Below are 56533 nucleotides of genomic sequence, written 5' to 3'. Positions count from 1 at the left end.
TCTTCATTGGCGGCGCGGTCGTGCAATGGCTGCGCGACGGTCTGGGCATCATCAAGAACGCGGCTGAGATCGAAACACTGGCACGCGGCGTGCCGCATTGCGACGGCGTCTATCTGGTGCCCGCGTTCGCCGGGCTCGGAGCGCCGCACTGGAATGCGCGCGCCCGCGGCACGCTGTTCGGCGTGACGCGCGGCACTACGTCCGCGCATATCGCTCGCGCCGCGCTCGATTCGATCGCGTATCAGTCGCTCGACGTTCTGAAGGCGATGGAGGCCGACTCCGGCATTCGAATCGGTGAATTGCGTGTGGATGGCGGCGCTTGCGCGAACAACCTGCTCATGCAGTTCCAGGCCGACATCCTCGGTGTGGACGCGGTTCGCCCCAAAGTGTCGGAAACCACTGCGTTGGGCGCCGCGTATCTGGCGGGCCTCGCGGTCGGCTACTGGAAAGATGTGGACGAACTGCAAAGCCAGTGGAAGCTCGACCGCCGCTTTACGCCCGCGCTCGAACAAGCGGACGTCGAGGAATGTCTCGACGGCTGGAAGCGCGCGATTCGCGCCGCCAAAGCATGGGCCGACACGCCGTGAGAGCGGCCTTCGCGTTGTTCGCAGCTGAGCGTTCGGCATGAGGCAAGTCCAACCAGGCTGAACGCGGCCGCGACCGCAGCGCGATGAAAGCGCGACGAAACAACAAAAGCCAACGACGAGGCGGCAAGCAGCAGGCCACGAAACACAACGAGGCCGCCCGTCTCGCGGTTTCCCTAACAAAAACATTTCGGATACCCAACAATGTCTCCATACATTGCGGAATTCATCGGCACGGCGCTCGTCGTGCTGCTCGGCGACGGTGCTGTCGCCAACGTGCTGCTCGCGCGCACCAAAGGCAAGGGCGCGGATCTGATTGTGATCGTGATGGGCTGGGCAATGGCCGTTTTCATCGCGGTCTACGTCACTGCGTCGTACAGCGGCGCGCACCTGAATCCGGTCGTGACGGTCAGTCTTGCGCTCGCGGGCAAGTTCGCGTGGGCCAAGGTCCCCGGCTATATCGCGGCGCAAATGCTCGGCGGGATGGCTGGCGCGCTGCTCGTGTGGGTTGCGTATCGCCAGCACTTCGCGAAAGAGGGCGACGCCGACGTCAAGCTCGGCGTGTTCTGTACCGCGCCCGCGATTCGCAGCGTGCCTCACAACCTGCTGACCGAGATGATCGCGACCTTCGTGCTGATTCTCGGCGTGCTGTATCTAGCCTCGCCGCAAGTCGGTCTCGGTGCGCTCGACGCGCTGCCGGTCGGCCTGCTCGTGCTCGGCATCGGCATCTCGCTCGGTGGCCCGACGGGTTACGCGATGAGTCCCGCTCGCGATCTGTCGCCGCGTCTGATGCATGCGCTGCTGCCAATTCCCGGCAAGCGCGACAGCGACTGGCGCTATGCATGGATTCCGGTGTGCGGGCCGCTCGTCGGCGGCGCCGTGGCGGCGGCTCTCTATCTGTATCTGCATACGCGCTGATCTCGCCGCGTGGTGTGGAACAGCTGACGCGCGAGAGAATCGCGGGCGATAGCGTCGGTGGAAAGCGGTGGAAAGCACGGTGGAAAGCGACGGCGCGACGCGCGCCGCGTCAAAGCACGTATCATGGCGCTGTCACACGGCGCGCATGGGCTGGCCATTCACCGGCCCACACGCCTTCGCTTTCCGTTCCTTCAGGCATGATCGACCATCTCATTTGCGACTGCGACGGCGTGCTCGTCGACAGCGAAGTCATTGCTGACCGCGTCATGTTCGAGACGCTATCCGCGACTTTCCCCGGCCTCGACTTCGAACCCATCGTTAAGACGGCCTTTGGCCAGCAAACGTCGCGCTTTCTCGAAGGCATCGAGAAAACATTCGACATCGCTCTGCCGCCCGACTTCTTGAACACGATCGAACACAATGTCGAACTCGCGCTCGCCGCATCGCTTAGTCCGATCAACGGCGTGCGAACTGCGCTGCAACGCGTGACGCTGCCGGCCGCCGTCGTGTCCAACAGCCGCATGGCGCGCGTGACTGCGTCGGTGCAGCGTGCCGGACTGCAACAGATTTTCGGCGAGCGCATTTTCAGCGCCGAGCAGGTCGCACGTCCCAAACCTTTTCCCGATGTCTACCTGTTTGCCGCGCAGACGCTCGGCGTCGAGCCATCGCGATGCATCGTCGTGGAAGACAGCGTGGCGGGTCTGAACGCGGCGCGCGCGGCGGGCATGAAGACGATCGCTTTCGTCGGCGCGAGCCATATTCCCGATGGCTACGCGGACGCGCTGCGCGAGATGGGCATGACGCGCATCATGAAACACATGGACGAATTGCCCGCGTTGCTCGAAGCGGGCGTACGGGGAGAATTCGGCGACGTGCAGTCGTAGCGGTCTGCCACAAAGGTAGCGCTGACAAAAACAGGCCGACCGCATGCGGTCGGCCTCGTGCTTCGAGTCCCAAGTGCTGCGTTCAAAACGCATTCAACCAACGCGCTGCAACAAACCGAAAATAGCCCGTCACAGAGCGGCGTTCGAACAGCGCGTGATCCGGCGCGCGCCGCGCCGAATCACACCCCTAGGTTCACGCTTCCTGCTCGACGCATTCACGCGCCTCAGCCAACGCGCGACGGAACTCGGCCAGCTCGGCGATCGTCAGCATCGGCAAATTATGCTGCGCGGCGAAGCGTTCGACGTCTGCGCCGCGCGTCATCGTGCCGTCGGCGTTCATCAATTCGCACAGTACGCCGGCCGGCTTCAGGCCCGCGAGAATCGCGAGATCCACCGTGCCCTCCGTATGGCCGCGCCGCGCAAGCACGCCGCCCGGCATTGCCCGCAACGGAAACACGTGGCCGGGGCTCACGATGTCGCCGGGCTTCGCAGTATCGGCAATTGCGGCGCGAATGGTCGTTACGCGGTCGAGTGCGGATACTCCGGTCGTCACGCCTTCGCGTGCTTCGATCGAAACCGTGAACGCCGTGCCATGACGGCTTTCGTTGTTGGCGGCCATCGGCGGAAGTTCGAGCGCGCGGATCTTCTCGTCGGGCAGGCACAAACAGACGATCCCGCTACATTCGCGAATCAGCAGCGCCATCGTTTCGACGGAAAGACGCTCGGCGGATACGATCAGATCGGCCTCGTTCTCGCGGTCGTCATCGTCTTGCAGCACGACGGCGCGGCCATCGCGCATTGCTTGCAGCGCGGCGGCGATACGCGGCGGAACGGGTTCGGTGTCGAGCAGCGGGAGATCGGCGAATGCATCGTCCGCAATCGTCGACGGGGCAGGAAAAGTAGCAAAGGACATAGTTGAAACGCTCATCGCAAAAGTGGGGCGAAAAACGTTTCAGGGCATTGCAAACAGACAAAGACGCGCCGCGAAGCGCCTCTGCATAGTCGAGGCGGCGTTCATGCACCGCCCGAACCTGCGAGCGGCGCCACGGAGACGAACATGACTATCTGCACATCTTCTTCCATCCGGACTGTGACCGTCGGCTCTGGCTTCTCACCAGATCTGCTGACCCCGCGGCGGCTTCCCGATTTTGCTGAAAGCCAGACGACTGCGGGCGCTCGCGGGCTCGCCGGCTCACGCTTTCGCGTTGCCGGCATACCGCCGGTGGGGAATTTCACCCCGCCCTGAAGACGCACTGATTGCCGGAGAACCGGCGGGCCAAGCATACAACAGTCGCGCGCGAGTTGCAGCGCAACCCTACTGCGCAACGGGATTCGCGGTCGGGGGCCATGGTCACCCACGTCTCTGACTTCGACATGCTGACAAGCGAGCCGACTCGACCCCGGCGCGTTTGATCAAACCGGCGCGGCTTCGCGCGCCGTGTCAGGCTGCGCGGGCACGTCCCAGCGCGGCGGCGTCTCCGCCTTCAACGTCACGCGAAACGCGCGCGCTTCGGTGTCGCCGGGATTGCGCAGACTATGCGGCTGATCGGCGTCGAACACGATCGCGTCGCCTGTTGCCAGCAACTGACGTTGATCGTGCACGCTCACTTCGAGCGTGCCCTCACTGACCACGAGGTTCACCGTCGTGCCCGGCGCGCGACGCGTGCCTGCTTCCGTGTGCAACGGCGCGATGCGCAACTCGTGAAATTCCGCAGCGGTCGGTTCGTTGTCGGGATAGAGCGGACGAACCGAATAGCGTCCGTTGGAACTGACGACGCGCGACGAGCGCTCCGCCGGCAAGTGCTCGAAGCCATTGGTCGCGTGACGTCGCAGGAACGCCGCGACCGACACTTTCAACGCGGCCGCCACTTTGCAGAGCACCTTGATCGACGGCACGCTGCGCGCCGACTCGATCTGCGCGAGCATTGCGCGAGACACGCCTGATGCGCGGGCCAGAGCATCGAGCGACAACTGGCGCTCGGCGCGCAAGCGCGCGAGATTTACGCCGACCAGATGTTCGAGTGCATCGAAGGGTTCAGCGGCACGCGGCGGCGCATCGGTATCAGCCGTGGGATCGCGAACCAGAGCAAGCGGGGAATGCATGATTGCCTCCAGAAGCGCCGCCGGACGGCGGGCAAGCAGTTAGTGGAAGCAAGATAGCATCGCGCCCCGCCGCGCCCAACGAAGTTATCTTCACACTGTTATCAGCATTGCGGAGGACGTTTCTCGCAAAGCTTGTGCGGATTTTTCATATGCGCGCGGCTTCGACTTTCGTTAGAGCGCGCCGATGAACCTCACGGCAACGGCGGCTTGCACACTCGGAGCGCTTAGGCCCGCTCGCGCACTTCCACATCGCGTTGAATGATCGACCGCGGCGCCGTCCGGTCCATGCGCGATGCGAACCACGTCAGCAACAGAGCCGCAACGCTCACGGCCGCCGCAACCCAAGGCAACGTATCGAGCGAATGGCCGTGATCGATCACGAGACCTCCGAGCCACGCGCCGCCCGCATTGCCGACGTTGAACGCGCCAATGTTCAGGGTCGACGCAAGATTCGGCGCCTTGGCCGCCTTCTCGACCACGCGCATCTGCAACGGCGGCACGGTCGCGAAGGCGGCAATGCCCCACACGAACACCGTGATTGCCGCGGCCACCTGCGAATGACTGGTGCGCGCGAAAATCGCCATCACCACCGCCAGCGCCGCGAGAATGCCCATCAACGAGGGCATCAGCGCGCGGTCCGCGAGCTTGCCGCCGACCGTGTTGCCGATCGTAAGTCCCACGCCGAACAGCACGAGAATCAGCGTGACGGCGCGCGGCGAGAAGCCGCTCACCTGCTCCAGAATCGGCGCGATATACGTGAACACGACGAATACGCCGCCGAAGCCGAGCACCGTCATCGCCAGCGCCGTCCACACTTGCGGGTCCTTCAGCACGCGCACTTCATGACCGAGACCGGCAGGACCCGAATCGTGGCGATTGGGCACGAGTGCCGTCACGCCCGCGAGCGACAGCACGCCGAACCCGCTGACAATCCAGAAGGCCGCGCGCCAGCCGAACTCCTGGCCCACGAAAGTGCCGAACGGCACGCCGAGCACGTTGGCAAGCGTAAGGCCGGTGAACATCAACGCAATAGCGCTCGCGCGCTTCTCGTTCGGCACGAGCGACGCGGCCACCACTGCGCCAATGCCGAAAAACGACCCGTGCGCGAACGACGTCACCACGCGCGCGATCATCAGCACGGAATAATCGGACGCAATCGCACACAACGTATTGCCGACGATGAAAACGCCCATCAGCAACTGCAGCGCGAGCTTGCGCGGCATCCGGCTCGTGACGACGGCGAGCAGCGGCGCGCCGACCGCGACGCCGAGCGCATACCCGCTCACCAGCAATCCCGCCGACGGAATCGACACCGCGAGATCGCGCGCGACCTCGGGCAGCAAGCCCATGATGACGAACTCGGTCGTCCCGATAGCGAAGGCGCTGATCGCGAGCGCGAGTAATGGAATCGGCATTTGTTGTTCTCCAGGTTTTACGGTTGAGCGTGATGCAGCGCCGTCACGAACTCGACGACGACGCCCGGCGCGAGCGCCACGAAAATTTGCATGGCGGCTTCTTGCGGGCCCATCGGCGGCACTTGCGCCGTTTGATAGTCGACGCCGGTTGCCCGCAGGCGCGCGAGCAGCGCCTGCCACTCGGCGGCGCTTTCCAGACGGAACGCAATGTGATCGATGCGCGGCGCGGCTCTCACCGAGGTGCCGGGCACCGTGGCCTCGACCAGATGGATCACCGCGCGCCCGTTGGCATACAGCCAATAGCCGCCGACGGAAAACGGCGGACGCGCGCCTTGCGTCAAGCCGACTACATCGACGAAGAAACGCCGGGCTGTGTCGAGATCGGCGGTGACGATAGTCGCGTGATCCAGTTGCATGGTTGGGCCGGCTAACTGCGCCGCATGGGTTTTCGAGATGTGCATTGTGGCCGCGACGCGTCAATTTGATAATTGGCGTAGCATTTGAAGCATTTTCAAATGCCATTTGAAGAAAGCGATGGATAATCTCGGCGACATTCGCCTCTTTGTAGAAGCCGCCCAGCACGGCAGCCTGTCGGCCGCGGGCCGCAAAATGGGGCTCACACCGGCCGCTGCAAGCGCGCGCCTGGCGAAACTCGAAGCCGGCCTGAAAGCGCGGCTGTTCGAGCGCACCACCCGCCAGTTGCGACTCACCGACGAAGGGCGCCTCTATTTGAACTGCTGCCGCCAGGCGCTGCAGTCGCTAGACGACGCAAAGGCCGCGCTGCAAGCGGGGCAAGGGGTGGTGCGCGGCAAGGTGCGTGTCTCGGCGACGTCGGACTTCGGCCGCAATCTGCTGATGCATTGGCTCGACGAGTTCAACGCGCTCTACCCGGAAGTGACGTTCGCCCTGACGCTGTCGGACTCGCTGTCGAACCTGGTGCAGGAGGACATCGACCTCGCGATCCGCTTCGGCGTGCCGCAGGACAGCTCGCTGGTGGCGCGCAAGCTGGCGCCCAACCGGCGCGTGCTGTGCGCATCGCCGGAATACATTGCACGCAAGGGCGAGCCGAAAGACCCGTACGATCTCGCCAATTTCGATTGCATCGTGCTCAGCACCGGCTCCGGTCCGGTGAACGAATGGCGCTTCACGCGCGGCGACGAAGTGCAGCAGTACACCGTGCCCTTCGAAACCGCGCGCGAGACCAACGACGGCGCCGTCGCCCGCGAATGGGCGCTGCGCGGCTACGGCATCGCGATCAAGTCGATGTGGGACGTGCAAGCGGATCTGCGCGCCGACGGCCTCAAAATTCTGCTGCCCGAGTGGCGCTATCCGGACGCGCCGCTGCACGCGCTCTACCACCGCAACCGTTTCATGGCGCCGCGCGTGCGCGTGCTGCTCGATTTTCTGAGCGAGCGCTTCGCGCAAGTGTCCGACGAACTGGAAAGCCTGCTGGGCCTCCCGCCGGATGGGCCGCGCGCCGAAACGGGCGGACAAACCGTATTCGGCGAAGGGCTATAATGTTGCGTTACGCTGCGAGCGTGCGCAGTGAGCGGCTAGACATGACCAGAACGGCGGTCTTGCCCCGCGCAAATCCGCGGAAACTGCCGGCCGTTCCGAGACTTCGCGCACGTTTTCGCATCTCCTTGACCCCTAATACGACGCCCCCAGATTAACCACTGCGACCGGCGAAATTCGATGACCAAGAAAGTTTATGTAAAGACCTTTGGCTGCCAGATGAACGAGTACGACTCCGACAAGATGGTCGACGTACTGGGCGCGGCTGAAGGGCTCATCAAGACGGACACGCCGGAAGACGCGGACGTCATTCTGTTCAACACCTGCTCGGTACGCGAGAAAGCTCAGGAGAAAGTCTTCTCCGACCTCGGCCGCGTGCGCGAACTGAAAGAAGCGAATCCGAACCTGATCATCGGCGTGGGCGGCTGCGTGGCGAGCCAGGAAGGCGCGTCGATCGTAGCTCGCGCGCCGTACGTCGATCTGGTGTTCGGGCCGCAAACGCTGCACCGTCTGCCGCAAATGATCGACAAGCGCCGTGAAAGCGGCCGCCCGCAAGTCGACATCACTTTCCCGGAAATCGAAAAGTTCGACCATTTGCCGCCGGCTCGCGTCGACGGTCCGAGCGCGTTCGTGTCGATCATGGAAGGCTGCAGCAAGTACTGCAGCTATTGCGTCGTGCCCTACACGCGCGGTGAAGAAGTATCGCGTCCGCTCGACGACGTGCTCACCGAAATTGCGGGCCTCGCCGACCAGGGCGTGCGCGAAGTCACGCTGCTCGGCCAGAACGTGAACGCCTATCGTGGCGCGCTCACGCTGGGTTCGTCGGAAATCGCCGACTTTGCGACGCTGATCGAGTACGTCGCCGATCTTCCGGGAATCGAACGGATTCGCTATACCACGTCGCATCCCAAGGAATTCACGCAGCGCCTGATCGACACTTACGCGAAGGTGCCCAAGCTCGTGAGTCACCTGCATCTGCCGGTGCAGCATGGCTCCGACCGCATTCTGATGGCCATGAAACGCGGCTACACCGTGCTCGAATACAAGTCTGTGATCCGTAAATTGCGCGCTATCCGCCCGGATCTGTCACTTTCCACGGACATGATCGTCGGCTTCCCCGGCGAGACGGAAGAAGACTTCGACAAGATGATGGCGCTCGTGCACGAGATGAAGTACGACACGAGCTTCTCGTTCATCTACAGTCCGCGCCCTGGTACGCCGGCGGCGAATCTGCATGACGACACGCCGCGCGAAGTGAAGCTCCGGCGCCTGCAACATCTGCAAGCCACGATCGAAGAAAATGTGCAGCGCATCAGCGATTCGATGGTCGGCAAGGTGGAGCGCATTCTGGTCGAACGCCCGGCACGTAAGGATCCGAACGAACTCGCGGGCCGCACGGAGAATAACCGCGTGGTGAATTTTCCGGCGCCGTTGGCTTCGCATGCGCGGCTGACCGGTCAAATGGTCGACGTGAAAATCGTCAAAGCGTACCCACATTCACTGCGTGGGGAACTCGTGCTGGTGCACGACCATGCGGCGGACGGCGCAAGCGCCATCACGCATTGACCGACTGACAACCGACCCAGCTGCGCGGCCCCGCCGCGCGACGCACCGCACGACGCACCCGAGTACTGAAACCGACAGGATCGAATCACCGCCTTGAAAACCACTCAGCCGCATCTGGAATTCACTGCTCCGCGCGACGACAACGCGCGGCTCGCCAACCTCTGCGGACCGCTCGACGAAAACCTGCGGCAAATCGAGCAGGCGCTCGACGTGACGCTGCAACGCCGCGGACATCGCATTACGATTCGCGGGCGCGGCGCCAAGCTTGCGCTTACCGCCCTCGAAAACTTCTACAACAACGCGCGCGAGCCGCTGTCGGTCGACGACATTCAGCTTGCGCTCGTCGAAGTCCGACACCCGGCGCGGCATCGCACTAACGGCAACGGCAATGGCGACGAAGCGGGCGAGCCGGGCTTTCCCGGCAATCCCGACCATCCGTTCGACCAACCCGCCGACGGCGACGAAGACGACCTCGAAGAGCTCGGCCCGAAACTGTACACACGGCGCGCCGATCTGCGCGGACGCACGCCGGCACAGCGCGAGTATCTGAAGCAGATCATCTCCCACGACGTTACGTTCGGCGTCGGTCCGGCCGGCACGGGCAAGACCTATCTCGCGGTCGCCTGCGCTGTTGACGCGCTCGAGCGCGATCAGGTCAAGCGCATCGTTCTGACGCGCCCGGCCGTCGAAGCGGGCGAGCGTCTCGGCTTTCTGCCGGGCGATCTCGCACAGAAGGTCGATCCGTATCTGCGCCCGCTGTACGACGCGCTCTACGATCTGCTCGGCTTCGACAAAACCGCGAAGATGTTCGAGCGGCAAATGATCGAAATCGCGCCGCTCGCGTACATGCGCGGCCGCACGCTGAATCACGCGTTCATCATTCTGGACGAGGCGCAAAACACCACGCCCGAGCAGATGAAGATGTTTCTCACGCGGATCGGATTCGGCTCGAAAGCCGTGGTGACCGGCGACACGACTCAGGTCGACTTGCCGCGTGGGCACAAGAGCGGGCTCATCGAAGCGCAGCAGGTTCTGTCCGACGTGCGCGGCATTGCGCTCACCCGCTTCACTAGTGCGGACGTGGTGCGGCATCCGCTCGTCGCGCGAATTGTCGAGGCGTACGACGCGCATTCGCAGAAGACTGCCAGCCCGGCGGATTCGCGTTAATGCGGCTCGACGCACGTCATAACACGCTGAACGCGCGGCCAACGGGCCGGCTGCGTTTCGCGCTCCGCGTCGCGCAGCGTTTTTCGCGGCGCCTCGCGCTGCTGTGCGCTGAGCGCTGCGCACGGCGTTCGGCAAATCGACTCGCGCACCGCATTGCGGATCGACTCGCACATCACTTCGCGCATCTTCTTGCGCCTCGCTTCACGCATCACTTCAAACCAGCATGAGCCGCGCCCCGAAACTGACGCTGAACCTGCAATTCCCCGCGGCCAGGACGTGGCCTGAACATAAGGCGCTGCTGCCTCGCGCCACGGTGGCCAGCTGGATCAAGGCCGCGCTTTTCGCGGACGGCGAGCTGACCGTGCGTTTCGTCGACGCAGAAGAAGGCCGGACGCTGAACCACACGTATCGCGGCAAGGACTATTCGACCAATGTGCTGACTTTCGCGTACGCGGAATCGGAAGACGATCCCGTGACGGGCGATCTGATCTTGTGCTGCCCCGTCGTCGAGAAAGAAGCCGCCGAGCAGGGCAAGCCGCTCCTCGCGCACTACGCGCATCTGCTCGTGCACGGCACGCTCCACGCCCAAGGCTACGACCACGAAGTCGAGGAAGAAGCCGAGGAAATGGAAGCGATCGAAACCGAGATTCTCGGCAAGCTCGGCTTTCCCGACCCTTATCGTTAACCGTCGCCCGGACCGAACCGTGAGCTCATTTTCCTCTGACGCCGACGCCCGAACGCCCTGCCCGGACTATCCCCCCGCGCTCGGCGAGTCGCGGCTGCTGACGGACGAGGAGTTGCGCGCGTCGCTCGATTGCACGCTGCGCGACTGGGACCGACAGAGCGACTTATGGCTTTTCGGCTATGGCTCGCTGATCTGGAACCCCGGCTTGCCCACCGTCGAAGCCACGCGCTCGAAGGTGCATGGTTATCACCGGGGCTTGTATCTCTGGTCGCGCGTGAATCGGGGCACGCCGGAACAGCCAGGACTCGTGCTCGCGCTCGATCGCGGCGGCTCCTGCACGGGCATTGCGTTTCGTCTGGCGGCGCAAGGCGCCATGCCGCATCTGGAAGCGCTCTGGCGCCGCGAAATGGCGATGGGTTCGTACCGGCCAGCGTGGCTGCCGTGCGTACTCGCCGACGGCCGGCGCGTCGACGCACTCGCGTTCGTGATGCGCCGGGATGTGCCGAGTTACACCGGCAAGCTTGACGACGAGATTGTCAAAACGGTGTTCGGCTGCGCGCGCGGCCGCTACGGCACGACACTCGAATATGTCAGCCGCACGGTTCACGCGCTGCGCGAAAGCGGCATGCCGGACCGGGCGCTGGAAGCGCTTCTCCAGCGCTGCCAGGCGGGGAATGACACGCCCGGTTCTGCCGGCGATGAACTGCGCAGGCAGCCGCAAGCGGGTAAGTAAGCGCCGCGCCGATTTTTGCTCCGAAACGCTTTTCACCCCGTAATCAGTTAGGATTGACCCATGGACCGCGCCTTGCGGCGCACCGGTGTCAGCCCGGTTTCATTCATCGCCAGGTGCGGCGGGACACGGTCCTGCCATGTGCCTGGTGTATCCTTAATGCTCTGCAACAGCGCGCCCAGTCTTGCCGGGCGCACTACCATGAACGACACGTATCCCAGTCGACGCCACACCGACAAACCGCAGGAAAAACGCTCGCTGCTCGAGCGTCTTACCGATTTCATCTCGCCCGAGCCCGACTCGCGCGCCGAACTTCTTGAAATTCTGCAGGACGCGCACGAGCGCAACCTGATCGACGCCGACTCGCTGTCGATGATCGAAGGCGTGTTCCAGGTCACCGAACTCAGCGCACGCGACATCATGGTGCCGCGCGCCCAAATGGACGCGATCAACATCGCGGACAATCCCGCCGAATTCATCCCTTACGTGCTGGAAAAAGCGCATTCGCGCTATCCGGTCTATGAAGGCAATCGCGACAACATCATCGGCGTGCTGCTGGCGAAAGACCTGCTGCGCTACTACGCGGAAGAAGAGTTCGATGTGCGCGGCATGTTGCGCCCCGCCGTCTTTATCCCCGAATCGAAGCGTCTGAACGTGTTGCTGCACGATTTCCGTGTGAATCGCAATCACCTCGCGGTGGTGGTCGACGAATACGGCGGCGTGGCCGGTCTCATCACCATCGAGGACGTGCTGGAACAGATCGTTGGCGACATTGAAGACGAATACGATTTCGACGAGGAAAGCGGCAACATCATCGCCTCGCCGGACGGACGCTTCCGTGTGCGGGCGCTGACGGAGATCGAACAGTTCAACGAAGCGTTCGGCACACACTACCCGGACGAAGAAGTCGATACGATCGGCGGACTCGTCACGCATCACTTCGGACGCGTGCCGCATCGCGGCGAGAAGGTTCGCATCGACGATCTTATTTTCGAGATTCTGCGCGGCGACGCCCGCCAGGTTCACATGCTGCTCGTGCGGCGCGATCCGCTCGCCGGTCAGCGCGAGCGCGAAGCGCAGCACGTGCAGACCTGAGCGGCCCGGCTGCTCTAAGGTCCAGCCTGCCGCTGCACGCGCCGCCCTGCTCCGCACGCTAACTTTTCAATTTGTCACTTCTCACGCCGACCGCGCAACAATGGCCGACCCGATTACTTCCCGCTCCCGTCACGGCATGAGCGCTTCTGCCGCGAATCCCACGCGGGTGCGCACGCTACCTCGCTGGCATTACCTCGTCGCGCTGGCGGCAGGCGCGGCCAATACGCTGTCGTTCGCGCCCACGCCGCATGGCGGCTGGCTAGAACTCGTCATCTTCGTGTTTTTCTTTGGCTGGCTGACGCGCGCCACCGGCTGGAAAAGCGCCGCGCTGACAGGCGGCGCTTTCGGCTTCGGCAACTTCGTGAGCGGCGTCTGGTGGTTGTACGTCAGCATGCATTTTTTCGGCGGCATGCCCGCGCCGCTTGCCGGCACGGCGCTCGTGCTGTTTTCGCTTTATCTCGCGCTGTATCCCGCTTTGGCAGCGGGCGTCTGGTCGTTCTGCGCCGGTCACGCCCGCAATGGCTCATCGAGCACCGATACGCCGTTCTCGCCGACGTGGCATGGGGCGCTCGCCTTCGCCAGCGCATGGGCCATCGGCGAATGGTTGCGCGGCACGGTGTTCACCGGTTTTCCGTGGCTCGCTAGCGGCTATGCGCAAGTCGACGGCCCGTTCGCCGGATTCGCGCCACTCGCGGGCGTGTACGGCGTCGGTTGGGTGCTCGCGCTCGCAGCGGCGTTGATCGTGCAGGCGCTGCTTGCTCTGCTGCGCCGTTCGCGTGAGCCTCGCGAAGCTTCGTCCAGCGGCCAAAATGCCCGCGACGGCATCGCGCGGATCGCCGCGCCGGCCGGCATCGCACTGGCGCTGATCGCGGCGGGCCTGTTGCTGCCGCTCGCCAAATGGACGGTTCCCGCCAACGCGCCGTTGACCGTGCGCCTCTTGCAAGGCGACGTCAAACAGGAAATGAAGTTCGAGGAAGCGGGCATGCGCGCCGCCATCGACCAGTATCAGCAGATGATCACCTCGAAGCCCGCCGACCTGATCGTCACGCCGGAGACCGCCATTCCCGTGCTGGCGCAGCAGTTGCCGGCGCCGTTCGCCTCGGCGGTGCGCAGTTTTTCGGACTCGACCGGCAGCGCGATCCTGTTTGGCGCAATTGGCGGCTCCGTTACGCCCGAAGGCCGCGTGGTCGACTACACGAACAGCCTGTTTGGCGTGACGCCCGGTACACGCGACATCTACCGCTACGACAAGCATCACCTGGTACCGTTTGGCGAGTTCGTGCCGTGGGGCTTTCGCTGGTTCGTCAACCTGATGAGCATTCCGCTCGGCGACTTCGCGCGCGGCGGTCCGGTGCAAAAGCCATTCGTCGTGCACAACCAGCCGGTCGCAGTCGACATCTGCTACGAAGACATTTTCGGCGAAGAAATTGCGCGAACCATCCGCGAAAGCGATACGCCGGCAGGCGTGCTGATCAACTCGACCAATCTCGCGTGGTTCGGCGACACCATCGCGCTCGACCAGCACTTGCAGATAGCACGCATGCGCTCGCTCGAAACCGGCCGCCCGATGCTGCGTGCGACCAACACCGGCATGACGGCTGCGATCGACGCCAACGGCAAGGTGCTCGGACGGCTCACGCCCTACACGATCGGTTCTCTCGACTTGACCGTGCAAGGCACGGCCGGCCGCACGCCGTACGTGACGAGCGGAAATAACACGGTGCTCGCCGTTTCGTTACTACTACTCGCATTTGGCTTTGCATTCGGGCCGGGCCGTATCCGCGGGAGAAACGGCAAATCCGGAAACGGTGAAGCATAAGCAATAAAAAACGCGCGCTGCGGCATGGCCGCAAGCGCGCGTTTATCGAACCACGCAAGCGTTATTGTTGAACCACGCGAGCGTTATTGTTGAACCACGCAAGCGTTATTGCCGAACCACGCGAGCGTTACTGATTCGACGCAATGCGCTGCTGAATATGCTGCGCGCGTGCAGGCGACGCCGGGTGGGAACTCAACATACTCGATTTTCCGCCGTCTATTTGCGCGAGCTTGTTGAACGCCGTGACAAGACCCGACGGATCGAGATTTTTCTTTTTCTGCAAGTCGAACGAATAATCGTCGGCTGCGCTTTCCTGCGTTTGCGAGAATTGCGCGTTAATCAGCTTTTCCGAGAAATCGCCCAATTGCGAGCCGGACAGCGCGCCCGCAACGCCACCCGCCGAAGAAGCAACCGAACGCGCCGCGGACGTCGCATACGCAACCTGCATTGCCTTCTTCGTATGGCCGAGCGCCACGTGGCCCATTTCATGGCCGACCACGCCGCGTACCTCGTTGTCGTTCATCATGTCCATCAACCCGCTGTAGACGCGAACGCAACCGTTAGCCATCGCCCACGCGTTGACGTCCTTCGTCATGTACACCTTGTAATTCACCGGCGTGCCGTTGATGTTGTCGCCCAATTGCGCGGCAATCTTGTTTAAACGCTTCTGGTATTTGCTGTTAGCGGGCGCAATCGTGTTTTCGCTGTCAAGTTGCGCACACGATTTGTCGGTCAACGTACGCACGTCGGCATCCGAAAGCGTGGCCGCTTGCGTGGCCAACTGGCCGGATTGAATCAGCGCCGACGGATCGAGGCTGCTGACATTCGAGCACGCGGCAAACAGCGAGCAGACGGAAGCAACAATAACAAAACGATACGGTTTCATCATGAAAGTCTCTTTGTGGTGTTATTCGTTTTGACGACGCGCATAAGGCGTCGCCCATTCGCAATGGCCGCTTTCGACGCTAAAACACGCCGAATATATAACCGCACAACCATCGCCCACGCGGCAGACGAAAAAAAAGCGCCTGACGGGAGGCGCTTTTTTACCACAAACGAAAGCATTAATTCATGACTTTGAAAGACCGATTAACGCAATTTTGCAAACTTGCTGTAATCCTGGGCAAGTTTGCTTTAATAGTTCAGTCAGTTAGCCGGCACGGTATCAATAAACGACTGGCGCAGCGAAAGCTTCTGAAAATGCTTGTCGAGATTCGGATGCGACTCGCGCCAGTTCAGTTCCGGCATGCGGAAGTCCAGATAGCCCAACGCGCAACCCACGGCGATATCGGCGAGCGTGTAGTGATTGCCCGCGCACCACGGCTTGCTGCCCAGGCCTTGAGACATGGCGACGAGCGCTTCGTCGATCTTGCGCTGCTGCCGCGCCACCCACGCGTCGACCCGCTGCTCCGGCGTGCGCTGCGTGCTTTCAAGGCGGATCAGCACGGCCGCGTCCAGCAGGCCGTCGGCGAGCGCTTCCCAGCAACGCACCTCGATGCGCTCGCGCCCCGACTGCGGAATCAGCTTGCCGACCGGCGACAGCGTGTCCACGTACTCGCAGATCACGCGCGAGTCGAACACCGCTTCGCCGTCTTCCATGACGAGGCACGGCACCTTGCCAAGGGGATTGAAGGTGTGAATGCGGGTATCCGGCGCCCAGACGTTCTCGGGCACCAGCTCGTAGTCGATCTTCTTGTCGGCCAGCACGATGCGCGCTTTGCGCACGAACGGGCTGGCGAGCGAACCGATGAGTTTCATCATTGCCATCTGCCTTTTTCTGAATCCGGCGAAAGTATAAGTGCTTGGCGCCATGCGCGAGCGGCCCGTGCGCTCTCTGCGAGCCGCATGCACGTTCGCTGTGGATGGATTGCAACATTGCCGCGCCGCACGAGCGCCGTCTAGCCGGCCGAACGGCCAACGCGCCGGTCGTTCCCCGCCGGCATCGGCACAAAATGACTCTATGCATTGGGCGCTACAATCGCACGATGAACCAGCCGACCGAACCCACCATCGCCATCGACGTCTACCGCACGCGCCGCGAGCGCGTACTCGCCGCGCTGCGCGCAGCGGGCGGCGGCGTCGCCATCGTGCCGACCGCGCCCGAAGCGCTGCGCAACCGGGACGCGGATTATCCGTACCGGCACGACAGCTACTTCTACTATTTGACCGGCTTCACCGAGCCCGAGGCGCTGCTCGTGCTCGACGCAAGCGCCGCACCTGGCGAGCCCGCGTCCATCCTGTTCTGCCGCGAGAAAAACATCGAGCGTGAAACGTGGGAAGGCTTCCGTTTCGGGCCCGACGGCGCGCGCGTGGCGTTCGGATTCGACGCCGCTTTTCCGGTCGGCGAAATCGACGTGCACCTGCCGCGGCTGCTCGCGGACAAGCCGTCGCTGCACTACGCGCTCGGCGCGTCGGAAAAACTGGACAGCCAGGTGCGCGGCTGGCTCGAGGCCGTGCGCGCTCAAGGCCGCAGCGGCGTCGCGGCGCCCATGGCCGCACGCGATCTCGTGCCGCTGCTCGACGACATGCGGCTCATCAAGGACGACCACGAACTTGCGATCATGCGCCGCGCCGGGCAAATCTCCGCGCAGGCGCACCGCCGGGCGATGGCAACGTGCCGCCCCGGCGTGCGCGAGTACGAACTCGAAGCGGAGCTGCTCTACACGTTCCGCAAATTCGGCGCGCAGGCGCCCGCCTATACGTCGATCGTCGCGGCCGGCGCCAATGCATGCGTGCTGCACTATCCGGCCGGCAACGCGATTGCGCAGGATGGCGACCTCATCCTGATCGACGCGGCCTGCGAACTGGACGGCTACGCATCCGACATCACGCGCACGTTCCCGGCGAGCGGCCGCTTCACGCCGGCGCAGCGCGAGCTGTACGACATCGTGCTGGCCGCGCAGCAGGCGGCCGTCGACGCCACGCGCGTCGGCGCCAGCTTCGACGATCCGCATCAGGCCGCCGTGCGCGTGCTGTCCCAAGGCTTGCTGGACACGGGCATCGTCGAGCGCAACAAGTTCGCTTCTGTCGACGACGTGATCGCCGAGCGCGCCTACGCGCCGTTCTATATGCACCGCACCGGCCACTGGCTCGGCATGGACGTGCACGATGTGGGCGACTACCGCGAGCGCGGCGCGCCGCGCGACGAAGCCGGCGCGCTGCCCTGGCGCAGGTTGCAGGCATCGATGACGCTGACCATCGAGCCCGGCTTGTATATCCGCCCGGCCGAAGGCGTGCCCGAGCGCTACTGGAACATCGGCATTCGCATCGAGGACGACGCGATCGTCACGCCCGCAGGCTGTGAACTTATGACGCGCGACGTGCCGGTCGCCGCCGACGAGATCGAAGCGCTGATGCGCGACGCCCGCGGCTCATGAAACAAGGAAGTAACCCGCAATGAACGATGTCTCCCCGTCCACGGTGATCTTGAAGCCCGCTGCACTCGATCAGGCATTCGACTTCGACGTGACGATCGTGGGCGCCGGGCCGGTGGGGCTCGCGCTTGCCGGTTGGCTGGCCCGCCGCAGCGCGACGCGCGCGCTCAAAGTCGGCCTCGTCGACGCACGCGAGCCGGAAGACTCGATTGCCGATCCGCGCGCGATCGCCGTTTCGCACGGCAGCCGCATGATCCTGGAGCCGCTGCGCTGGCCCGCCGACGCCACCGCGATCCAACGCATCCACGTATCGCAGCGCGGTCATTTCGGCCGCACGCTGATCGACCACGGCGAGCACGGCCTGCCGGCGCTCGGCTACGTGCTGCGCTACGGCTCGATCGTGCATGGCCTCGCCGAAGCGGTGCACGCGACGCCGGTGCACTGGTTCCGCTCGACCTCCGCCGCCGCGCCCGTTCAGGAAAACGACGGCGTCACGCTGCCGATCGAAACCGCCGGCATCACGCGCCGCTTGCGCACACGGATTCTGGTGAATGCGGAAGGTGGCCTGTTCGGCGATCAAAAAGGCGGACACGACGGCGGACGCAGCGGCGCAACGAGGCGTGCAGCCGCGGCCATCGGTGCGAGCGCAGCGAACGACGCCGAAGCAAACGACGGGCGCGACCCCGAAACGCACCCGCGCACATCGGCTCCGAACGACGCGGGCGAGCACGCCGGCAATCGCGCGGACAAACAGGGCACGCGCGACTACGGGCAAACGGCGCTGGTCGGCACGGTGACCGTGTCGGCGCCGCAGCCGCATGTCGCGTGGGAACGCTTCACGCCGGAAGGCCCGATCGCGTTGCTGCCGATGGGCGGCGTGCGCGGCGCGGACTACGCGCTCGTGTGGTGCTGCTCGCCGGACGAAGCCGCGCGCCGCGCGCAACTCTCCGACGACGAATTCCTGCACGAACTCGGCAGCGCGTTCGGCGGTCGCATGGGACGCTTCACGCACATCAAGGGGCGGGCGTCGTTCCCGCTCGGGCTGAACGCCGTCGATACGCTCGTGAAGGGCCGCGCCGTCGCAATTGGCAATGCGGCGCAAACTCTGCATCCGGTCGCGGGACAAGGGCTCAATCTCGGCTTGCGCGACGCGCACGCGCTCGCCGACGCGTTGTCGGCGGAAGGCCCCACGCCGCTCGCGCTCGCGACGTTCGCACAGCGCCGCGCGCTCGACCGGCGCATGACGATCGGTGCGACCGACACGCTCGCCCGCCTTTTCACCGTCGACTTCGCGCCGCTCGCGATCATGCGCGGCCTCGCGCTGACTGCGCTTGAATTCGTGCCGCCGGTGAAAACCGCGCTCGCGCGTCAGATGATGTTCGGGCAGCGCCGCTGAGCGAAAGGCGCGCGGCTCGCGTGCCGTTTTATACGCGGCTCGTGTCGCCTCCGCTTTCGCCCCGTTTTCGCGGCCCGAACCGCGTTCGGCGAGCAGCCGGAACTCTATGACGCCGACCACTTTCATAGAAGATTTAATGGGTTACGGCGTGCGCCGGTCCGGTGCGGGTTATCTGTTAACGCTAAAATAGCGGTTTTCCCTCGCATTTCGCGAACGCTCCGATTGACAACACTGTGCAATCGGCCGCGCGCGCGTCCACGTCATGCCCACTCTCGGCTCGCACAATCTGCGCAATAACCTGTTCGTCGCGCCCATGGCCGGCGTGACCGACCGTCCGTTCCGGCAGTTGTGCAAGCGGTTGGGCGCGGGCTATGCAGTGTCCGAAATGGTCGCGTCGAACGCGCAATTGTGGAAAAGCGAGAAGACCATGCGCCGCGCGAATCACGCGGGCGAGGTCGAGCCGATCGCCGTGCAGATCGCCGGCGCCGATCCCGCCATGATGGCCGAAGCGGCCCGCTACAACGTGGCGAACGGCGCGCAGATCATCGACATCAATATGGGCTGTCCGGCCAAGAAGGTGTGCAATGTGGCGGCAGGTTCGGCCTTGTTGCAGAACGAGCCGCTCGTGCAGCGCATTGTCGAGGCGGTGGTGGGCGCGGTGGGCGTCGGTCCCGACGCGGTGCCGGTCACGCTGAAAATCCGCACCGGCTGGAATCGCGAGAACAGGAATGCGCTGAACGTCGCTCGCCTAGCGCAAGACGCCGGCATCTCCATGCTGACCGTGCACGGCCGCACGCGCGCCGACCTGTATCACGGCGACGCCGAATACGAGACCATCGCCGCAGTAAAGGCGGCGGTGCGCATTCCGGTGGTGGCCAACGGCGACATAACGTCGCCGGAGAAAGCACGCCACGTGCTCGCCGTCACGGGCGCCGACGCCATCATGATCGGCCGCGCCGCGCAGGGTCGCCCGTGGCTGTTTCGCGAGATTGAACATTTCCTGCAGACGGGCGAGTTGCTGCCGCCGCCGCGCATCGACGAAATCCAGCAGGTCATGAACGAGCACCTGGAAGATCACTACGAGTTCTACGGGGAATTTACCGGCGTTCGCACTGCGCGCAAGCACATCGGCTGGTACACTCGCGGCCTTTCCGGCGCCAACGTGTTCCGGCATCGCATGAATACGCTGGACACCTCGCGCGAACAACTCCTCGCCGTCAACGAGTTTTTCGACGCACAGAAGGCGATCTCCGACCGCCTCGTCTACGTCGACGAAACCGTTGGCAACTCCGGGCCCGACAACAAGGGCGAGGATCACACAGACCGACTGGCAGCATGAGCAAGAACAATATCGAACAATCTGTCCGCGACAGCCTGGGCGTGTATTTCCAGGATCTCGACGGCTCGAATCCGCACGACGTGTATGACATGGTGATCTCGTGCGTTGAAAAACCCCTGCTCGAAGTGGTGCTCGAGCAGGCCGGCGGCAATCAGTCGCTGGCCGCCGAGTATCTCGGCATCAACCGCAATACGCTGCGCAAGAAGCTGCAACAGCACGGTTTGTTGTAGCTCCAAGTAGTTTTCTCGCGCCCTGCCACGTTTCCCTTCGGCTTTTCGTCTTCATCATGATCAAGCAAGCGCTCATCTCCGTTTCCGACAAGTCCGGCATCCTCGACTTCGCCAAGTCGCTGTCGGACCTCGGCGTCAAGATCCTGTCGACCGGCGGCACCGCGAAACTGCTCGCGGACGCGGGCCTCTCCGTCACCGAAGTCGCCGACTACACGGGCTTCCCGGAAATGCTGGACGGGCGCGTGAAGACGCTGCATCCGAAGGTGCACGGCGGCATTCTCGCGCGCCGCGACCTGCCGGAACACATGGCGGCGCTTGAGAAGCACGACATTCCGACCATCGACCTGCTGGTCGTGAACCTGTACCCGTTCGTGCAGACGGTGTCGAAAGAAGAGTGCTCGCTGGAAGACGCGATCGAGAACATCGACATCGGCGGCCCGACCATGCTGCGCTCCGCTGCGAAGAATCATCGCGACGTGACCGTGGTGGTCGATCCCGCTGATTACGCGGTCGTGCTCGAGGAAATGCGCGCGAACAGCAATGCGGTGTCGTACAAGACGAACTTCCGTCTCGCGACCAAGGTGTTCGCACACACCGCGCAGTACGACGGCGCGATCACGAACTATCTGACGAGCCTCACCGACGAACTGCAGCACGCGTCGCGCAACGCTTATCCGGCGACCTTCAACCTCGCCTTCGACAAGGTGCAGGATTTGCGCTACGGCGAAAACCCGCATCAGAGCGCCGCGTTCTATCGCGACCTGTCGGTTCCGGCCGGCGCGCTCGCGAACTACAACCAGTTGCAAGGCAAGGAACTCTCGTACAACAACATTGCCGACTCCGACGCGGCGTGGGAATGCGTGAAGACCTTCGACGTGCCGGCCTGCGTGATCGTCAAGCATGCGAATCCGTGCGGCGTGGCGGTCGGCGCCGACGCGAACGAAGCATATTCGAAGGCGTTCCAGACCGATCCGACGTCGGCGTTCGGCGGCATCATCGCATTCAATCGCGAGGTTGATGAAGCGGCGGCGCAAGCGGTGGCCAAGCAGTTCGTCGAAGTGCTGATCGCACCGTCGTTCAGCGCCGAAGCGCGTCAGGTTTTCGCGGCGAAGCAGAATGTGCGCTTGCTTGAAATCGCCCTGGGCGAAGGCCACAACGCGTTCGATCTGAAGCGCGTGGGCGGCGGCCTGCTGGTTCAATCACTCGACTCGAAGAACGTGCAGCCGCGCGAATTGCGCGTGGTCACGAAGCGTCATCCGACGCCGAAGGAAATGGACGACCTGCTGTTCGCATGGCGCGTGGCGAAGTACGTGAAGTCGAACGCGATCGTGTTCTGCGGCAACGGCATGACGCTCGGCGTCGGCGCGGGCCAGATGAGCCGTGTGGACTCGGCGCGCATCGCGAGCATCAAGGCGCAGAACGCCGGTTTGAAGCTGACTGGCTCGGCGGTCGCGTCGGACGCGTTCTTTCCGTTCCGCGACGGCCTCGACGTGGTCGTGGCAGCGGGCGCGACCTGCGTGATTCAACCGGGCGGCTCGATGCGCGACGACGAAGTGGTTAGCGCCGCTGACGAACACAACATCGCGATGGTGTTGACCGGCGTGCGTCATTTCCGTCATTGATCCGGGTCTGACGAGCGGCGTGTCTTTGCATCATCCGCAATAAGAGACGATAGAACGGCCCGATGGAATTCTCCGCCGGGTCGTTTTGTTTTTGGACGCCCGAGCAATGCCGAGCCTGAGTAGTCAGTCCGGCGGGTCCTTGCGCTCGTAGCCGTCTCTCACTTCCGGGTGCTGGCTGATGTAGGTGCTAAGGCCCTCGCCTTGCTTCGCGAGGCGCTTGAGTTCGGCCACATGTTTCGCGCCGACGCTCTTTTTCGAATACCAGTAGGTCGTGCCCGAGTTGAAGCGAGCGGCGACGAAGTCATCGCCGATTTCGTAAGCCACGACGCCGGATTTCCCGCTCCTGTTCCCATAGCGCTGCATGTGCGATCGCCTCCCTGCGTCGAAAGCAGCAGTTTTTATTCCGCATGCCTCGCCACATGCCGACCGCCGCGCGGCGCGTGTGTTGTAGTATCGCAGGCACCTGGTTTTAACCGCATCTGCGGCACTTCATGAGAATTCTCGGCATCGACCCCGGCTTGCGCGTGACCGGCTTCGGCGTGATCGATCAAAGCGGTCACACACTCAGCTATGTCGCCAGCGGCATCATCAAGACCGCGGACGCCGATTTGCCGTCGCGGCTCGGCACTATCTTCGAGGGCATCTCGACGCTGATTCGCCAGCACTCGCCGGATCAATCGGCAATCGAAAAAGTGTTCGTCAACGTCAATCCGCAATCCACGTTGCTGCTCGGCCAGGCGCGCGGCGCGGCCATCTGCGGACTCGTGGCGGGCGGCGTGCCGGTCGCCGAATACACCGCCCTGCAGTTGAAGCAGGCCGTAGTCGGTTATGGCCGCGCGACCAAGGAGCAGATGCAGCAGATGGTCGTGCGCCTGCTCAATCTTTCGGGCGTGCCGAGCACCGACGCCGCCGACGCGCTCGGCATGGCCATATGTCATGCGCACGGCGGCACGACATTGAGCACGCTCGGCGGCATCGCGCCTTCGCTCGCGAAGAAAGGATTGCGCGTGAGACGCGGGCGTCTGGTTGGCTGATCTTTCCGTGCGGCCCCCGCTTTTTTCGCTTGATGCGATGACTGGCCTCAAGCGGCACACACGCCCTGCGCTACACTCGCCCTTTCTCTCGAATTTGAATTCGCCATGATCGGTCGCATTGCCGGCGTTCTGCTGGAAAAAAACCCGCCGCATCTGCTCGTCGACTGCAACGGCGTCGGTTACGAAGTCGATGTGCCGATGAGCACGTTCTACAACTTGCCGTCCACCGGCGAACGCGTGGTACTGCTCACGCAAATGATCGTGCGAGAAGACGCGCATCTGCTCTACGGCTTCGGCACCACCGAGGAACGCTCCACTTTCCGCGAGTTGCTCAAGATCTCGGGCATCGGCGCGCGCATGGCGCTGGCCGTGCTGTCCGGCATGAGCGTGCACGAGCTTTCGCAGACCGTCACGATGCAGGACGCCGCGCGCCTCACGCGCGTGCCCGGCATCGGCAAGAAGACGGCGGAGCGGCTGCTGCTCGAACTGAAGGGCAAGCTCGGCGCGGACCTGGGCGCGATGGCCGGCGCGGCGTCCGCATCGGATCACGCGTCCGACATTCTCAACGCGCTGCTCGCATTGGGCTACTCGGAGAAAGAAGCGTTGGCCGCAATCAAGAACGTGCCGGCCGGCACCGGCGTCTCAGAAGGCATCAAACTCGCGCTCAAGGCGTTGTCCAAGGCCTGAAGCCGAGGGCCTCGGCGGCGGCCTCGCCGTGCTCGGGGAAAGATGCCCGCGTGATGTGAAGTCGTCTGTCAGGTCGAGGCGCCTTGGCCATTCGGCCGGGTTTCCGGACCGTCCTCGCGCGGTACAATGACCACATGATCGAAACCGACAAACTCGCCGCCGAGCGCATCATCGCGGCCACGCCCGTCTCGCCGAACGAGGAAGCGTTCGAACGAGCGTTGCGACCGCGCCAGCTCGAAGAATATGTCGGGCAGGAAAAAGTGCGCGGTCAGCTGGAAATCTTCATTGAGGCCGCCAAGCGCCGCTCCGAATCGCTCGACCACGTGTTGCTGTTTGGGCCGCCGGGCTTGGGCAAAACCACGCTCGCGCACATCATCGCGCGGGAAATGGGCGTGAATCTGCGGCAAACCTCCGGACCGGTGCTGGAGCGCGCCGGCGACCTGGCCGCGCTGCTGACCAATCTCGAAGCCAACGACGTGTTGTTCATCGACGAAATTCACCGGCTTTCGCCGGTCGTCGAAGAAATTCTGTACCCCGCGTTGGAGGATTATCAGATCGACATCATGATCGGCGAAGGGCCGGCCGCACGCAGCGTCAAGCTGGACTTGCAGCCGTTCACACTGGTCGGTGCGACCACCCGCGCGGGCATGCTGACCAATCCGCTGCGTGATCGCTTCGGAATCGTTGCACGGTTGGAGTTTTATAACGCCGAGGAACTCGCGCGCATCGTCACGCGTTCGGCTTCGCTCCTGAATGCGCAGATTCATCCTGACGGCGCGTTCGAAATTGCCAAACGCGCACGAGGCACACCGCGTATCGCCAACCGGCTGCTGCGCCGCGTGCGCGATTTCGCCGAAGTTAAAGCCGACGGCAACATCACCGCGCAAGTCGCCGATGCGGCGCTCAGAATGCTCGACGTCGACGCGGTCGGCTTCGACCTGATGGACCGCAAGCTGCTGGAAGCGATTCTGCATAAGTTCGACGGCGGGCCGGTCGGCGTCGACAACCTTGCGGCGGCCATCGGCGAAGAACGCGACACTATCGAAGACGTGCTCGAGCCGTATCTGATCCAGCAAGGCTTCCTGCAACGCACGCCGCGCGGCCGTGTGGCCACGCTGCTGACTTACCGGCACTTCGGGCTCGCGGCGCCGGACGCGTCCAGCACGTTGCCTGGGCTGTGGGACTCGGCTGCGACCTGAGCCGGATCTCAAAGCGCAAGCGGCTATTCGTGGGCCGGTTGAGCGGCTTGGCTTCGCGTGCGCGTCGTCGCATCAGTCACCAGTGATCAGATGAACGGGGAGTACGGCGTGTCCAAACGCGCGCGTCGGCGGGTTACTGCGGCGCGCGAGACGGACTTCGCTCAACGGCGTGACGCGAGCTCACGTGGCGTGGCGTAACGTCGAGTGACGCGGCGCGAGTGATCAACGCCCCGGTTCCGGGACCTTCTTGAAGCTATCGTCCGCGCTGGGTGCGTCGAGATGCGAGACGTCGCCCCACGACACCACCGTCGCGCGGCCGTTGTCGAAGTCCACCACATTCACGCTAGTGTTCAGCAGCGTGTAGTCGCGCGGTGCATCGAGCGGTAAACCGCATGCAAAGCGACGCACACAATCGAGCACGCCACCATGCGCGACACAGGCGATTCGCCCACCCGGATGCGCGGCGACGAGCGGTTCGATCGCGTGCAACACGCGGTGGTAGAACGCGCGCTGCGACTCGCCTCCGGGCGGCGTGAAGCCGGGGTCGCGGGTTTGCCAGTGTGCGTATTCGTCTGGGAAGCGCGCGGCGATTTCGTCGCTGTCGTGGCCCTGGAACGCGCCGTATGAGCGCTCGCGCAAACCTTCGCGCAGATGCACCGGCAAGCCGAGCGCGTCCGCGACGGGTTGCGCGGTTTGCCGCGCGCGCTGCAGGTCGCTCGAATAAATCGCATCGAGCCGCGCGCCGTGCTTCACTTGATCGACGATGCGGCGTGCGAGGCTTTGCGCCTGGGCAAGTCCTACCGACGCGAGCGGAATGTCGATGTGCCCTTGAATGCGTTTGATGCGGTTCCAGTCGGTCTCGCCGTGCCGGATAAACAGAATCTGCGTGGTCATGGGATCCAGTTGGGCGCTGTTGGCCGGTTGTGCCGAACCGCTATTGTCGCAAGAACTGCGCGAAACTCAGGCGTTGGTCTGCAGCCAGAACGTGACCGGCCCGTCGTTGACGAGGGACACCTGCATGTCGGCGCCAAATTCGCCGGTCTCGACGATAGGATGCTTTGCGCGCGCCGCCGAAACGAAGTAGTCGAACAGGCGCTTGCCCTCGTCTGGCGGCGCGGCCGGCGTGAAGCTCGGACGCAAGCCGCTGTTGGTATCCGCGGCCAACGTGAACTGCGAAACCAGCAGCAGACCTCCTGCGCGCCCGGCGCCGTCCAGGTTCTGCACGGAGAGGTTCATCTTGCCAGCGGCGTCGCTGAACACGCGGTAGCCGAGCACTTTGGCGAGTAGCCGGTCGGCGGCCGCTTCGGTGTCGCCGCGCTCCGCACACACGAGCGCGAGCAGGCCCGCGTCGATCGCGCCCGTCACGCGGTCGGCCACGCGCACTTCGGCGCGCCGCACTCGCTGAATCAACGCGATCATCGGGCCGGCTCCGGCTGCGAAGTTCGGTTCATCGCGTGCACAGTCAGGCAGTGAGCGTGACGCGCGCAAAGCGGCGCTTGCCGACCTGCACCACATACTCGCCCGACTCGACCTTCAGGCCCTTGTCCGACACGGTCGCGCCGTCGATCTTCACACCGCCCTGTTCGATGTTGCGCAACGCTTCGCTTGTCGACGGCACGAGGTTGGCCTGCTTAAGCAATTGGCCGATGGCTAGCGGTGCGCCTGCCAGCGTAACCGCCGGGATGTCGTCCGGCACGCCGCCCTTCGCGCGGTGGTTGAAGTCTTCGAGCGCACGCTCGGCATCGGCCTGCGAGTGAAAGCGCGCGACGATTTCCTGGCCCAGCATGACCTTGAAATCGCGCGGATTGCGGCCGGCTTCGATCTCTTTCTTGAAGCCGGCGATTTCGTCCATCGGACGGAACGACAGCAGCTCGAAGTAACGCCACATTAGCACGTCGGAAATACTCATCAGCTTGCCGAACATCTCTGTCGGCTTTTCGCTGATGCCGATGTAGTTGTTCTTCGACTTCGACATCTTCTCGACACCGTCGAGACCTTCGAGCAGCGGCATCGTCAGGATGCACTGCTGCTCCTGGCCGTACTGCTTCTGCAGTTCGCGACCGACCAGCAGGTTGAACTTCTGATCGGTGCCGCCGAGTTCCAGATCGGCATTCAGCGCGACCGAGTCGTAACCCTGCATCAGCGGATACAGGAATTCGTGGATGGAAATCGGCACGCCGCTCTGGAAGCGCTTGGTGAAATCTTCGCGCTCGAGAATTCGCGCAACCGTGTAGCGCGACGCGAGCTTGATCATGCCGTCGGCGCCGAGCGGCATCGACCATTCGCTGTTGTAGCGGATCTCGGTCTTCTCACGGTCGAGCACCAGCGCGGCCTGCTCGAAATAGGTCTTCGCGTTCGATTCGATCTGCTCGCGCGTGAGCGGCGGGCGCGTGGCATTGCGGCCCGACGGGTCGCCGATCAGCGACGTGAAATCGCCGATCAGGAAAATGACCGTGTGACCGAGATCCTGCAACTGACGCATCTTGTTCAGCACGACCGTGTGGCCGATATGGATGTCCGGCGCGGTCGGATCGAGCCCGAGCTTGATACGCAGCGGTGTGCCGGTTGCCGCGCTCTTCGCGAGTTTTTGCGCGAATTCTTCTTCGATCAACAATTCGTCGACGCCTCGCTTCGTGACGGCGAGCGCGTGACGGACTTCGTCGGTGATCGGGAAGGCGGGGGCGGCGTTAGGCTTGGTGGACTCGGTGCTCATGCTGGAAACGGGAAGTCGCGGAAAAAAGTAGATTGTCCCATAGATGCACGTCGCCGCGCCCACCGACAGGGGCACGAGCGCGCCGCGCCGGTGGGATCTGCACGCCGCAGCACGTCGCAGCACGTCGCTCCGGCGGCGACGCGCTTCATATTCGAGCGCGCTTGCATCGATAATCTGCTAAAACCTTCGCAATGAAGCGGCAATGAACGAGCAACGAACCATTACCAGGAGCAGCAACGTGGCGCAAGACCCCGCAGACGGCGTCTACTTTGGATTGATGTCCGGCACGAGCATGGACGGCGTGGACGGCGTGGCTGTCCGCTTCGCCCAAGGGAAGCCGCCCGTGGTGTTGGCCGAGGCCTTTGTCGGTTTTGCGGCGGGCTTGCGCGACGCGTTGTTCGCGCTGCAGCAGCCGGGCGAAAACGAGATCGAACGAGAAGCGCTGGCCGCCAACGCGCTCGCCACGCGCTATACGGTGTGCTGTCACGAGCTCTTGCGCGGCTGCCACGTTCCCGCCGCCGAAGTGCGCGCGATCGGCGTGCATGGGCAGACGGTGCGGCACAGGCCGGAGAAAGGATATACGCGGCAGATCAACAACCCCTCGCTGCTCGCCGAGATGATGCACATCGACGTGGTCGCCGATTTCCGCAGCAGGGACGTCGCCGCAGGCGGCCAGGGCGCGCCGCTCGTGCCGGCGTTTCACGCGACCGTGTTCGGCGCGAAAGACGAGACGCGGGTCGTGTGCAATCTTGGCGGCATCAGCAACATCACGATTCTGAATGCGACCGGCAGCGTGCGTGGTTTCGACTGCGGGCCGGCGAACGCACTCCTCGACGAGTGGGCGCAGCGCCATCTCGGCAAGCCATTCGACGAAAACGGTCAGTTCGCGGCAAGCGGCCAGGTGGACCGGTCTCTGCTGAACGCGCTGCTCGACGAACCGTTTTTCGCACAACAGCCGCCTAAGAGCACCGGACGCGACCTGTTCAACGCCGAGTGGCTGGACGCCAAACTGCGCCCGTTTGGCGGACTCGCGCCGGCGGACGTGCAGGCGACGCTGGTCGCGCTAACCGCTGTGACGGTCGCGCGCGAGATCGAGCGGCACGCGCCGGACGCACGAGCGGTCTACGTGTGCGGCGGCGGCGCACGCAATCCGGAGATCATGAAGGCGCTGCAGCAGGCACTGGAAGACAGCGGCGTAAGCGGCGTACCCGTGATGACGACCGACGCCCTCGGCGTGCCGCCGAGCCAGGTCGAGCCGCTGGCCTTTGCGTGGCTCGCGATGCGCTGTGTGGCGCGGCTGCCGGGGAGTTTGCCGGCTGTTACCGGCGCGAGTGCGGAACGTGTGCTGGGAGCGATTTACCCGCGTTGACGCTTTCGTCATCGAGCGAGCGCGTTTGCGCGGGTTGCGCGGGCGCGCGTCTCGTCGGCGTGCACAGGCAAATGAAAAACGGGGCCCGAGGCCCCGTTGCTTTCCAACTTTTGTCTGCCCGCTATCAGACCGAGAACGACGAACCGCAACCGCAGGTAGTGCTCGCGTTCGGGTTCTTGATCACGAACTGCGCGCCGTTGATGTCGTCCTTGTAGTCGATCTCTGCGCCGACCAGGTACTGGTAGCTCATCGAGTCGATCAGCAATTGCACGCCGCTCTTGTTCATGACGGTGTCGTCTTCGTTGACGGCTTCGTCGAACGTAAAGCCGTACTGAAAGCCGGAACAGCCGCCGCCCTGCACGAAAACGCGCAGTTTCAGGTCCGCATTGCCTTCTTCTTCGATCAGTTGCTTGACCTTGTCAGCCGCTGCGTCGGTAAAAACGAAGGGGGCGGGCATCTCGGTCACGGGTGTGTCGGTGACTGCGTTCATTCGAACTCTCCAAAAAGCTTCTAACCGCTATTGTAGGGCTGATCTCAATATCGTGCCGAAGCCCACAAAATCAATGGGTTCTTACAGTCGTCCGAATCGACGCTGCGATTGCGCGCACAGTCTGCCTGCATCGGCCGAAGCGGGCCGGGCGCGCCCAAGCCGTAGCCCCCAATCGGGCCACTGACCATAAAAAAAGCCGCCTTCGCGACAGCGTTGGCGGCTTTTGCTGCGTTCCGACCCTGGAGCCGGTTCGCACCCGAAGCGATTAACGCTTCGAGAATTGCTTCCTGCGACGTGCCTTGTGGAAGCCGACCTTCTTACGTTCGACTTCACGAGCGTCACGCGTAACGAAGCCAGCCTTCGACAGTTCCGGCTTCAGCGTTGCGTCGTAGTCCATCAGCGCGCGGGTGATACCGTGGCGAACTGCGCCGGCTTGACCCGTTTCACCGCCACCGTTCACGTTGACCTTGATGTCGAACGTGACGCCGTGGTTCGTGAGTTCCAGCGGTTGACGAACGATCATGAGCGACGTTTCGCGCGAGAAGTAATCGGCGATAGGCTTGCCGTTCACAATGATCTCGCCCTTGCCTGCCTTGATGAACACGCGTGCGACGGCGCTCTTGCGGCGGCCCGTGCCGTAATTCCAGTTACCGATCATGTGGGCTCCCCTTAGATCTCGAGCGCTTTCGGCTGTTGCGCCGAATGCGGATGCGTTGCTTCAGCGTAGACCTTCAGCTTCTTGATCATCGCGTAGCCGAGCGGGCCCTTCGGCAGCATGCCCTTGACCGCTTTTTCGAGCGCACGGCCCGGGAAGCGTTCCTGCATCTTGCCGAACGTCGTTTCATAGATACCGCCCGGGTAGCCCGAGTGGCGATAGTACTTCTTGTCAGTAGCCTTGTTGCCCGTGACCTTCAGCTTGCCGGCGTTGATAACGATGATGAAATCACCGGTGTCGACGTGCGGAGTGAATTCAGGCTTGTGCTTGCCGCGAAGACGGTGTGCCACTTCGCTGGCGACACGCCCGAGAACCTTATCCGTCGCGTCAATCACGTACCATTCGCGCGTCACCTCATGGGCTTTTGCGGAAAACGTCTTCATGATCGATCCAAAAAAATTGCTGCGCCCAATGTGTTTTTTCCTGCTTGTAGTGTGCGCATCGAGGCGCGTGCAGGCTCTCCCTGTTCTTCCTCCGCGGGCGCGAATGCGGAAAAGCCCTGAATTATAAAGGAATTTGCGGCGTCAAGTCAAAACGTGCGGGACTTGCTGCCAAAGGCACCTTCGCGGGGCTTTCCGCGCACGTCAGAACGTGGGCGAAAAAAAACCCGAACAAGTGGTTCGGGTTTAATCCACCAAAGGAGGAGGTGGAGGAGACAGCGGAGGTTGCGAACTGCCGCAACCGATGTCGCAATTATATGAAGCAAGCTTGTGCAACGCAAGAACATTTGCAATGCGAAATCGGATTTCATAATGTGGATTGAAGCAGGCGAGGAGCGTCCGTTCGGCGAGCTTCAGCAGCGAGGCATGAACGGTTCTGTGACACAACCGTGCCGCTACTAGAGCAAAACCCCTAAACGGTCGGAAATCTCTTTCACCCGTCGCAACATGCCGCGCTGCAGCATGTCCGGCACCATTGCGCATATTTTGAGTCGCAAGTCGCCTCGGGCGGACACTGAATCGCCGGGCTACAATGCCGTCTCGATATAGCGAAGCGCGGTGGAGCACAGCATGGAATGCAAAGTGAGCTGGATGGGGCAAGACGGGATGGCGTTTGCTGCGGAGACGGGCAGCGGCCACCTGGTCGCGATGGACGGCGCGCCTGAAGGCGGCGGCCGCAATCTCGCGCCCCGTCCGATGGAAATGGTTCTGCTCGGCACGGGCGGTTGCACCGCCTACGACGTTGTGATGATCCTGAAGAAAAGCCGCCAGGAGATTGCCGGCTGCTCGGTGACGCTAAAGGCAGAGCGCGCCAGCGAAGATCCGAAAGTGTTCACGAAGATCCATTTCCACTTCACCGTGACCGGCAAGAATCTGAACCCGGCTACCGTGGAACGCGCGATCAACCTGTCGCATGACAAATATTGCTCGGCGTCGATCATGATCGCGAAAACGGCCGAACTCACGCACTCGTTCGATATTGTGGCGAACTGAGCGCAGTCTCACGGCGAGAGTACAAGCCGCGAGGGCGGTCCTGACCGAAGCCCCGCGCGCAAAAACGAAAAATGCCGGCGTCCTAAAAAGACGCCGGCATTTTTTTTGTGAGGTGGCAAAGCAGGCCGATAAGCCGGATTCTGTGCACGCGCAACGTCCGAAGACGCGACGCGCGTGGCAGCCATTCCTCTAGGCGAGTCATTACTGACACGCTCAAGCTTCCTACCCGCAGACGAGACGGGGGCCCCGTCCTGCATCTCGAAGATGCGCGCCTGCCTACTTGGAATTGCTCCGGGTGGAGGTTACCGTGCCGGTCTCTGCCTTGCAGCAGCCGCGGTGCGCTCTTACCGCACCGTTTCACCCTTACCTGATCCCGACTTGCGCCGGGCCATCGGCGGTTTGCTTTCTGTTGCCCTGTTCCGCGTGTTGCCACGGATGGCCGTTAGCCATCACCCTGCCCTATGGAGTCCGGACTTTCCTCGCCCTCTTTGGCCGAAGCCGCTGAGGCCGCGACTGCCTGGCCTGCTTTGCTGGCGCCGATTTTAACATCTGCGCGCCGGCCGGAGCGGAATACGGACTTGTCGTCGTAGAAGGCCGGTGCCTCGTTGTCGGGCCACCAGCCCGGAATACCGAGCACCGGGAGCGGCGCGAACCGCCGGCTCGTCAGCGCTTCGGTGGTCAGCAAAGCGGCGCTGACGGCCTCGTCCAGCCACGCGTCGCGCGCAGCGGCGTCCCATTCGAAGTACGCCGATGGCACGTCGACGATCCATGCATGCCCCGTGCAGCCCTTGAACGGCGCGATGAGCTTTTCCAGCAGCGCATGGCCGAAGCAGCGCACCTCGCAGTTCGAGCCCCATGCGTCGCGCCGCTGGAGCAGCAACGTCTGCCAGTCGAAGCCGCGCAGCGCGGCGCTCAACGCTGGATCGCTGCACGCAAACAGCAGCGCGTTTTCGTCGAAGAGAGTGAGCGTATCTCGCACGCCGCCGCGCGTCGGCCCGACGCCCAGCAGGTCGATTGCTGCCGACTGCCGCGCATTGAGCGCGGCCTTGATGCGCGGGAAGGCGAACCACATCGACGCGTTGAAGAAGTCGTGCAAATTGTGGCGTGTCGGCACGCGGCCGGTCGACGCAATGTGCGCCTCGTAGGCGGCGCCCGGCGGGAGTTCGTCCTGCGCGATGAACGCGAGGCGTTGGCCGCGGCCTGTGGTCTGACGCGTGTCGGCGGCGTCGGCATTCATCTCGGCGAGCAAGGCGGCGTAACTCGTGAGTGCGGCCCGCTGCCAGCGCTGGCCGCGTCCGGCGAAGTGCGCGAACCAGGGCTTAGACCAGTCGATAGCGGCGAAGCGCGCCTCGGCGCCCGCGCCCGGCACCGCTTCCGCACCCACACGTGCCACAGCGCCTTCGCCGCCATTCACCCCCGCGCCCGCGTCACCCTGCATCTAGCAAGGCCTCAAATCAGCCGCCAACCGATCGACTCACCGCCGCGCAGCGGCACAACGGGCGTATCGCCGACCGGCAGTTCTGCAGGCAACGTCCACTCTTCCCGACGCAGCGTGACCTTTTCCTGATTGCGCGGCAGGCCATAAAAATCCGCACCGAAGAAACTCGCGAACCCTTCGAGCTTGTCGAGCGCGTCCGCTTTGTCGAAGGCTTCGGTGTACAGCTCCAGCGCGTGCAGCGCCGTGTAGCAACCGGCGCAGCCGCAAGCGTGCTCCTTCAAACCCTTCGGATGCGGCGCGCTGTCGGTACCGAGGAAAAAACGTGGATTGCCCGAGATCGCCGCTTCGACCAGCGCGACGCGATGCGTCTCGCGCTTGAGCACGGGCAGACAATAATAGTGCGGGCGAATGCCGCCCTGGAAAATCGCGTTGCGGTTGTACAGCAGATGGTGCGCGGTAATGGTCGCACCAAGCAGGTTCGGCGCAACGCCGGCTTCGCGGATGTAGTCGACCGCGTCTTTGGTGGTGATGTGCTCGAACACCACTTTCAGCACGGGAAAATCGCGGCGCAACGGCGTCATGACCCGGTCGATGAACACCTTTTCGCGGTCGAACAGATCGATCGACGAGTCCGTCACTTCGCCATGCACGAGGAGCGGCATGCCGGTCTCCTGCATCACTTCGAGCGTTTTCGCGCACTTCATGATGTCGGTCACGCCGGCGTCCGAGTTGGTCGTGGCGCCGGCCGGGTAAAGCTTCACGCCGTGCACGAAACCGCTGGCGCGCGCGCGGCGGATTTCGTCCGGCGGCGTGTTGTCCGTCAGATATAGCGTCATCAGCGGCTCGAATTTGGCGCCGGCCGGGACGGCGGCCATGATGCGCTCGCGGTACGCCTGTGCCATGGCCGTGGTCGTGACCGGCGGCTTCAGGTTCGGCATGATGATCGCGCGGGCGAACTGGCGGGCTGTGTCCGGCAACACGGCGGCAAGCATTGCGCCGTCGCGGACGTGCAAGTGCCAATCGTCCGGGCGTGCGAGCGTGATCGAGTCGCGGGAATCAGAAGAAGCGTTGGAATCGGTCATGGCGAGAGGAGAGCGAGAGCGGAACAGAAGGCGGCTGAAAATGCGAGCAATGCGCCAGCGATGAGGTCAAACCGCCGTGTTGCGGCCTGAACACACGTCAATTTTGCTATTTGGCGTTTCTGGCTCGGTGATATGCTTGGAAAATCATCATTGTAACGGCTCGCCCCGTTCACAGGCTTACCCGCAACATGTGCCAACTTCTCGGAATGAACTGCGCCGCGCCGACGGACGTCACGTTCTCGTTCACCGGCTTTGCGGCGCGCGGCGGCGTCACCGATCACCACGCCGACGGCTGGGGCATCGCCTTCTTTGAAGACAAAGCATGTCGCCTGTTCATCGACCATCAATCGTCGGCCACCTCGCCGATCGCCGAAATGGTCAAGCGCTATCCGATCAAGTCGAAAAACACCATCGCACATATTCGGAAGGCGACGCAAGGGCACATCCTGCTCGAAAACTGCCACCCGTTCATGCGCGAACTCTGGGGGCGCCACTGGATCTTCGCGCACAACGGCGATCTGAAAGACTATTCGCCGGTACTTACGGGCGTCTATCAGCCAGTCGGCACGACCGACAGCGAGCTCGCTTTTTGCGCGTTGCTCGAAGGTTTGCGCAAGGCGTTTCCCGGCGCGCAGCAACCGCCGCTCAATGAACTCTTCGCCGCGCTCGAAACACTCACGCGCGAGATTACGCAGTTCGGCGTGTTCAATTTTCTGATGTCGAATGGCCAGGCGTTGTTCGCGCATTGCTCCACGCATCTGCACTACATCGTGCGGCGCTGGCCTTTTTCTACCGCGCATCTCGTCGACGCCGACGTCTCGATCGACTTCGCCAAGTACACCACGCCGGAAGACCGTGTCGCGGTGATCGCGACGCAGCCGTTGACCGACAACGAAGTGTGGACCGCGTTCGAACCGGGCGACCTGATGATGTTCCAGCACGGCGACGTGATCGGCCGCGTCAATGTGCCTGTGCCGACTTCGGTGCTGGAGAAGCTGCGCAATCCGGCTCTCGATGCGTCCGCTTCGGCGAGCACGATCGCGGCCTCGGTGTCCAACACGCCCGCCGCGGCGGCGTTGGAAGTGGATCTCGAAGCGGCGGATGATGCGGCGGCGTTCGAGTCGTGAAAAACGCCGGATAGCGCCACACCAGCAATAAAAAAAGCCGCTCTTTCGAGCGGCTTTTCGTTGCTGCACTGGCGGGCCGAATCGCGTGCGAAACGCCGCCGCACTCGCAACCTCAGTGCAGAATCTTCGCGAGAAAATCTTTCGCGCGATCGGACTTCGGATTGGCGAAGAAGTCGTCCTTGCGGTCGTCTTCCACGATCAAGCCCTTGTCCATGAAAATCACGCGATGCGCGACCTTCTTCGCAAAGCCCATTTCGTGCGTCACGCACATCATGGTCATGCCTTCCTGCGCGAGTTCGACCATCACGTCGAGCACTTCGTTGATCATTTCCGGATCGAGCGCCGACGTGGGTTCGTCGAACAGCATCGCGATCGGATCCATCGACAACGCGCGCGCGATCGCCACGCGCTGCTGCTGACCGCCCGACAACTGCCCCGGGAATTTGTCCGCATGTGCGCGCAGACCGACGCGATCGAGCAGCTTCAGCCCCTTCGCCGACGCCTCGTCCTTCGAGCGGCCGAGCACCTTGATTTGCGCGAGCGTGAGGTTTTGCACGATCGACAGATGCGGGAACAGCTCGAAGTGCTGGAACACCATGCCGACCTTCGAACGCAGCTTCGACAGGTTGGTTTTCTTGTCAGTCAGCGATTGGCCGTTGATGACGATCTCGCCTTTCTGAAACGGCTCGAGACCATTGACGGTCTTGATCAGCGTCGACTTGCCCGAACCCGACGGTCCGCACACCACGACCACTTCACCCTTTTTGACTTCCGTCGTGCAGTCCGTCAGCACTTGAAACTGGCCGTACCACTTCGAAACATTCTTGATAGAGATCATCTTGCGACCTTTTTCTGAAGACCTTTGACGAGGCTCGACGCGATCACGCAGATCACGAAATAACACGCGCCCGCGAACAGTACCATTTCGACATTCGTGCCGTCACGATCGCCAATATTCGTGGCGGTGCGGAAGAAGTCGGCGAGGCTGATCACGTAGACGAGCGACGTATCCTGAAACAGCACGATGCCCTGCGTGAGCAGCAGCGGCACCATTGCGCGGAATGCCTGCGGCAGCACCACGAGACGCATGGACTGCGCGTAGTTCATGCCGAGCGCGAACGACGCGTTGACCTGCCCGCGCGGCACGGATTGAATACCGGCGCGGATGATCTCGGAATAGTACGCCGCCTCGAACAACGAGAAAGCGACCATCGCGGACGCGAGGCGAATGTCGATATCCGGCGACAGGCCGAGCACGTTCTGCAGCACCTGCGGCACGATCAGGAAGAACCACAGCAGGACCATCACCAGCGGGATCGAGCGGAAAATCGTCACGTAGCCCTTCGCGAACCACTCGAAAGGCTTGAACGACGATAGCCGCAACATGGCGAGAACCGTGCCCCAGACAATGCCGATCACGATCGCGATCAGCGTGATCTTGAACGTGACTATCGCGCCGGTCCACAACGTAGGCAGTGCGCCCGGAATACCGCTCCAGTCGAAATGGTGCATCACTTGCCTCCGATATAGCCGGGCAACCGGGTCTTGGCTTCGACCCAGCGCATCAGTTGCATCACGACCAGATTGATCAGCACGTAGGCCAGCGTGACCGCGATAAACGACTCATACGTCTGCGACGTGTAGTCGACGAGTTGGCGTGCCTGAGCGGACAGATCCAGCAAACCGATGGTCGACGCCACCGCCGAGTTCTTGAAAATATTCAGGAACTCCGACGTGAGCGGCGGCACGATGATCCGATACGCGACAGGCAGCAGCACATAGCGATACGTCTGCCATTGCGTGAAACCCATTGCGAGACCCGCGGCGCGCTGGCCGCGCGGCAATGCGTTGATGCCCGAGCGTACCTGCTCGCACACGCGCGCGGCGGTAAAGAGCCCGAGACAGATGATCGACGACGAAAAGAACTGCGCGCTGGGCGGCAGTTGCTTGAACCAGGTGCCCATCGAGACCGGCAGCAACTCCGGTATCACCAGATACCAGATGAAGAATTGCACGATCAGCGGAATGTTGCGGAAAATCGCGACGTAGAGCGTGCCGATGCCCGACGCCCATTTGTTCGGCACCGTGCGCAGCACGCCGAACAACGAACCGACGATCAACGCGATCACCCATGCCGACAGCGACACGGTAATCGTCACCCAAAAGCCCGACAGCAGCCAGCCCAGATAGGTGGTCGGCTCGCCGGTGGAGACCGGACTCAGCAGAATGCCCCAGTTCCAGTGATATGACATGACCAAGACTCCAGCAAAAAGAAACGGAAGAAGCGCGCGGCCCCTTCCGTTTCGTTCAGCGTTTCAAAAAAACAGCTAAGGTTTAGTCGATCGCCTTGTCATTCGGGCTCTTGAAGAGCGCCTTGATGTCGTCGCTTTCCGGGAAGTTCAGGTTCAGGCCCTTCGGCGGAATCGGCGTTTCGAACCACTTCTTGTAGATCTGATCGGCTTCGCCCGAAGTTTCGACCTTCGCGATTGCGTCGTCGACAACCTTCTTGAACTCCGGATCGTTCTTGCGCAGCATGCAGCCGTAAGCTTCATGCGACTGCGGCGCGCCCACGATCACGAAATCGGTGGGCGTGTTCGACTTCGCGCGCTCGCCGGCGAGCAGCGCGTCGTCCATCATGAATGCAGCGGCGCGGCCGGTGGACAGCGTCAGGAACGACTCCCCGTGGTCCTTCGCGCTGATGATGTTCATGCCCATGCTCTTGTCCTGATTCATCTTGCGAAGCAGGCGCTCGGAGGTGGTGCCGGCGGTCGTGACGACCGTCTTGCCCTTCAGGTCCGCCCAGTCTTTAATGCCCGAATCTTTCTTGGTCATCAGACGCGTGCCGATCACGAAGATCGTGTTCGAGAACGCCACCTGTTGCTGGCGCTCGGCGTTATTCGTGGTGGAGCCGCATTCCATGTCGACCGTGCCGTTCTGCACCAGCGGAATGCGGTTTTGCGACGTGACCGGCGTCAGTTTCACCTTCAGGTTCGGCATGTTCAGCTTCTGCTTGACTGCCTCAACCACCTTCAGCGCGAATTCCTGCGAATAGCCGATGACGTTCTGCTTGTCGTCGTAGTACGAAAACGGAATCGACGATTCGCGATGACCCAGCGAAATGACGCCCGTGTCCTTGATTTTCTTCAGCGTACCGGCGTCTTGCGCGTGCGCGCCAACCGTAAACAGTCCGAGAGTCGCGAGCAACAGCGCAGCTTTTTTAACCTTCATGTTTGATCTCCTTGGCAAGAACCGGCGCCAGTTTAGCAAAGTAATTATTCTGAAAGTATGGCTATAAACCATTGTTGTTGCGCGCACGCCGCTATTGCCTCGCAGCCGCTTCTCGCAGTCGGCCGAGGTTTCGGCATATGCAAAGGCGGGCGGCATCGTAACGATGCCGCCCGCCGGGTAAAACACGCGCTCTTTTGGAGCGCGTTCAAGCATGCGCATTCACGTGAAATGCGCGACGGATCGGTAAGGTAGCAGACCCGCCGTTTCCTGCAGTGACAAGCAGCGATCAGGGGTACAGGCCGCGCATTTCGCGCGCCTGCAAAATCCGCTTACACGCGACGATAAACGCCGCCGTTCTCACCGACACGTTCTGCTCGCTCGACACCTGCCACACCGCGGCAAATGCTTCGCGCATTACGCGTTCGAGCCGCTGGTTGATCTCGTCCTCGGTCCAGAAGAAGCTCGAGAAGTCCTGCACCCACTCGAAGTAAGACACCGTAACGCCACCCGCGTTGGCCACCACGTCCGGGATGACGAGGATGCCGCGATCGTGCAGGATGTCGTCCGCCGCCGTAGTGGTCGGGCCGTTTGCGCCTTCCACGACGATCTTCGTCTTGATCTTGCCGGCGTTCTTTTCGGTAATCTGGTTTTCCAGCGCGGCCGGAATCAGGATGTCGGATTCGACGGTCCAGAATTCTTCGTTCGTCACCGGGTCGGCCTCAGGGAAACCACCGACGCCGCCCGTCTTCGCCACGTGATCGAGCAACGCGACCGCGTCGATACCGGTCGACTTGTAGAGCGATCCAGTGTGATCCTGCACCGCGACCACCTTCGCACCTGCTTCCTGGAACAGACGCGCGGCAATCCCGCCGACGTTGCCGAAACCTTGCACGGCAATGCGCGCCCCTTCGATGTCGAAGCCGATGCGGCGCGCCGCCTCGCAACCGACCACGAACACGCCGCGGCCCGTCGCTTCGCGGCGGCCGAGCGAGCCGCCGAGCGTAATGGGCTTGCCGGTCACGACGCCCGTTGCCGTTTGGCCCTGGTTCATCGAATACGTGTCCATCATCCAAGCCATGATCTGCTCGTTCGTGTTCACGTCCGGCGCGGGAATGTCGGTATTCGGTCCGATGATGATGCCGATTTCGCTGGTATAACGGCGCGTCATGCGCTCGAGTTCGCCACGCGACAAGGTGCGCGGGTCGACACGGATGCCGCCCTTGGCGCCGCCGTAAGGAACGTTCACCGCAGCATTCTTCACCGACATCCACGCGGACAGCGCCATCACTTCCGACAGCGTCACGTCCTGGTGATAACGCACACCGCCCTTGCCCGGACCGCGCGACACGTTGTGCTGCACGCGGTAGCCCTCGAAGTGCGCGACGGTGCCGTTATCGAGTTCGATAGGTACGTCTACGATCAGGATGCGCTTCGGGCGCTTCAGGGTTTCGAGCCAGCGGGACAACGAGCCGAGGTATGGCGCGACGCGGTCGACCTGGCGCAGGTAGTTGCCCCACGGGCCGAGGTCTTCGCTATTCAGGTAGGAGGGGACGGACTGCAACGTTGAGGCGGATTGTGCGACTTGTTGCTGGGAAGACATGAACGCTCCGGCGTTGTTCGAATAGCAGCATTGTCGAAAAACGCCGTTTTGAAATCCAATGCCGTTTCCTTATCCGATTATGTTTTTTTTGCATAACGTGGGAAAGCAGCAATTTGGCGTCGTTGGCGCGCAGGTTCTTTCAGGCGCTCCCCTGCGCCAATTCTTCCGACACCACGTCCCACAACTGCCTTACGAGGATTTGCCGGGCATCGTCGCTCTTCGCAGCCAGCTTGTCGCGATACAGGCGAATTTCCATGGTCAGCGTGAGTTGCCCCTCGGGCGTGCCGCGCGTACCGCGGTCGAGCCGGATCAGCTTGCCGTCCGCGACCGCGTCTTCCACCGCGCTGTGCGGCAGGAAGGCGATGCCGTGGCCGGCCAGCGCCATCGCCTTGAGTCCTTCCGCCATGTCGGTTTCGTAGAGCCGGTCGAGATAGAGGCGTTCGGGCGCGTTCGCGAGAATCACCTCGGTCATGCGTCCGAGATACGCATTCGGCGTGTACGACAGGTACGGCGTGGGCGCTTCGGCGGTGCCCGGCAACGTATGACGCGGCCGGCCTGCGCGCCCCGGCGCGGAGAATGGGCTGATCGGCTCGTTGCCCAGCGTCAGCATGTCGTAGCGACCGGGATCGAGCGCGACTGGGTGACTGGGATGGTGATAACCCATCATCAGATCGCAACCGCCCTCCACCAGCGACAGCGCCGCGTCGTGCACGTTGAGCGCGCGCAGCCGCGTATGGATCGGGCCCATCTGCGCCTCGATACGTTGAAGCCAGCGCGGAAAATACGTGAGCGACAGCGTGTGCGGCACGGCGAACTCGATGGTCGCTTGCGGCGTCGCCGTGTGGCCGCGCAAGAGCGCCCGGGCTTCGTGGAACTGCGAGAGCATCGCGAGCGCCTGCTCGTTGAAGACCTGGCCCGCCGCCGTGAGCCGCGTCGGATAAACCGAGCGGTCGATCAACTCGGTGCCGAGCCACGCCTCGAGCGCCTGAATGCGCCGCGAGAACGCCGGCTGCGTGACATGACGCAACTCAGCCGAGCGGCTGAAACTGCGCGTTTCCGCGAGCGAAACGAAGTCTTCGAGCCATTTCAGTTCCATGCGAAGCCTGCTGCCGGCGAGAAAGAAGAAGTCAGCATTCTAGTGGGTGTCGCGGCGCGCACCGGCGTTCAGCCGCGACGGCTTTATCGCAGCTTCGTCAAAAAAATCGGATTCCGCCGATAGGCCCGCGAGCCGCGCATCGCTATCTTGCGTCGGCGCGAGACGCGGGCGGTCAACCCTCCTTCCGCTTCGCCGTCACCGCGGCCACGACCGGCACGCATCGATCAACGCTCTGCTCACCTCGCCGCGCAACGCGGCCCGCTCATGCCGCCACTCGTTTCGATCATTACGCCGACCGCCAATCGCGAACATCTGCTGCCGGCCATTACGCGCTGCGTGTTGCGCCAGCGAGTCGATTGGGAATGGCTGATTCTCGATGACAGCGCCGAGCCGAGCGCCTACCTGCTGGCGCTGGCGTCGCAAGACGCACGCATCCGCTATTTTCATTCGCCGGCGCGGATGTCGATCGGCGCAAAGCGTAACTTTTTGATCGGCGAGGCGCGCGGTACGGTGATCGCCCATTTCGACGACGACGACCACTATGCGCCGCATTACCTCGCCCACATGGTCACGACGATGCGTGAGAACCACGCGGATCTGATCAAGCTGTCGGGCTTTTTCATGTACGCCCCGCATACGCAATTCTTCGGCTACATGGACCTCAACGCGAAAGTCGGCCTGCACTACGAACTGAGCGGCCAGTCGGTCAGCCATGTGGAGTTCCACGAAAAGATGCAGATAGGCGCGGACTTCGTGCTGTTCTATGGCTTCTCTTACGTGTATGAAAAAGCGCTGGCCGCTGTGTCCGCCTTCGGCGATATCGATCTGTGCGACGACGAGAGTTTTATCCGGCCCGTGGTCGAAGCCGGCCGTAAAGTCATTGCCGCGGACGATCCGCAGGCGAGTTGTCTGCATATCGTGCATCCGGGGTCGACGTCGCGCTGTTTCTCTCGCCACTCGATGCCTTCGTTCATCCTGCCTACGCTATTTCCTTGCTACGAAGGCTCGCCGGCCTGAGCGTCGCCGTCGCGGAGGGATGAATGCGGAGGATGGCGTAATCCCGGCGGCCGGCGCAATCCGGGCGGCCGGCGTATTCCGGGCCGATGCCGCTCTGGTGGTAAAATTCGCGGTTCCCTCCGTTCCGATACGCTCACCGTGAGTTCAGTGAGCGCTCAACGCCTAGAGCCAGCCGCCATCATGTCCGACACCCGCCCCGACACCCTGTTCGCGCTGAATGCGCTCTCTCCGCTCGACGGACGCTATGCGTCGAAAACCGAAGCCTTGCGCGACTGGCTCTCGGAAGCCGCGTTCATGCGCAACCGCGTAACGGTTGAAGTCCATTGGCTAATCGCCCTCTCGCGCGCGGGTTTCGCCGAAGTGCCGCGCTTCTCCGAGGCCTCCGAGCAATTCCTGTTGCAACTGGCCGAGCGCTTCACCGCGCACGACGCAGCGCGCATCAAGGAAATCGAGCGCGTGACGAATCACGACGTGAAAGCGGTCGAGTACTGGTTGAAGGAATCGGTCAAGGGTCAGGAAGAACTGGAGCGCGCGAGCGAGTTCATCCACTTCGCGTGCACGTCGGAAGACATCAACAACACGTCGCACGGCCTGATGCTCGCGGGCGCCCGCGAACACGTCATTTTGCCGGCGCTGCGCACGGTGCATCAGAAGCTCGTTGCACTCGCACACGCGCACGCGGAGCAGCCCATGCTGTCGCGCACTCACGGCCAGCCGGCCAGCCCGACCACGCTCGGCAAGGAGATGGCCAACGTAGCCGCGCGCCTCGAACGCGCGATCGACCGTATCGCGAATGTCGAGCTGCTCGGCAAGATGAACGGCGCGGTCGGCAACTTCAACGCGCATTTGTCGGCGTATCCGGAGTTCGACTGGGAAGCGTTCTCGCGTGAAGTGGTCGAACAGCGTCTGAAGCTCGCATTCAATCCGTACACGATCCAGATCGAGCCGCACGACTACATGGCCGAGCTGTTCGACGCGGTCGCGCGCGCAAATACGATCCTGATGGATCTCGACCGCGACGTGTGGGGCTACATTTCGGTCGGCTACTTCAAGCAACGCACGAAAGCCGGCGAGATCGGTTCGTCGACGATGCCCCACAAGGTCAACCCGATCGACTTCGAAAACTCCGAAGGCAATCTGGGTCTCGCGAACGCGACGCTGCGACATCTCGCCGACAAGCTGCCGGTTTCGCGCTGGCAGCGCGACCTGACCGACTCCACGGTGCTGCGCAATATGGGTGTCGCGTTCGGTTACTCGCTGCTCGCGTACGACTCGCTGATCCGCGGTCTGGACAAGCTCGAAGTGAACGCCCAGCGTCTGAACGAAGACCTCGACAATTGCTGGGAAGTGCTGGCCGAGCCGGTGCAAACGGTAATGCGCCGCTACGGCATCGAGAATCCGTATGAGCAGTTGAAGGAATTGACGCGCGGCAAGGGCATCACGCGTGAGGCGTTGCAAACGTTCGTGGGCGGCCTGGCTATTCCGCAAGACGCGAAAGACCGCCTGCTCGCCATGACGCCGGGTTCGTATATCGGCAAGGCGGTCGAACTGGCGAAGCGCATCGGCTAACCGCCTTCGTCGTTCTTCAAGGCAAAAGAAAAGCCGCTCCAAAGAGCGGCTTTTTTGCATCTGAACGGCAAACTCCGCGCCGGAGCTTACCGTTTTTCGACCTGCTTCAACACCTCGTCGACGATCTGTTCCGGCGACAGTTCGATGCTCACCGTCACCGCCTCGTCTGGACCCGGTTCTTCGAGCGTGTCGAGCTGGCTCTGCAGCAGCGACGGATCGAAGAAGTGACCGGTACGAGTGGTCAGACGTTGTTCCAACACCTCGCGCGAGCCTTTCAGATAGACGAAGCACACGTCCTTGTCGCCGTCGCGCAGAATGTCGCGATACGAGCGTTTCAGCGACGAACACGTGAACACCGCCGTCTCGCCCGCCTTCTGCTTTTCTTCGATCGCGGCGCGGATAGTTTTGAGCCACGGCCACCGGTCTTCGTCGGTGAGCGGAATGCCGTGGTGCATCTTCTCCTTGTTGGCGGCGCTATGAAACGCGTCGCCGTCGGTGAACGCGCAGTGCAGGCGTTCCGCCAGCATCTCGCCAATTCTCGTTTTGCCGGCGCCCGACACGCCCATTGCGATCAGAATCATCAAAAACTCCTTACAGGACCGCCGCTAGCGCGAAGGTCAAGCCCAAACCCATCAGCGAAATGATGGTCTCGAGGAGCGACCATGTCTTGAAGGTCTGCCCCACCGTCATACCGAAGTATTCCTTGATCAGCCAGAAACCGCCGTCGTTCACGTGCGAGAAAATCAGCGAGCCCGAGCCCGTTGCCAGCACGAGCAATTCCGGCTTCACTTGCACGCCGCTTGCCGCGGCGATAGGCGCGACGATGCCGCAGGCAGTGGTCATTGCGACCGTCGCGGAACCCGTGGCAAGACGGATCAGCGCCGCGACCAGCCAGCCGAACAGCAACGGCGACAAGTGCGCTGCGGTGGCCGCGGCAACGATTTCCTTCGAAATGCCGCTATCCATCAGCACGCGCCCAAAACCGCCGCCCGCGCCGACGATCAGCGTGATGCCCGCGATCGGTGCGAGACATTCGCCGCAGAATTTCTGGATCTGGTCGCGATTGAAGCCACGGCTCGCACCGAAGGTCCAGAAGCTGACCAGCACCGCGATCAGCAGCGCGACGTCCGAGTTGCCGACGAAATGCAGCAGATCGTTCGGCAAGGTCTTCGGCGTGAACACCAGGTCGGCCCAGCTACCCACCAGCATGAGAATCACGGGTAGCAGAACCGTGAAGAGCGTGATGCCGAAGCTCGGCAGTTCGCGCTTCGGCGCTGTGCTCGTTGCACCGTTTGCTGCACCGTTCTGCGCGACGTCGTCGTGACCGAGGAATTGCGCGGCCAGTGCGTTTTCTTTCGGCAGCTTGACGTAGCGGCTGATCAGCAGCGCAAACAGCGGACCGGCGACGACAGCCGTCGGCACGCCGACAATCAGGCCGTAGGCGATCGTCTTGCCGATATCGGCGTGATACTGCTGCACCGCGAGCATTGCGGCCGGATGCGGCGGAATCAGCCCGTGCACGACGGACAGACCCGCGACCATCGGCAGGCCGACCAGCAGCAGCGATTTATTGGTGCGCTTCGCGACGTTGAAGGCAATCGGAATCAGCAGCACGAAGCCGACTTCGAAGAACACCGGCAGACCGACGATGATCGCGACGACCATCATTGCCCAGTGAATATTCTTCTCGCCGAACCAGTTGATGAGCGTCGTGGCGATGCGTTCGGCGCCGCCGGATTCGGCCATCATCTTGCCGAGCATCGTGCCGAGCCCCACCACCACCGCGATGTGACCCAGCGTGTTGCCGTTGCCCGTTTCGAACGATTTGACGATGGTCGCCATCGGCATGCCGGACGCGAGCCCGAGCAGCAGCGACACGATGATCAGAACGAGGAACGGATAGACCTTGTAGCGCGTGATCAACAAGATCAGCAAGGCAATGGCGATTACCCCGAATACCAGCAGCGTGCTGCCGTGAACAGCTTCCATGAAGCTCCTCCTTTTGCGTTATTGATTGTGGGTGCGGAAGACAGCAGCCACCTCGTCTCATGGCGACGGCGCGCATCAGAAGTGTGCGAACCGCGCGGACGCTGAATTTTACTGTTTGTTGTCTTGAAATGCCCGCGAAACTAGCGAGCATATTTGCAACGAAGCCTCGCCGCGACAGCCGGACAGGCTGTATCGACGAGGCTTTTAACTTCTGGCTCGCTGACCGGGCTAAATGCGGCGGATCGGAACTAGTGAGCAGGCGCGGCCAATTGGCTCGCGGCGCGAGCGAGACGCGTGACTTCGTCCCAGTTCTGCGCGGCCAATGCGGCCTTCGGCGTGAGCCATGATCCGCCAACGCACACCACGTTCGGCAGCGACAGGAAGTGCGTGGCCGTTTCCGCAGTGATGCCGCCGGTCGGGCAGAACTTCAGCGTCGGGAACGGGCCATGAAAAGCTTGCAGCATGGGCACACCGCCCGCTTGCTGAGCCGGGAAAAATTTCACGATTTCGTAACCGAGTTCGAGCGCGGTGATGATGTCGCTCGGCGTCATCACGCCTGGCAGAAGCGGCAGTCCGGCGTCCTGCGCAGCCTTGTGCATGTCCTTCGTGAGGCCTGGCGAGACGCCGAACTGCGCGCCCGCTTTCTTCGCCTGAGCGCAGTGCTCAGGCCGGGTGATCGTGCCGACGCCGACCACGATGTCATCGGCAAGGTGGCTCGCACGCTCAATCGCTTCCAATCCGGCAGCCGTGCGCAGCGTGATTTCGAGCACCTTCACGCCGCCCGCATGCAACGCGCGCGACACGTGTTCGCCCTGCTCGGCGGAGTCGAACGCAAGCACCGGAATCACCGGACCGAGGCGCACGATATCGCTTACTGTTTTCGACGTCATTGTCAAACTCCTTGTTTCTGCCAGCTGCCGGTTGGCGCGCTTGGCTGGCTGGATTGGCTGGCTCAGTTGGCTGGCTCAGTTGGCTGGCTCAGTTGGCTGACTTGAGGGCCAACTTAGTCGGTTTAGCCAGTCGGGTTGTTCAATCGGCTTAGCCAGTCGTGTTGGTCAGTCGTGTTAGTCAGTTGCCCGCTTAGTCGCGTTAGTCGATTACCCTACTCGGTCCGGTTCGTACCTGTCTTGCCCAATCGGCTCGGCCAGTTAGCCCACCACCCGGCTGAGGCCGCTTACCCCGCGTGCGTGGTGCTCGCAACAGTTACGCCCGGCTCACCCACATGCCTGGTGGCAGGCGCCGTGTGCTCGCCGTGCGAAGCCGCACGCTCGCCAACCATCGGCCCGAACACCGACGCGCCCTGCTCCGCCGGCGCTGCCGCCGCGCGAAACACACCAAACAGTTCGCGGCCAAAACCGACTTCGTTCTCCGCCTGATGCTGCGGCACGGCGTTCGGGCGCGCAGCCCACTCGGCCGCGTCGATCTCGATGTCGAGCACGCCGGCTTCTGCGTCGATCACCAGCATGTCACCGGTGCGGACCTTACCGATCGGGCCTTGCAACAGCGCTTCCGGCGACAGATGAATCACCGCGGGCACCTTACCCGACGCTCCCGACATGCGCCCGTCCGTGACCAGCGCGACATGGAAACCTTGATCCTGCAACACACCGAGCAGCGGCGTCAAACGATGCAGTTCCGGCATGCCGTTTGCCCGCGCGCCCTGAAAACGCACCACGGCAATGAAATCGCGCTTCAGCTCGCCGTTATCGAACGCTTCCTGCACGGCTTCCTGTGAGTCGAAAACGATGGCCGGCGCCTTCACCTTGCGATGCTGCTGCGCGACCGCCGAGATCTTGATCACGCCGCGTCCGAGCTTGCCCTGCATCAGACGCAGGCCGCCGTCCGCCTGGAAAGGCTCTTTGATGCCGCGCAACACCGAGGTGTCTTCGCTTGCCTGTACGCCCGGCACCCACTGCAGCTTGCCGTCGAGGAGCTTCGGTTCTTCCGTGTAGTGACTAAGGCCCTTGCCGGCCACCGTGTTGACGTCTTCATGCAGCAATCCGCCTTCGAGCAGATTGCGCACGAGGAATGCGACGCCGCCGGCGGCGTGGAAATGATTCACGTCGGCCTTGCCGTTCGGATAGATCTTTGCGAGCAGCGGCACCGCTTGCGACAGCGTGTCGAAGTCGTCCCAGTCGATCACGATGCCCGCCGCGCGCGCGATGGCGACGAGGTGCAGCGTGTGATTGGTCGAGCCGCCCGTCGCGAGCAATGCGACGATACCGTTGACGATCGCCTTTTCGTCGATCACGTGACCAATCGGCATGTAGTTGCCGCGCTCGACAGTCAGATCGAGCACGCGGCGCGCGGCCTGCGCGGTCAACGCGTCGCGCAACGGCGTATGCGGATGCACGAAAGCCGAGCCCGGCAGATGCAGGCCCATGATTTCCATCAGCATCTGGTTGCTGTTCGCGGTGCCGTAGAACGTGCACGTGCCGTGGCCGTGGTAGGCGGCGGCTTCCGCTTCGAGCAGCGCGTCGCGGCCGCACTGGCCGGTTGCGAACCGCTGGCGCGTCTTGGCTTTATCGTCGTTCGAAAGACCGCTCGTCATTGGGCCGGCCGGCACGAAGATGGTCGGCAGATGGCCGAACTGCAGCGCGCCGATCAACAGGCCCGGCACGATCTTGTCGCAAATGCCAAGGCACAGCGCCGCGTCGAACATGTTGTGGGTGAGCGCGACCGCAGTGCTCATCGCGATGACTTCGCGCGAGAACAGCGACAGTTCCATGCCCGCGTTGCCCTGCGTGACGCCGTCGCACATGGCCGGCACGCCGCCCGCGAATTGCGCGACGCCGCCGTTTTCGCGCGCGGCCTGCTTGATGATGTCCGGGTAGTTTTTGTACGGCGCGTGAGCCGACAGCATCTCGTTATACGAAGACACAATGCCGATGTTCGGCTCGCGAATCTGCTTGATGACGAGCTTGTCGTTGCCTTCGAGGCCCGCGAAACCGTGGGCCAGATTGGCGCAAGAAAGCGCGCCGCGCGCCGGGAACTTGCCCTGCGCCTCATGAATGCGCGCGAGATACGCCTCGCGGGTCGGCTTGCTGCGTTCGATCACGCGCTGCGTGACCTTTGACAATTGCGAATGCGGGGAAACCATCGGAGCTCCTTCGTCGCTGGCGGCAGGCGCGCGGACATGATGCAAGGTAGGTATCGCGGGGAGTCGAATCAACCAACGACGGCAATATTAGTAGAAAAACTACACGTTCGCAATCGGAATCCCTGTTGCAATGCGGCATCGCCAATGTCGCGCAATGCCTTGCTGGCGGCTCATCCGTGAAGATTCAGCCAAGACTAGGGATAACACCTACGGCAAGTATGTAGTTTTTGTACATACTCACCAATCAGCTATAGTCCACGCATTCTTCAGCATAGTGCGAGTTTTCCGATGATGCTGTCCCAGGTTGAAGAGATGCGCGAGCAGCTGCGCCCGTCCGAGCGCAAGCTGGCCGATTACGTGATCGAGGCGCCGCGCGAGGTGCTCGATCTTTCGATGACGGAAGTCGCCGCGCGTGCGGGCGTCAGCCAGCCGACCATCGCGCGTTTTTGTCATGCGCTCGGCTTTTCAGGATTCCGTGAGTTCAAGATCCGGCTCGCGCAGGGCATTGCGACCGAAGTGCCTGCCGTTTATCGGGACGTGCGTTCGGACGAACCCGCGCCGGGCGTCGCCGCCAAGGTGTTCGACCGGACGATCGGCGCGCTGATCCAGGTGCGCAACAATCTGTCGTCGGACAGCGTCGCGGCGGCGATCGACGTACTCGCGCAAGCTAAGCGGATCGAGTTCTACGGCGCCGGCGGCTCGGGTATCACCGCGCTCGACATGCAGCACAAGTTCTTCCGGCTAGGCATGCCGAGCGTTGCGTATTCCGATCCGCATACGTTCCTGATGTCGGCAGCGATGCTCGGCGAAGGCGACGTCGTGGTCACGATTTCGAACACGGGGCGCACGCGCGATATCGTCGATGCGGCGAAGTCGGCTGTAGCAGGCGGCGCGAAAGTGATCGCGGTGACTCATGGCAATTCGCCGCTGGCGCGGATCGCCTCGGTAGGACTTTTCGCCAACATCGACGAAGACACGGATATCTTTTCGCCAATGACCTCGCGCACTTCGCACCTTGCGATCGGCGACATTCTCGCTGTGGGGGTCGCGCTCAAACGCGGGCCGGCGCTTGCGGAGAAGCTGGCCGATGCGAAGGAACTGATTGCGCGCAGAAGGATTGGGACAGACGGATGAAGAGTTGCGCAGGGGAACAATCGGTTTTGGTTGTTTGCGGATCTCCCTGAATGCAAAACGGGCTCCCGAGGGAGCCCGTTTTGCTTCGTGTCGCTCGAAGGACACCGAGGTAATCACAACTCTGCGCCGTCGGAGTTCAGCGCCATCAGCAAGCGGCCGCGAATGCGCGCGACCACCTCCGACCAGTCGCCGCCGGGAAGCCTGCGGAACAGGCGCATCGTCGGATACCACGTACTGTCATTGCGCGTGTAATGCCAGCGCCAGTCGCCGAAGAACGGCAGCATCAACCACACCGGCTTGCCCATTGCAGCCGCCACATGCGCGACCGACGTATCGACGGTCAGCACGACGTCGAGCGCGGCGATCGCGTTGGCGGTCTCGTCCATGGTGCTCAGCGAAGCGCCGACATCGTGGAAGTTCGGCAGGCGCTTCGCGTACTCCGCGGCTTCATCAGCGCCTGCGCCCTTCTGCAGGCTGAAGAATTCCGCGTCGTCCACCTTGAAAAGGTCGTCCAGCACAGAAAGCGACGGCAACGACCGCTGCTTGTCGTTCTCATGAGTCGGCGCACCCTTGAACACCACGCCCACTTTCAGCTTGCCCTTACTTTCGGTCAACGCAGCGAACTCAGTCGCGCCCGGCGCGTGCAGGTATGGCACCGACTTTGGCAACGCTTCGAGGTCCAACGCGACGTGTGCCGGAATCGCATGCGGAAACACCCAGTAGTCGTGCGGCGGCAACTCCGCGGCTTGCGCGACGCTAAACACCGTGTCCGCCTCTCCCGAGCGCTCGAACACCGTGACGAGCGGTGCCTGACATACCACCGACACACGCGCGGCGCCACATTGCTCACGCAGAATGCGCGCGAATCGCAAGAAGAAGATTTCGTCGCCGAGGCCGAACTCGCTCCATATGACGATCGACTTGCCGTCGAGCGGCTCGCCTGACCATGCGGGAATCGTCGACGGCGGCTGCACGGTCGTGCGGCGCTGCCATCCGAACTTGCTCATCCACGATTCGCGTGTGCGGAAGCCTTCCTGTATCTTGCCTCGCGCGATGGTGTGCAGCGCGTGATAGAGCCGCGGCAGATGCTGGTCCGGCAGACATTCGATGCATTGAGCCCACAATCCGTCGATATCTTCGATGAGATCCCAGCGCAACCAGGCGAGCATCGCACCGTGGTAGACCTCGAAGCGGTAGGGATACGTTTTCACGGCCAGTCGCCAGGCGCGCAGGCTTTCCTGCGCGTCACGTGCCTTCGACGCAACGTTCATCATTTCGCGGGCGCTCGGTACTGCGCGCTTGCGCAGCACGATTTCGATCGCACATTCGGCGAGGCCACGCGCTGTCTGATCGACATTCGCGCGCCGCTCGTCGTAATTGTCACGTACTAAACTTACGCGCTCGCACGACGCAACCGGCGCGAATGCCCGCACCAGATCCAGCACGTTCACCGATCCGGGCAGCGTTTTCTCCGGCTTGCAGATCGTGAAGCTGACCTTGTGCTCGCGATTGAACGGGCTCGGCCACTTGCCCTTCTCGTACAGATCTTCGTCGGGAACGGTCAGGACCGCATAGCCGCCGGGCTTCAGCAGTTCGAGCCATCTCGCGAGGCCCTGAAACGGATTGGCCAGATGTTCGAGGCAATGGCTCGAGTGCACGAAGTCGAACGATGCGTCCGGCACGCCTGCCATGCGAAGCGCGTCGCCTTGCGGCTTGTCCCATGACACGATCTCCGTCACGCGTGGAAATGCGTGTGCATGCGCGTTCAGCGGATCGTCGCCGGCGCCGATATCGATGCCTTTGCCCGCGAAGTAGTGCTGCTGGAACGACGGGTCGCGTGCGCGACGCATCGCCGATTTACTGGTTTCGTTCATGTTCGTCTCACTGCGCTTCGTGCAGCTTGTCGAGCCACAACGCTTGCATGCGCTCGCCGAGGATTTCCGGGCGGCCGTGGAAAATCAGCTTTTCGATGGCCTTCGGACCCGCCACCGCCGCGCCCAACTCGCGGCGCTCCTGCGCGTTTTCGATCAGGCGCAGCGCGGAAGCCTTGTATTCGTCGTTGGTCTTCGTGATCATCCACTCGGGGAAACCGAGGCGGCGGAACATGCCTTCGTCGATATGTTCATGCACTTCGCGGCCTGTCTTGCAGACACCCACGAGCCCAGCCCACACCGTGTCGACGATTCCGTTCGTGTTGCCGAACGGGAACGGGTTCAGGAACATGTCGCAACCGGCGATCACCTTCATATAACCGGCGTAGCCCTGATGCTTGTGAACGACGGCGTTTTTCCCAAGCAATCGACGGATCAGGTTGCGCACTTGTGGAAACACGAGACCCGTTGCCTGACCCACCAGGAAGTGGAACTCGACCGGCACGCTTGCTTCGCGGGCGATCGCTGCACACGTGTGCAGGAAACCAGGGTTGAGCTTGATCGTCGTGCCGGCTACTGCAATTTTCACGACATTCGACGGCTCCTTCTCGGCCGGCGGTTCCAATTCGAGCATGGCGGCGGGCGCGCGATACGGCATGCCGTCCGAGGGCAGCTTCAACAGTTTTTCGCTGAAGCAGGCTTCGTCGCCCACATAGTCTTCTTCCACCACGACGTAATCCATCGCGTGACCGTGGGTGGTAGCCGGATGACCCAAAGCCATCAATTGCAAAGGCGCGACGCGCAGGCATGCGAGAACCATCGTGATCGGGAACATGCCGACGCTCGGCATGTACATCTGCTGCGCGTTGCGGGCTTCGCTCGTGTCACGCACATGACGCGCGGCTTCCCACACGTTCGCGCCCTGCAGGGGAATGAATTCGTGAAACACCGCCTTGCCGGCGTCGTCGACACGGCCGTCGTAGCCCATGCCGACCAGGTGGAACTTGTCGCGCATCGCGACCAGCGTCTGCGAGTGCGTGCGGTAGATGGAGTGGTTCTTCGAGAACCATTCGAGCACGACCAGCAGCACCGGCTTCTCACCTTCGACACGAGCCGCCGGGCGCGTGACGTCTGTAATTCCAAGCGACCCGAGCTTGCGGCGAATCAGTGCGTTGATCGGCTTCTTGATGTCGTGCTTCGTGGCTATGTCCGCGTAGCTGCAATGCATGTAGACGTCGTGGAGAACGCCCATCGGCAGCAAATCGATGCTGTCGATCTGCTCGAGCCGCTCAGGCAACCAGCGCAGCAGCAGTTCGCGCTTTTGATGCGCCGACGGCGTGCCGAGAAAGCGGGACGACATGATGGTCATCGCAAGCGATGCCGCCATCGTTTTATCGAGTTTCCACAGCGCGTCCCAGTCGAGACGGACTTCCGATTCCGGCAGATAGAAAAGCTGGAACTTGCGGACTTCGCTGTTGCGCAGTTCGATGGCGTTGCGCGCGTGCTCGTCGACGCCAAGCGAACGGAGAATATGGTCGGCGTTGCGGAAGGGGCTGGCGGCAAACATCGCGGCAAGCCAACGCTGGAACAACACCGTGCGACCAATGCCTGAATCGGAAAATGTGAATTTCGGATCGGTCACGAGACTCGTGATCGCGGAAGTGAGGCGCGCGAGCAGGTGGTCGTCCATGATGTCCTGCGCTTCGTTCGACTGCGCCCATACGTCGACGTCCATCAGCACGCCGTAGTGCTGGTCGATCTTGCTGAGAAGTTGCAGCAGTTCACGGCTCGCCTTTTCGTGTTCGCGGCGATAGCAAAGGTATTCGAATTTGTTGATGCTGAATTTCATGACACTCTCCGGGAAGGATTGATGTATTGCTTGCGATGAGGAGATCGGCGCGACAAGCGCCATTGATCGTTAGTGTTTCCAGGTAACGGACAGCCAGTACTGCAGCGGCTTCTTGCCGGGCTCGACCCAGGAAGCCGATGAAAAACCATAAGGTTTGGATACGGAGGCCGAGACGGTTGCGCCAATCGGTGTCAACCAGTCGACGCTCGCGCCGTAGCCGGCCAGCGTGCGGGTGTTGGTGACACCCGGCACGCCGACATAGCTCTTTTCCCAGTTGGCCCAGGGCGAGTGATTCACGCGACCGACAGCGAAGTCGGAAAAGATGCCGAACTGAAGCTGATGCCCCGTGGCCACCGGGATGCGCTGATATAGACCCGCGTTGATGACCACGCCGTCGTCGAACGAAACTTCGTCTGTCCGGTAAGCGCGGACCGCGTCTGGGCCGCCGGCCGTGAGCTTTTCGCTCGAGTCCAGGTTGCGGCTTGCAAATTGCGAATTGACGCGGCCCGTCAGGAAAAGATTGCCGCTGCGCGTCAGTGCGTAGGTGCCGAATCCGGAACCGGTGAGCTTCGCGTAGTTGCCTGCGCGTTGCGGACCGGCGTCGAGCGCGGGCTCGTCGTTGCGCTGATGACCGAGCGTCACGGCTGCCTGTCCGCTCAGAATGTTCGTGCGCAGTTGTTGCGGACGATCGCCGTTGTCGGCTTGCACCGAGAGACGTACAGAATCGAGTGTGCTGTGCGAGGCGAACCCGTAGTCCTTGTAGGTGGTCGCGGCCTGGCTGTGCAGAACGGACGCAGCGCCCCAGACGTTCGCGTCGAGACCACGCATGAATGGATACAGCACGCCCGCCTGAGCAGTGGTGGCGACGCCTGCGACCGGCGTTCCCGCGTTGATCGAATACTGCTGGCGCGTGATGCCGCCCGTCAGACGAAGACCGTCGTCGAAGATCGGCACGCTGCCAGTCAGCGAGCCTGTCCACATCTTCTTGTCGGTGGCCATGAGCGTGAAGGCATAGCTCTCGCCGGCGCCGAAATAGTTGTTGCCCGAAGCGGTGACGCCAAAGCGATAGCTGCCGGTGGACTCGATACCCTGGTTGTCCATGATGAGGTCAGCCTGCATCGGCTTACCTTTTTGCGCGATGCTGAAGACGACATCTATGTCGCCTACGCCCGAGCCGGGAGCAATCTGCGGAGCTTTTTCGATCGCGACGCCTGGCACGTCCTGCAACAGTTGCGTGGAGCGTTCAAGGTGCGGCGTGCTGAGCACGCAGATGCCGTTGACCGAATCGCCGTTGCACAATGCGCGTGAAATGAGGCGCTGCAAGCGCACATCGTCGACGCGGGATTTGTTTTGAACCACGATTTTCCGGATGCGTCCGGGATACACGGTGAACGTCGGCTGGGCGCCTCGTTGGGCGGCGCGCCAGTCGTCGTCGGTCATCAACACCTGCGCGACCGGAAAGCCGCCTTGGCGCAGCGCGTCCGTAAGACGGTCCGACCAGAGATTCACATCGCCCAGGTTCGCGGGAGTAGAGCCGAGCATTGCCGCCTTTTCGCGCAACACCTTTGTCATTGCTACCTCCTCGCGGCTGCCCGCGGGAATCACCTTGAAAGCGACGGCTGCCTGAACGGCTGGCAGACTTGCACTGACAGTGGAAACAGGCTCTGCATGAACGACGCCTGCCGTCAACAACGGCAGAACCCACATTGCCCGGGTGATCTGCCGATTTACTTTGCTTTTGCGCGACAACATCGAATTAACCTTGCACTCAGATTAAATACCATGGCGTCACAATTTGCGGATTTTTCAGCCGAAACAGCGTCGCCCCATGAATAAGAGATTAAGAGTCGAGCGCTTCGAAGCGAATAGGACTATTCCAAAAAAACTCTGAGCATCGCAAAAATGTTTTCGGATTTTGGCGAAGGCGTTAGGGGCCGTCTTTGTTGGCTTCGAGGAAAATTCCGAGAATTACTGATAACGTAAATAGGAATATTCTTAATTGCCCGCGTCGATTACGGATTTTTAGCGGCCAGCTGGTCGATATTCGGCGAACACCCTGTTACTTAATGGTGAATGCCGATTTCTGGAAGGTGAAATGAAAAAAGGGCGGTGCACATGGCACCGCCCTTTGATTTGGCTAGTAGACATTTCGTGGCTAATCGTCCCCAGAAGGACGATTAGCCATTTGCGTTCTCTCCGCACCTCACACCCTTCATGCAGCAGGCGAAAGTGCGGTTCAAAGCGTCAGGCTGCGCCCTTGACCGTGGCGCGTGCCGGGCTGCCCATGGGCGCGAGGCCCATCTTCAGCCAGCCGTGCGACTTGACCACGTACGCCTTGCCGTCCTTCACGC

The 56533-nt window shown here is 62.6% G+C and carries 51 protein-coding genes, 1 other RNA gene, 1 pseudogene and 1 riboswitch (1 of these 54 cut by a window edge); of the genes and pseudogenes, 24 read left to right on the top strand and 29 right to left on the bottom strand.

Annotated features, from left to right (window positions below):
- From glpK to JMY24_RS00255, 3 genes are all read left to right on the top strand, one after another.
- Window positions 1-587, top strand: partial view of a glycerol kinase GlpK gene (gene glpK, locus JMY24_RS00265; RefSeq protein WP_027778848.1) — the end only. It extends 913 nt beyond the left edge of the window; the window shows 587 of its 1500 coding nt (coding positions 914-1500); its start codon lies beyond the left edge, outside the window; it ends in the stop codon at window positions 585-587.
- Between the two features lie 201 nt (window positions 588-788).
- Window positions 789-1502 (top strand): MIP/aquaporin family protein, encoded by a 714-nt coding sequence (locus JMY24_RS00260; protein ID WP_027778847.1) that lies wholly within the window; start codon window positions 789-791, stop codon window positions 1500-1502.
- A 197-nt stretch (window positions 1503-1699) separates the two neighbouring features.
- Window positions 1700-2386 carry an HAD family hydrolase gene (locus JMY24_RS00255; protein WP_128595802.1) on the top strand — a complete coding sequence of 229 codons (687 nt, stop codon included), beginning with the start codon at window positions 1700-1702 and terminating at the stop codon, window positions 2384-2386.
- 193 nt (window positions 2387-2579) lie between these two features.
- On the opposite strand, the gene ribB is transcribed toward JMY24_RS00255, so the two are convergent.
- From ribB to JMY24_RS00235, 4 genes are all read right to left on the bottom strand, one after another.
- On the bottom strand, window positions 2580-3299 hold the full coding sequence (gene ribB, locus JMY24_RS00250) for a 3,4-dihydroxy-2-butanone-4-phosphate synthase (RefSeq protein WP_128586301.1): 720 nt from the start codon (window positions 3297-3299) through the stop codon (window positions 2580-2582).
- A 154-nt stretch (window positions 3300-3453) separates the two neighbouring features.
- Window positions 3454-3640, bottom strand: a riboswitch (FMN riboswitch).
- A 159-nt stretch (window positions 3641-3799) separates the two neighbouring features.
- Window positions 3800-4489 (bottom strand): helix-turn-helix domain-containing protein, encoded by a 690-nt coding sequence (locus JMY24_RS00245; RefSeq protein WP_128586292.1) that lies wholly within the window; start codon window positions 4487-4489, stop codon window positions 3800-3802.
- Window positions 4490-4713: 224 nt separating this feature from the next.
- A complete protein-coding gene (locus tag JMY24_RS00240) occupies window positions 4714-5904 on the bottom strand; it encodes an MFS transporter (RefSeq protein ID WP_128595803.1) in 1191 nt (396 codons plus the stop codon).
- 17 nt (window positions 5905-5921) lie between these two features.
- A complete protein-coding gene (locus tag JMY24_RS00235) occupies window positions 5922-6320 on the bottom strand; it encodes a VOC family protein (RefSeq protein ID WP_128595808.1) in 399 nt (132 codons plus the stop codon).
- Window positions 6321-6438: 118 nt separating this feature from the next.
- Here JMY24_RS00235 and JMY24_RS00230 point away from each other — a divergent pair, with 118 nt between their 5' ends.
- The 7 genes from JMY24_RS00230 (at window position 6439) to lnt (ending at window position 14481) form a co-directional block, all read left to right on the top strand.
- Window positions 6439-7422 (top strand): LysR family transcriptional regulator, encoded by a 984-nt coding sequence (locus JMY24_RS00230; RefSeq protein ID WP_128595804.1) that lies wholly within the window; start codon window positions 6439-6441, stop codon window positions 7420-7422.
- 177 nt (window positions 7423-7599) lie between these two features.
- Entirely contained in the window at window positions 7600-8985 is a 1386-nt protein-coding gene (gene miaB, locus JMY24_RS00225; RefSeq protein WP_128595805.1) for a tRNA (N6-isopentenyl adenosine(37)-C2)-methylthiotransferase MiaB, read from the top strand.
- Between the two features lie 93 nt (window positions 8986-9078).
- Window positions 9079-10152, top strand: coding sequence for a PhoH family protein (locus JMY24_RS00220; RefSeq protein WP_128586295.1), 1074 nt, complete (start codon window positions 9079-9081; stop codon window positions 10150-10152).
- 223 nt (window positions 10153-10375) lie between these two features.
- On the top strand, window positions 10376-10837 hold the full coding sequence (gene ybeY / locus JMY24_RS00215) for an rRNA maturation RNase YbeY (RefSeq protein ID WP_128595806.1): 462 nt from the start codon (window positions 10376-10378) through the stop codon (window positions 10835-10837).
- A gap of 19 nt (window positions 10838-10856) precedes the next feature.
- Window positions 10857-11570, top strand: a complete 714-nt coding sequence (locus JMY24_RS00210; RefSeq protein WP_128586297.1) for a gamma-glutamylcyclotransferase — start codon at window positions 10857-10859, stop codon at window positions 11568-11570.
- A gap of 198 nt (window positions 11571-11768) precedes the next feature.
- A complete protein-coding gene (locus JMY24_RS00205) occupies window positions 11769-12662 on the top strand; it encodes an HlyC/CorC family transporter (protein WP_027778836.1) in 894 nt (297 codons plus the stop codon).
- 100 nt (window positions 12663-12762) lie between these two features.
- Entirely contained in the window at window positions 12763-14481 is a 1719-nt protein-coding gene (lnt, locus tag JMY24_RS00200) for an apolipoprotein N-acyltransferase (protein WP_201701268.1), read from the top strand.
- 127 nt (window positions 14482-14608) lie between these two features.
- On the opposite strand, the gene loiP is transcribed toward lnt, so the two are convergent.
- On the bottom strand, window positions 14609-15367 hold the full coding sequence (loiP, locus tag JMY24_RS00195; RefSeq protein ID WP_128595810.1) for a metalloprotease LoiP: 759 nt from the start codon (window positions 15365-15367) through the stop codon (window positions 14609-14611).
- A gap of 260 nt (window positions 15368-15627) precedes the next feature.
- A complete protein-coding gene (locus tag JMY24_RS00190; RefSeq protein ID WP_193414810.1) occupies window positions 15628-16242 on the bottom strand; it encodes a glutathione S-transferase C-terminal domain-containing protein in 615 nt (204 codons plus the stop codon).
- Window positions 16243-16466: 224 nt separating this feature from the next.
- Here JMY24_RS00190 and JMY24_RS00185 point away from each other — a divergent pair, with 224 nt between their 5' ends.
- The 5 genes from JMY24_RS00185 (at window position 16467) to purH (ending at window position 22442) form a co-directional block, all read left to right on the top strand.
- The gene (locus JMY24_RS00185) at window positions 16467-17858 is read left to right on the top strand and encodes an aminopeptidase P N-terminal domain-containing protein (RefSeq protein ID WP_201701267.1); all 1392 of its coding nucleotides are present in this window, start codon (window positions 16467-16469) and stop codon (window positions 17856-17858) included.
- 19 nt (window positions 17859-17877) lie between these two features.
- On the top strand, window positions 17878-19251 hold the full coding sequence (locus JMY24_RS00180) for a UbiH/UbiF/VisC/COQ6 family ubiquinone biosynthesis hydroxylase (protein WP_201701266.1): 1374 nt from the start codon (window positions 17878-17880) through the stop codon (window positions 19249-19251).
- Window positions 19252-19513: 262 nt separating this feature from the next.
- On the top strand, window positions 19514-20590 hold the full coding sequence (gene dusB, locus JMY24_RS00175; protein WP_128590263.1) for a tRNA dihydrouridine synthase DusB: 1077 nt from the start codon (window positions 19514-19516) through the stop codon (window positions 20588-20590).
- Complete coding sequence (locus JMY24_RS00170) at window positions 20587-20820, top strand: Fis family transcriptional regulator (protein WP_020069294.1); 234 nt, start codon at window positions 20587-20589, stop codon at window positions 20818-20820. Before dusB ends, JMY24_RS00170 begins: the two co-directional genes overlap by 4 nt.
- 56 nt (window positions 20821-20876) lie before the next feature.
- Window positions 20877-22442: a bifunctional phosphoribosylaminoimidazolecarboxamide formyltransferase/IMP cyclohydrolase gene (gene purH, locus JMY24_RS00165; RefSeq protein WP_128595811.1), complete on the top strand. Its 1566-nt coding sequence runs from the start codon at window positions 20877-20879 to the stop codon at window positions 22440-22442.
- A gap of 123 nt (window positions 22443-22565) precedes the next feature.
- Here the strand turns inward: purH and JMY24_RS00160 are convergent, their stop codons facing one another.
- Window positions 22566-22805: a hypothetical protein gene (locus JMY24_RS00160; RefSeq protein WP_128595812.1), complete on the bottom strand. Its 240-nt coding sequence runs from the start codon at window positions 22803-22805 to the stop codon at window positions 22566-22568.
- A gap of 128 nt (window positions 22806-22933) precedes the next feature.
- Between JMY24_RS00160 and ruvC the strand changes: the two genes are divergently transcribed.
- The 3 genes from ruvC to ruvB all read left to right on the top strand — a co-directional run bounded on the left by ruvC (window position 22934) and on the right by ruvB (window position 25362).
- Entirely contained in the window at window positions 22934-23476 is a 543-nt protein-coding gene (ruvC, locus tag JMY24_RS00155; RefSeq protein WP_020069297.1) for a crossover junction endodeoxyribonuclease RuvC, read from the top strand.
- A 105-nt stretch (window positions 23477-23581) separates the two neighbouring features.
- Window positions 23582-24163, top strand: coding sequence for a Holliday junction branch migration protein RuvA (ruvA, locus tag JMY24_RS00150; RefSeq protein ID WP_201701265.1), 582 nt, complete (start codon window positions 23582-23584; stop codon window positions 24161-24163).
- 134 nt (window positions 24164-24297) lie between these two features.
- Window positions 24298-25362: a Holliday junction branch migration DNA helicase RuvB gene (ruvB, locus tag JMY24_RS00145; RefSeq protein ID WP_020069299.1), complete on the top strand. Its 1065-nt coding sequence runs from the start codon at window positions 24298-24300 to the stop codon at window positions 25360-25362.
- 222 nt (window positions 25363-25584) lie between these two features.
- On the opposite strand, the gene JMY24_RS00140 is transcribed toward ruvB, so the two are convergent.
- The 3 genes from JMY24_RS00140 to tyrS all read right to left on the bottom strand — a co-directional run bounded on the left by JMY24_RS00140 (window position 25585) and on the right by tyrS (window position 28075).
- Entirely contained in the window at window positions 25585-26256 is a 672-nt protein-coding gene (locus JMY24_RS00140; protein ID WP_201701264.1) for a histidine phosphatase family protein, read from the bottom strand.
- A 66-nt stretch (window positions 26257-26322) separates the two neighbouring features.
- Window positions 26323-26781, bottom strand: coding sequence for a D-aminoacyl-tRNA deacylase (dtd, locus tag JMY24_RS00135; RefSeq protein WP_175149090.1), 459 nt, complete (start codon window positions 26779-26781; stop codon window positions 26323-26325).
- A gap of 43 nt (window positions 26782-26824) precedes the next feature.
- On the bottom strand, window positions 26825-28075 hold the full coding sequence (gene tyrS, locus JMY24_RS00130) for a tyrosine--tRNA ligase (protein WP_087752490.1): 1251 nt from the start codon (window positions 28073-28075) through the stop codon (window positions 26825-26827).
- A 238-nt stretch (window positions 28076-28313) separates the two neighbouring features.
- Between tyrS and JMY24_RS00125 the strand changes: the two genes are divergently transcribed.
- Window positions 28314-29444: an anhydro-N-acetylmuramic acid kinase gene (locus JMY24_RS00125; protein WP_128595816.1), complete on the top strand. Its 1131-nt coding sequence runs from the start codon at window positions 28314-28316 to the stop codon at window positions 29442-29444.
- A 124-nt stretch (window positions 29445-29568) separates the two neighbouring features.
- Here the strand turns inward: JMY24_RS00125 and erpA are convergent, their stop codons facing one another.
- The 3 genes from erpA to rplM form a co-directional block, all read right to left on the bottom strand.
- A complete protein-coding gene (gene erpA, locus JMY24_RS00120; RefSeq protein WP_029968241.1) occupies window positions 29569-29934 on the bottom strand; it encodes an iron-sulfur cluster insertion protein ErpA in 366 nt (121 codons plus the stop codon).
- A 265-nt stretch (window positions 29935-30199) separates the two neighbouring features.
- Window positions 30200-30592 (bottom strand): 30S ribosomal protein S9, encoded by a 393-nt coding sequence (gene rpsI / locus JMY24_RS00115; RefSeq protein ID WP_007180423.1) that lies wholly within the window; start codon window positions 30590-30592, stop codon window positions 30200-30202.
- A gap of 11 nt (window positions 30593-30603) precedes the next feature.
- Window positions 30604-31032, bottom strand: a complete 429-nt coding sequence (rplM, locus tag JMY24_RS00110) for a 50S ribosomal protein L13 (protein ID WP_020069304.1) — start codon at window positions 31030-31032, stop codon at window positions 30604-30606.
- A 627-nt stretch (window positions 31033-31659) separates the two neighbouring features.
- Here rplM and JMY24_RS00105 point away from each other — a divergent pair.
- Window positions 31660-32082 (top strand): OsmC family protein, encoded by a 423-nt coding sequence (locus JMY24_RS00105; protein WP_025602559.1) that lies wholly within the window; start codon window positions 31660-31662, stop codon window positions 32080-32082.
- A gap of 113 nt (window positions 32083-32195) precedes the next feature.
- On the opposite strand, the gene rnpB is transcribed toward JMY24_RS00105, so the two are convergent.
- From rnpB to pyrC, 3 genes and pseudogenes are all read right to left on the bottom strand, one after another.
- Window positions 32196-32611, bottom strand: an RNA gene (gene rnpB, locus JMY24_RS00100) — RNase P RNA component class A.
- A gap of 87 nt (window positions 32612-32698) precedes the next feature.
- A pseudogene (locus tag JMY24_RS00095) lies at window positions 32699-33319 on the bottom strand (DUF3025 domain-containing protein); the annotation flags it as partial.
- 212 nt (window positions 33320-33531) lie between these two features.
- A complete protein-coding gene (pyrC, locus tag JMY24_RS00090; RefSeq protein ID WP_201701263.1) occupies window positions 33532-34602 on the bottom strand; it encodes a dihydroorotase in 1071 nt (356 codons plus the stop codon).
- A 188-nt stretch (window positions 34603-34790) separates the two neighbouring features.
- Here pyrC and JMY24_RS00085 point away from each other — a divergent pair, with 188 nt between their 5' ends.
- Entirely contained in the window at window positions 34791-35729 is a 939-nt protein-coding gene (locus JMY24_RS00085; protein WP_128595818.1) for a class II glutamine amidotransferase, read from the top strand.
- 112 nt (window positions 35730-35841) lie between these two features.
- Here the strand turns inward: JMY24_RS00085 and JMY24_RS00080 are convergent, their stop codons facing one another.
- The 6 genes from JMY24_RS00080 to JMY24_RS00055 form a co-directional block, all read right to left on the bottom strand.
- Window positions 35842-36567, bottom strand: a complete 726-nt coding sequence (locus JMY24_RS00080; protein WP_128587647.1) for an amino acid ABC transporter ATP-binding protein — start codon at window positions 36565-36567, stop codon at window positions 35842-35844.
- Window positions 36564-37241, bottom strand: a complete 678-nt coding sequence (gltK, locus tag JMY24_RS00075; protein WP_128587648.1) for a glutamate/aspartate ABC transporter permease GltK — start codon at window positions 37239-37241, stop codon at window positions 36564-36566. Before gltK ends, JMY24_RS00080 begins: the two co-directional genes overlap by 4 nt.
- Entirely contained in the window at window positions 37241-37981 is a 741-nt protein-coding gene (locus JMY24_RS00070) for an amino acid ABC transporter permease (protein ID WP_128587650.1), read from the bottom strand. The genes gltK and JMY24_RS00070 overlap by 1 nt, the downstream gene beginning before the upstream one ends.
- Before the next feature lie 82 nt (window positions 37982-38063).
- Window positions 38064-38957 (bottom strand): glutamate/aspartate ABC transporter substrate-binding protein, encoded by an 894-nt coding sequence (locus tag JMY24_RS00065; RefSeq protein ID WP_128587652.1) that lies wholly within the window; start codon window positions 38955-38957, stop codon window positions 38064-38066.
- 286 nt (window positions 38958-39243) lie between these two features.
- Window positions 39244-40557: a Glu/Leu/Phe/Val family dehydrogenase gene (locus tag JMY24_RS00060; protein ID WP_128595819.1), complete on the bottom strand. Its 1314-nt coding sequence runs from the start codon at window positions 40555-40557 to the stop codon at window positions 39244-39246.
- 139 nt (window positions 40558-40696) lie between these two features.
- Window positions 40697-41653 carry a LysR family transcriptional regulator gene (locus tag JMY24_RS00055; protein ID WP_128595820.1) on the bottom strand — a complete coding sequence of 319 codons (957 nt, stop codon included), beginning with the start codon at window positions 41651-41653 and terminating at the stop codon, window positions 40697-40699.
- Between the two features lie 264 nt (window positions 41654-41917).
- Here JMY24_RS00055 and JMY24_RS00050 point away from each other — a divergent pair, with 264 nt between their 5' ends.
- Window positions 41918-42670, top strand: coding sequence for a glycosyltransferase family 2 protein (locus JMY24_RS00050; RefSeq protein WP_201701262.1), 753 nt, complete (start codon window positions 41918-41920; stop codon window positions 42668-42670).
- A gap of 180 nt (window positions 42671-42850) precedes the next feature.
- Window positions 42851-44239: an adenylosuccinate lyase gene (gene purB / locus JMY24_RS00045; RefSeq protein ID WP_128595821.1), complete on the top strand. Its 1389-nt coding sequence runs from the start codon at window positions 42851-42853 to the stop codon at window positions 44237-44239.
- Between the two features lie 86 nt (window positions 44240-44325).
- On the opposite strand, the gene JMY24_RS00040 is transcribed toward purB, so the two are convergent.
- The 4 genes from JMY24_RS00040 to edd form a co-directional block, all read right to left on the bottom strand.
- A complete protein-coding gene (locus JMY24_RS00040; protein ID WP_128595822.1) occupies window positions 44326-44820 on the bottom strand; it encodes a gluconokinase in 495 nt (164 codons plus the stop codon).
- Between the two features lie 10 nt (window positions 44821-44830).
- A complete protein-coding gene (locus tag JMY24_RS00035; protein ID WP_128595823.1) occupies window positions 44831-46228 on the bottom strand; it encodes a GntT/GntP/DsdX family permease in 1398 nt (465 codons plus the stop codon).
- A gap of 248 nt (window positions 46229-46476) precedes the next feature.
- Window positions 46477-47118: a bifunctional 4-hydroxy-2-oxoglutarate aldolase/2-dehydro-3-deoxy-phosphogluconate aldolase gene (gene eda / locus JMY24_RS00030; RefSeq protein ID WP_128586333.1), complete on the bottom strand. Its 642-nt coding sequence runs from the start codon at window positions 47116-47118 to the stop codon at window positions 46477-46479.
- Window positions 47119-47402: 284 nt separating this feature from the next.
- A complete protein-coding gene (gene edd, locus JMY24_RS00025; protein ID WP_128595824.1) occupies window positions 47403-49328 on the bottom strand; it encodes a phosphogluconate dehydratase in 1926 nt (641 codons plus the stop codon).
- A 288-nt stretch (window positions 49329-49616) separates the two neighbouring features.
- Here edd and JMY24_RS00020 point away from each other — a divergent pair, with 288 nt between their 5' ends.
- Window positions 49617-50462: a MurR/RpiR family transcriptional regulator gene (locus JMY24_RS00020; RefSeq protein WP_128595825.1), complete on the top strand. Its 846-nt coding sequence runs from the start codon at window positions 49617-49619 to the stop codon at window positions 50460-50462.
- 113 nt (window positions 50463-50575) lie between these two features.
- Here the strand turns inward: JMY24_RS00020 and JMY24_RS00015 are convergent, their stop codons facing one another.
- The 3 genes from JMY24_RS00015 to JMY24_RS00005 form a co-directional block, all read right to left on the bottom strand.
- Entirely contained in the window at window positions 50576-52336 is a 1761-nt protein-coding gene (locus tag JMY24_RS00015) for a methyltransferase domain-containing protein (protein WP_128595826.1), read from the bottom strand.
- A 7-nt stretch (window positions 52337-52343) separates the two neighbouring features.
- A complete protein-coding gene (locus tag JMY24_RS00010; RefSeq protein WP_128595827.1) occupies window positions 52344-54182 on the bottom strand; it encodes a peptide transporter in 1839 nt (612 codons plus the stop codon).
- A gap of 69 nt (window positions 54183-54251) precedes the next feature.
- A complete protein-coding gene (locus tag JMY24_RS00005) occupies window positions 54252-55754 on the bottom strand; it encodes a ShlB/FhaC/HecB family hemolysin secretion/activation protein (RefSeq protein ID WP_236597298.1) in 1503 nt (500 codons plus the stop codon).
- Window positions 55755-56533 lie beyond the last annotated feature (779 nt).

The organism is Paraburkholderia kirstenboschensis (assembly GCF_904848585.1).
GTDB lineage: Bacteria > Pseudomonadota > Gammaproteobacteria > Burkholderiales > Burkholderiaceae > Paraburkholderia > Paraburkholderia kirstenboschensis.
This window is presented reverse-complemented; position numbering and strand designations above follow the sequence as displayed.

Excerpts from the sequence above, each read along its gene's own strand:
- ruvC (WP_020069297.1), top strand. The coding sequence starts at position 22,934 with ATGAGAATTCTCGGCATCGACCCCGGCTTGCGCGTGACCGGCTTCGGC.
- rpsI (WP_007180423.1), bottom strand. The coding sequence starts at position 30,592 with ATGATCGGTAACTGGAATTACGGCACGGGCCGCCGCAAGAGCGCCGTC.
- gltK (WP_128587648.1), bottom strand. The coding sequence starts at position 37,241 with ATGCACCATTTCGACTGGAGCGGTATTCCGGGCGCACTGCCTACGTTG.
- JMY24_RS00050 (WP_201701262.1), top strand. The coding sequence starts at position 41,918 with ATGCCGCCACTCGTTTCGATCATTACGCCGACCGCCAATCGCGAACAT.
- JMY24_RS00255 (WP_128595802.1), top strand. The coding sequence starts at position 1,700 with ATGATCGACCATCTCATTTGCGACTGCGACGGCGTGCTCGTCGACAGC.
- pyrC (WP_201701263.1), bottom strand. The coding sequence starts at position 34,602 with ATGACCGATTCCAACGCTTCTTCTGATTCCCGCGACTCGATCACGCTC.
- erpA (WP_029968241.1), bottom strand. The coding sequence starts at position 29,934 with ATGAACGCAGTCACCGACACACCCGTGACCGAGATGCCCGCCCCCTTC.
- JMY24_RS00245 (WP_128586292.1), bottom strand. The coding sequence starts at position 4,489 with ATGCATTCCCCGCTTGCTCTGGTTCGCGATCCCACGGCTGATACCGAT.
- loiP (WP_128595810.1), bottom strand. The coding sequence starts at position 15,367 with ATGAAACCGTATCGTTTTGTTATTGTTGCTTCCGTCTGCTCGCTGTTT.
- JMY24_RS00180 (WP_201701266.1), top strand. The coding sequence starts at position 17,878 with ATGAACGATGTCTCCCCGTCCACGGTGATCTTGAAGCCCGCTGCACTC.
- JMY24_RS00015 (WP_128595826.1), bottom strand. The coding sequence starts at position 52,336 with ATGAACGAAACCAGTAAATCGGCGATGCGTCGCGCACGCGACCCGTCG.
- JMY24_RS00140 (WP_201701264.1), bottom strand. The coding sequence starts at position 26,256 with ATGACCACGCAGATTCTGTTTATCCGGCACGGCGAGACCGACTGGAAC.
- ruvB (WP_020069299.1), top strand. The coding sequence starts at position 24,298 with ATGATCGAAACCGACAAACTCGCCGCCGAGCGCATCATCGCGGCCACG.
- JMY24_RS00020 (WP_128595825.1), top strand. The coding sequence starts at position 49,617 with ATGATGCTGTCCCAGGTTGAAGAGATGCGCGAGCAGCTGCGCCCGTCC.
- JMY24_RS00010 (WP_128595827.1), bottom strand. The coding sequence starts at position 54,182 with ATGAAATTCAGCATCAACAAATTCGAATACCTTTGCTATCGCCGCGAA.
- eda (WP_128586333.1), bottom strand. The coding sequence starts at position 47,118 with ATGACGTCGAAAACAGTAAGCGATATCGTGCGCCTCGGTCCGGTGATT.
- JMY24_RS00085 (WP_128595818.1), top strand. The coding sequence starts at position 34,791 with ATGTGCCAACTTCTCGGAATGAACTGCGCCGCGCCGACGGACGTCACG.
- edd (WP_128595824.1), bottom strand. The coding sequence starts at position 49,328 with ATGGTTTCCCCGCATTCGCAATTGTCAAAGGTCACGCAGCGCGTGATC.
- JMY24_RS00205 (WP_027778836.1), top strand. The coding sequence starts at position 11,769 with ATGAACGACACGTATCCCAGTCGACGCCACACCGACAAACCGCAGGAA.
- JMY24_RS00040 (WP_128595822.1), bottom strand. The coding sequence starts at position 44,820 with ATGATTCTGATCGCAATGGGCGTGTCGGGCGCCGGCAAAACGAGAATT.
- lnt (WP_201701268.1), top strand. The coding sequence starts at position 12,763 with ATGGCCGACCCGATTACTTCCCGCTCCCGTCACGGCATGAGCGCTTCT.
- rplM (WP_020069304.1), bottom strand. The coding sequence starts at position 31,032 with ATGAAGACGTTTTCCGCAAAAGCCCATGAGGTGACGCGCGAATGGTAC.
- JMY24_RS00070 (WP_128587650.1), bottom strand. The coding sequence starts at position 37,981 with ATGTCATATCACTGGAACTGGGGCATTCTGCTGAGTCCGGTCTCCACC.
- JMY24_RS00185 (WP_201701267.1), top strand. The coding sequence starts at position 16,467 with ATGAACCAGCCGACCGAACCCACCATCGCCATCGACGTCTACCGCACG.
- purB (WP_128595821.1), top strand. The coding sequence starts at position 42,851 with ATGTCCGACACCCGCCCCGACACCCTGTTCGCGCTGAATGCGCTCTCT.
- JMY24_RS00105 (WP_025602559.1), top strand. The coding sequence starts at position 31,660 with ATGGAATGCAAAGTGAGCTGGATGGGGCAAGACGGGATGGCGTTTGCT.
- tyrS (WP_087752490.1), bottom strand. The coding sequence starts at position 28,075 with ATGAGCACCGAGTCCACCAAGCCTAACGCCGCCCCCGCCTTCCCGATC.
- JMY24_RS00060 (WP_128595819.1), bottom strand. The coding sequence starts at position 40,557 with ATGTCTTCCCAGCAACAAGTCGCACAATCCGCCTCAACGTTGCAGTCC.
- JMY24_RS00035 (WP_128595823.1), bottom strand. The coding sequence starts at position 46,228 with ATGGAAGCTGTTCACGGCAGCACGCTGCTGGTATTCGGGGTAATCGCC.
- purH (WP_128595811.1), top strand. The coding sequence starts at position 20,877 with ATGATCAAGCAAGCGCTCATCTCCGTTTCCGACAAGTCCGGCATCCTC.
- JMY24_RS00235 (WP_128595808.1), bottom strand. The coding sequence starts at position 6,320 with ATGCAACTGGATCACGCGACTATCGTCACCGCCGATCTCGACACAGCC.
- JMY24_RS00260 (WP_027778847.1), top strand. The coding sequence starts at position 789 with ATGTCTCCATACATTGCGGAATTCATCGGCACGGCGCTCGTCGTGCTG.
- dusB (WP_128590263.1), top strand. The coding sequence starts at position 19,514 with ATGCCCACTCTCGGCTCGCACAATCTGCGCAATAACCTGTTCGTCGCG.
- JMY24_RS00005 (WP_236597298.1), bottom strand. The coding sequence starts at position 55,754 with ATGACAAAGGTGTTGCGCGAAAAGGCGGCAATGCTCGGCTCTACTCCC.
- ruvA (WP_201701265.1), top strand. The coding sequence starts at position 23,582 with ATGATCGGTCGCATTGCCGGCGTTCTGCTGGAAAAAAACCCGCCGCAT.
- JMY24_RS00065 (WP_128587652.1), bottom strand. The coding sequence starts at position 38,957 with ATGAAGGTTAAAAAAGCTGCGCTGTTGCTCGCGACTCTCGGACTGTTT.
- JMY24_RS00170 (WP_020069294.1), top strand. The coding sequence starts at position 20,587 with ATGAGCAAGAACAATATCGAACAATCTGTCCGCGACAGCCTGGGCGTG.
- dtd (WP_175149090.1), bottom strand. The coding sequence starts at position 26,781 with ATGATCGCGTTGATTCAGCGAGTGCGGCGCGCCGAAGTGCGCGTGGCC.
- JMY24_RS00230 (WP_128595804.1), top strand. The coding sequence starts at position 6,439 with ATGGATAATCTCGGCGACATTCGCCTCTTTGTAGAAGCCGCCCAGCAC.
- JMY24_RS00160 (WP_128595812.1), bottom strand. The coding sequence starts at position 22,805 with ATGCAGCGCTATGGGAACAGGAGCGGGAAATCCGGCGTCGTGGCTTAC.
- JMY24_RS00190 (WP_193414810.1), bottom strand. The coding sequence starts at position 16,242 with ATGATGAAACTCATCGGTTCGCTCGCCAGCCCGTTCGTGCGCAAAGCG.
- JMY24_RS00055 (WP_128595820.1), bottom strand. The coding sequence starts at position 41,653 with ATGGAACTGAAATGGCTCGAAGACTTCGTTTCGCTCGCGGAAACGCGC.
- JMY24_RS00080 (WP_128587647.1), bottom strand. The coding sequence starts at position 36,567 with ATGATCTCTATCAAGAATGTTTCGAAGTGGTACGGCCAGTTTCAAGTG.
- JMY24_RS00240 (WP_128595803.1), bottom strand. The coding sequence starts at position 5,904 with ATGCCGATTCCATTACTCGCGCTCGCGATCAGCGCCTTCGCTATCGGG.
- ybeY (WP_128595806.1), top strand. The coding sequence starts at position 10,376 with ATGAGCCGCGCCCCGAAACTGACGCTGAACCTGCAATTCCCCGCGGCC.
- ribB (WP_128586301.1), bottom strand. The coding sequence starts at position 3,299 with ATGTCCTTTGCTACTTTTCCTGCCCCGTCGACGATTGCGGACGATGCA.
- miaB (WP_128595805.1), top strand. The coding sequence starts at position 7,600 with ATGACCAAGAAAGTTTATGTAAAGACCTTTGGCTGCCAGATGAACGAG.